At 72.2% G+C, this 50170-nt stretch carries 44 protein-coding genes and 2 pseudogenes; 22 read left to right on the top strand and 24 right to left on the bottom strand.

The window, feature by feature from the left end; all coding sequences use genetic code 11:
• Positions 1-853: tRNA (adenine-N1)-methyltransferase (locus DEP02_RS27795; RefSeq protein ID WP_112470434.1), on the bottom strand; the 853-nt coding region annotated here is incomplete at its 3' end.
• 62 nt (positions 854-915) lie between these two features.
• Positions 916-2445 carry a site-2 protease family protein gene (locus DEP02_RS27790; RefSeq protein WP_112470433.1) on the bottom strand — a complete coding sequence of 510 codons (1530 nt, stop codon included), beginning with the start codon at positions 2443-2445 and terminating at the stop codon, positions 916-918.
• Between the two features lie 172 nt (positions 2446-2617).
• On the opposite strand from DEP02_RS27790, the gene DEP02_RS27785 reads away from it, so the two are divergent.
• On the top strand, positions 2618-3595 hold the full coding sequence (locus tag DEP02_RS27785; protein ID WP_112470432.1) for a RecB family exonuclease: 978 nt from the start codon (positions 2618-2620) through the stop codon (positions 3593-3595).
• A 14-nt stretch (positions 3596-3609) separates the two neighbouring features.
• Entirely contained in the window at positions 3610-4281 is a 672-nt protein-coding gene (locus DEP02_RS27780; protein WP_112470431.1) for a response regulator, read from the top strand.
• Positions 4282-4387: 106 nt separating this feature from the next.
• Here DEP02_RS27780 and DEP02_RS27775 read toward each other — a convergent pair whose 3' ends face one another.
• The 3 genes from DEP02_RS27775 to metH all read right to left on the bottom strand — a co-directional run bounded on the left by DEP02_RS27775 (position 4388) and on the right by metH (position 10892).
• On the bottom strand, positions 4388-5992 hold the full coding sequence (locus DEP02_RS27775; RefSeq protein WP_112470430.1) for an ABC transporter substrate-binding protein: 1605 nt from the start codon (positions 5990-5992) through the stop codon (positions 4388-4390).
• A 419-nt stretch (positions 5993-6411) separates the two neighbouring features.
• Positions 6412-7152 (bottom strand): HAD family hydrolase, encoded by a 741-nt coding sequence (locus DEP02_RS27770; RefSeq protein ID WP_112470429.1) that lies wholly within the window; start codon positions 7150-7152, stop codon positions 6412-6414.
• Between the two features lie 227 nt (positions 7153-7379).
• Positions 7380-10892 (bottom strand): methionine synthase, encoded by a 3513-nt coding sequence (metH, locus tag DEP02_RS27765; RefSeq protein ID WP_112470428.1) that lies wholly within the window; start codon positions 10890-10892, stop codon positions 7380-7382.
• 318 nt (positions 10893-11210) lie between these two features.
• Between metH and DEP02_RS27760 the strand changes: the two genes are divergently transcribed.
• The 6 genes and pseudogenes from DEP02_RS27760 (at position 11211) to DEP02_RS27735 (ending at position 17876) form a co-directional block, all read left to right on the top strand.
• A complete protein-coding gene (locus DEP02_RS27760; protein WP_112470427.1) occupies positions 11211-11975 on the top strand; it encodes an IclR family transcriptional regulator in 765 nt (254 codons plus the stop codon).
• Between the two features lie 315 nt (positions 11976-12290).
• Complete coding sequence (locus DEP02_RS27755) at positions 12291-13085, top strand: MIP/aquaporin family protein (protein ID WP_112470426.1); 795 nt, start codon at positions 12291-12293, stop codon at positions 13083-13085.
• A gap of 97 nt (positions 13086-13182) precedes the next feature.
• The gene (gene glpK, locus DEP02_RS27750) at positions 13183-14721 is read left to right on the top strand and encodes a glycerol kinase GlpK (RefSeq protein ID WP_112470425.1); all 1539 of its coding nucleotides are present in this window, start codon (positions 13183-13185) and stop codon (positions 14719-14721) included.
• A gap of 9 nt (positions 14722-14730) precedes the next feature.
• Entirely contained in the window at positions 14731-16347 is a 1617-nt protein-coding gene (locus DEP02_RS27745; RefSeq protein ID WP_112470424.1) for a glycerol-3-phosphate dehydrogenase/oxidase, read from the top strand.
• A 138-nt stretch (positions 16348-16485) separates the two neighbouring features.
• A pseudogene (locus tag DEP02_RS35035) lies at positions 16486-16623 on the top strand (GntR family transcriptional regulator); the annotation flags it as partial.
• 254 nt (positions 16624-16877) lie between these two features.
• Complete coding sequence (locus DEP02_RS27735) at positions 16878-17876, top strand: PAC2 family protein (protein WP_112470423.1); 999 nt, start codon at positions 16878-16880, stop codon at positions 17874-17876.
• Between the two features lie 60 nt (positions 17877-17936).
• Here the strand turns inward: DEP02_RS27735 and mshC are convergent, their stop codons facing one another.
• The 4 genes from mshC to DEP02_RS27715 all read right to left on the bottom strand — a co-directional run bounded on the left by mshC (position 17937) and on the right by DEP02_RS27715 (position 21890).
• Positions 17937-19166 carry a cysteine--1-D-myo-inosityl 2-amino-2-deoxy-alpha-D-glucopyranoside ligase gene (gene mshC, locus DEP02_RS27730; protein WP_112470422.1) on the bottom strand — a complete coding sequence of 410 codons (1230 nt, stop codon included), beginning with the start codon at positions 19164-19166 and terminating at the stop codon, positions 17937-17939.
• Between the two features lie 526 nt (positions 19167-19692).
• Positions 19693-20535, bottom strand: a complete 843-nt coding sequence (locus DEP02_RS27725) for an SCO1664 family protein (protein WP_112470421.1) — start codon at positions 20533-20535, stop codon at positions 19693-19695.
• Positions 20499-21089, bottom strand: coding sequence for a DUF3090 domain-containing protein (locus tag DEP02_RS27720; protein ID WP_112470420.1), 591 nt, complete (start codon positions 21087-21089; stop codon positions 20499-20501). The genes DEP02_RS27725 and DEP02_RS27720 overlap by 37 nt, the downstream gene beginning before the upstream one ends.
• Before the next feature lie 114 nt (positions 21090-21203).
• Positions 21204-21890 (bottom strand): histidine phosphatase family protein, encoded by a 687-nt coding sequence (locus tag DEP02_RS27715; protein WP_112470419.1) that lies wholly within the window; start codon positions 21888-21890, stop codon positions 21204-21206.
• Between the two features lie 61 nt (positions 21891-21951).
• Between DEP02_RS27715 and corA the strand changes: the two genes are divergently transcribed.
• A complete protein-coding gene (corA, locus tag DEP02_RS27710; protein WP_112470418.1) occupies positions 21952-22953 on the top strand; it encodes a magnesium/cobalt transporter CorA in 1002 nt (333 codons plus the stop codon).
• A gap of 15 nt (positions 22954-22968) precedes the next feature.
• On the opposite strand, the gene DEP02_RS27705 is transcribed toward corA, so the two are convergent.
• Together DEP02_RS27705 and DEP02_RS27700 are read right to left on the bottom strand one after the other, a co-directional pair.
• The gene (locus DEP02_RS27705; RefSeq protein WP_112470417.1) at positions 22969-23775 is read right to left on the bottom strand and encodes a ferritin-like domain-containing protein; all 807 of its coding nucleotides are present in this window, start codon (positions 23773-23775) and stop codon (positions 22969-22971) included.
• A gap of 488 nt (positions 23776-24263) precedes the next feature.
• Complete coding sequence (locus tag DEP02_RS27700) at positions 24264-25319, bottom strand: LLM class F420-dependent oxidoreductase (RefSeq protein ID WP_112470416.1); 1056 nt, start codon at positions 25317-25319, stop codon at positions 24264-24266.
• Between the two features lie 120 nt (positions 25320-25439).
• On the opposite strand from DEP02_RS27700, the gene DEP02_RS27695 reads away from it, so the two are divergent.
• Complete coding sequence (locus tag DEP02_RS27695) at positions 25440-26423, top strand: aldo/keto reductase (RefSeq protein WP_112470437.1); 984 nt, start codon at positions 25440-25442, stop codon at positions 26421-26423.
• A 350-nt stretch (positions 26424-26773) separates the two neighbouring features.
• A complete protein-coding gene (locus DEP02_RS27690) occupies positions 26774-29002 on the top strand; it encodes a helix-hairpin-helix domain-containing protein (protein ID WP_112470436.1) in 2229 nt (742 codons plus the stop codon).
• Between the two features lie 48 nt (positions 29003-29050).
• On the opposite strand, the gene DEP02_RS27685 is transcribed toward DEP02_RS27690, so the two are convergent.
• Positions 29051-29788 carry a hypothetical protein gene (locus DEP02_RS27685; RefSeq protein WP_112470415.1) on the bottom strand — a complete coding sequence of 246 codons (738 nt, stop codon included), beginning with the start codon at positions 29786-29788 and terminating at the stop codon, positions 29051-29053.
• A gap of 47 nt (positions 29789-29835) precedes the next feature.
• On the opposite strand from DEP02_RS27685, the gene DEP02_RS27680 reads away from it, so the two are divergent.
• Positions 29836-30024 (top strand): DUF5703 family protein, encoded by a 189-nt coding sequence (locus DEP02_RS27680; RefSeq protein ID WP_030244084.1) that lies wholly within the window; start codon positions 29836-29838, stop codon positions 30022-30024.
• Between the two features lie 72 nt (positions 30025-30096).
• Here DEP02_RS27680 and DEP02_RS27675 read toward each other — a convergent pair whose 3' ends face one another.
• The 5 genes from DEP02_RS27675 to DEP02_RS27650 form a co-directional block, all read right to left on the bottom strand.
• On the bottom strand, positions 30097-30981 hold the full coding sequence (locus tag DEP02_RS27675) for a chaplin (protein ID WP_112470414.1): 885 nt from the start codon (positions 30979-30981) through the stop codon (positions 30097-30099).
• A gap of 242 nt (positions 30982-31223) precedes the next feature.
• Positions 31224-31457, bottom strand: coding sequence for a chaplin ChpH (chpH, locus tag DEP02_RS27670; RefSeq protein ID WP_112470413.1), 234 nt, complete (start codon positions 31455-31457; stop codon positions 31224-31226).
• A 168-nt stretch (positions 31458-31625) separates the two neighbouring features.
• Positions 31626-32951 (bottom strand): M20/M25/M40 family metallo-hydrolase, encoded by a 1326-nt coding sequence (locus DEP02_RS27665; RefSeq protein ID WP_112470412.1) that lies wholly within the window; start codon positions 32949-32951, stop codon positions 31626-31628.
• A gap of 379 nt (positions 32952-33330) precedes the next feature.
• The gene (locus DEP02_RS27655) at positions 33331-34614 is read right to left on the bottom strand and encodes a phosphoribosyltransferase family protein (protein ID WP_112470411.1); all 1284 of its coding nucleotides are present in this window, start codon (positions 34612-34614) and stop codon (positions 33331-33333) included.
• A gap of 12 nt (positions 34615-34626) precedes the next feature.
• Positions 34627-34938, bottom strand: coding sequence for a dsRBD fold-containing protein (locus DEP02_RS27650; protein ID WP_112470410.1), 312 nt, complete (start codon positions 34936-34938; stop codon positions 34627-34629).
• A 142-nt stretch (positions 34939-35080) separates the two neighbouring features.
• Here DEP02_RS27650 and DEP02_RS27645 point away from each other — a divergent pair, with 142 nt between their 5' ends.
• Positions 35081-35494: a YchJ family protein gene (locus tag DEP02_RS27645; RefSeq protein WP_112470409.1), complete on the top strand. Its 414-nt coding sequence runs from the start codon at positions 35081-35083 to the stop codon at positions 35492-35494.
• A 29-nt stretch (positions 35495-35523) separates the two neighbouring features.
• Here DEP02_RS27645 and DEP02_RS27640 read toward each other — a convergent pair whose 3' ends face one another.
• Positions 35524-36225, bottom strand: coding sequence for a FadR/GntR family transcriptional regulator (locus DEP02_RS27640; RefSeq protein WP_112470408.1), 702 nt, complete (start codon positions 36223-36225; stop codon positions 35524-35526).
• A gap of 142 nt (positions 36226-36367) precedes the next feature.
• Here DEP02_RS27640 and DEP02_RS27635 point away from each other — a divergent pair, with 142 nt between their 5' ends.
• Entirely contained in the window at positions 36368-36913 is a 546-nt protein-coding gene (locus DEP02_RS27635) for a gluconokinase (RefSeq protein WP_112470407.1), read from the top strand.
• A gap of 72 nt (positions 36914-36985) precedes the next feature.
• Positions 36986-38383 (top strand): GntP family permease, encoded by a 1398-nt coding sequence (locus DEP02_RS27630; RefSeq protein WP_112470406.1) that lies wholly within the window; start codon positions 36986-36988, stop codon positions 38381-38383.
• Between the two features lie 283 nt (positions 38384-38666).
• On the opposite strand, the gene DEP02_RS27625 is transcribed toward DEP02_RS27630, so the two are convergent.
• The 4 genes and pseudogenes from DEP02_RS27625 to DEP02_RS27610 all read right to left on the bottom strand — a co-directional run bounded on the left by DEP02_RS27625 (position 38667) and on the right by DEP02_RS27610 (position 40883).
• Complete coding sequence (locus DEP02_RS27625) at positions 38667-38999, bottom strand: DUF202 domain-containing protein (protein WP_112470435.1); 333 nt, start codon at positions 38997-38999, stop codon at positions 38667-38669.
• Positions 38996-39388, bottom strand: coding sequence for a YidH family protein (locus DEP02_RS27620; protein ID WP_112470405.1), 393 nt, complete (start codon positions 39386-39388; stop codon positions 38996-38998). The genes DEP02_RS27625 and DEP02_RS27620 overlap by 4 nt, the downstream gene beginning before the upstream one ends.
• A 26-nt stretch (positions 39389-39414) precedes the next feature.
• Complete coding sequence (locus DEP02_RS27615; protein WP_112470404.1) at positions 39415-39930, bottom strand: NUDIX hydrolase; 516 nt, start codon at positions 39928-39930, stop codon at positions 39415-39417.
• A 58-nt stretch (positions 39931-39988) separates the two neighbouring features.
• A pseudogene (locus DEP02_RS27610) lies at positions 39989-40883 on the bottom strand (DMT family transporter).
• A gap of 389 nt (positions 40884-41272) precedes the next feature.
• On the opposite strand from DEP02_RS27610, the gene DEP02_RS27605 reads away from it, so the two are divergent.
• The 7 genes from DEP02_RS27605 (at position 41273) to DEP02_RS27570 (ending at position 48266) form a co-directional block, all read left to right on the top strand.
• On the top strand, positions 41273-42223 hold the full coding sequence (locus DEP02_RS27605) for a hypothetical protein (RefSeq protein WP_112470403.1): 951 nt from the start codon (positions 41273-41275) through the stop codon (positions 42221-42223).
• A gap of 178 nt (positions 42224-42401) precedes the next feature.
• The gene (locus tag DEP02_RS27595; RefSeq protein WP_112470402.1) at positions 42402-43973 is read left to right on the top strand and encodes an APC family permease; all 1572 of its coding nucleotides are present in this window, start codon (positions 42402-42404) and stop codon (positions 43971-43973) included.
• A gap of 145 nt (positions 43974-44118) precedes the next feature.
• The gene (locus tag DEP02_RS27590) at positions 44119-44808 is read left to right on the top strand and encodes a molybdopterin-dependent oxidoreductase (protein ID WP_112470401.1); all 690 of its coding nucleotides are present in this window, start codon (positions 44119-44121) and stop codon (positions 44806-44808) included.
• Positions 44792-45418: a cytochrome b/b6 domain-containing protein gene (locus DEP02_RS27585; protein WP_112470400.1), complete on the top strand. Its 627-nt coding sequence runs from the start codon at positions 44792-44794 to the stop codon at positions 45416-45418. The genes DEP02_RS27590 and DEP02_RS27585 overlap by 17 nt, the downstream gene beginning before the upstream one ends.
• Positions 45419-45564: 146 nt before the next feature.
• Entirely contained in the window at positions 45565-45861 is a 297-nt protein-coding gene (locus DEP02_RS27580; protein WP_112470399.1) for a hypothetical protein, read from the top strand.
• A 153-nt stretch (positions 45862-46014) separates the two neighbouring features.
• The gene (locus tag DEP02_RS27575; protein WP_112470398.1) at positions 46015-47037 is read left to right on the top strand and encodes a phosphotransferase family protein; all 1023 of its coding nucleotides are present in this window, start codon (positions 46015-46017) and stop codon (positions 47035-47037) included.
• 5 nt (positions 47038-47042) lie between these two features.
• A complete protein-coding gene (locus tag DEP02_RS27570) occupies positions 47043-48266 on the top strand; it encodes an acyl-CoA dehydrogenase family protein (protein WP_112470397.1) in 1224 nt (407 codons plus the stop codon).
• A gap of 129 nt (positions 48267-48395) precedes the next feature.
• On the opposite strand, the gene DEP02_RS27565 is transcribed toward DEP02_RS27570, so the two are convergent.
• Positions 48396-48989, bottom strand: coding sequence for a TetR/AcrR family transcriptional regulator (locus DEP02_RS27565; RefSeq protein WP_112470396.1), 594 nt, complete (start codon positions 48987-48989; stop codon positions 48396-48398).
• 156 nt (positions 48990-49145) lie between these two features.
• Positions 49146-49910, bottom strand: coding sequence for an SDR family oxidoreductase (locus DEP02_RS27560; RefSeq protein WP_112470395.1), 765 nt, complete (start codon positions 49908-49910; stop codon positions 49146-49148).
• Between the last annotated feature and the right edge of the window lie 260 nt (positions 49911-50170).

Genomic DNA, 50170 nt, shown 5'->3' with positions numbered 1-50170 from the left:
AGGCGCCCTTGGCGGGCCGGCGGCGGCGCATGGGCGGCTCGACGCCGTCCGCGAGGCGGCGGGCGGTGAGCAGGAAGCCGGTGTGGCCGATCATGCGGTGGTCGGGGCGGACGGCCAGGCCCTCGATGTGCCAGTTGCGGATCATCGTCTCCCAGGCGGTCGGCTCGTTGAAGCAGCCGATCTCGCGGATGGACTCCACGGTCCTCGCGAGCTGGGTGGTGGTGGCGACGTAGCAGCACAGGATGCCGCCGGGGACGAGTGCCTTGGAGACGGCCTCCAGGCACTCCCAGGGGGCGAGCATGTCGAGGATGACGCGGTCGACGTCGGTGTCGGACAGGTTGTCCTGGAGGTCGCCGACGGTGAGCTGCCAGGCGGGGTGCGGGCCGCCGAAGTAGCGCTCGACGTTGGCCTGGGCGATCTCGGCGAAGTCGGCGCGGCGCTCGTAGCTGTGCAGCATGCCCTGGTCGCCGATGGCGCGCAGCAGGAAGCTGCTGAGCGAGCCGGAGCCGACGCCGGCCTCCACGACGCGGGCGCCGGGGAAGATGTCGGCGAAGGCGAGGATCTGCCCCGCGTCCTTGGGGTAGACGACGGCTGCCCCGCGGGGCATGGACAGGACGTAGTCGGGGAGCAGGGGGCGCAGCGCGAGGTAGGCGACGTTGCCGGTGGTGCGGACAACGCTGCCCTCGGGTGCGCCGATCAGCTCGTCGTGCGGGAAGGATCCCTTGTGGGTGTGGAAGTTCTTCCCGGCCTCGAGCGTGAACGTGTAGTGGCGGCCCTTGGGGTCGGTCAGCTGTACCTGGTCCCCGACCTTGAAGGGCCCGCGACGGCGGGCGGCACCGGTCGGTTCGGACATGTGACCAGCCTACCGGTCCCGGACGGGCCCGCCGACCACGCGGAGGCGGGCCGGGGCAGGGCCTAGGAGGCGGACGGACGGGCCATGGCCTTGACGAAGGCGCGTTCCACGTCGGCTGCGGAGAGCACACCGTAGATCTCGCCGGTCTCCTCCACGACGAGGTATTCGGTGGCCGGGGTGGCGCGCAGGGCGTCCAGGAGGTCCTCGCCGGCGAGTTCGGCGGAGACGCGCATGCCGTCGGTGAGTTCCTGGGCGAGTTCGCTGGCGCTGACCCAGGGGCGGCGGTGTTCGGGTACGCCGGCGATGGCGGACTCGCGGACCAGGGAGAGGGGCTCGCCCTGGCCGTCGACGACGACCAAGGCGCGGGCGCCGGCGGCGTTGGCGCGGCGCAGGGCCTCGGCGAGGGAGGTGTGGGTCTCGACCGGGACGGCGCGGCGGGTGAGGGTGCGGGCGCGCAGCTCGGGGAGGTGTTCGCGCAGCCGGGCCATGCGCAGGCTGTTGCCGGCGCCGGTCCAGATGATCGCGGCGAGGATGGCGGCGAGCAGGGCGTTGGTGACGGTGCCGACGCCGATGGTGTCCTCGGCGGTGGGGTCGACGCCGGACTGGGTGAACAGGGGCAGGCCGATCAGGACGGAGACGGCGAGCGCGCGGCCGACCCAGGCGGCGGCGACGGTGCCGCTCATGGGTCTGCCGGTGATCTTCCAGACGACGGCGCGGAGCATGCGGCCGCCGTCGAGGGGCAGGCCGGGCAGCAGGTTGAAGGCGGCGACGATGAGGTTGGAGATCATCAGGCCGGCCAGCAGGACGCCGGGGACCGTGCCGGGTTCGAAGGGGCGCAGAGCGAGGTAGAAGACGCCCGCGAGGACCAGGGAGAGCAGCGGGCCGACGAAGGCGAGGACGAACTCGCGGCCGGGGGTCTCGGCTTCCTTCTCGATCTCGGAGACGCCGCCGAAGAACTGCAGCTGGATGCGGCGGACGGGGAGCTTGAAGCGGAGGGCGGCGATGGTGTGGGCGAGCTCGTGGACGAGGACGGAGGCGTAGAAGGCGACCGCGAAGAACAGGGACACCAGGTAGCGGGCGGCGCCGAGCTCGGGCAGTACGCGCTCGAGCTGTCCGCCGAACACCCAGGTGATCAGCGCGGCCACGAGGAACCAGCTGGGCGCCACGTACACGGGCACCCCGAAGGGCCGCCCCATGAGCAGCCCGCCCCCGGGTCCCTTCGGCCGCGCGGGCGGGGACGACTTCCCGGAGCGCGCGAGAGCGCGGTCGGGGTGGGTGTCGCCGAAGGGCCGTCCGCGGTCGTCGGGGGTCTGCACGGGTCCCTCGGTACCGTGGGCGTGTCCGTGCTCGGGGTGGGTGTCGGCGCGTGAGGCCTCGCCGTCCCCCGGCTCCCGGCCCCCCGCGCCGCGTGCGGCCGGGGCCGCGCCGGTGTCGCCGGAGCGGTTCTGTTCCGCCGCGGTGCCGGCAGGCGTCCGGGGCGTTGCCTCGTGCGCCGAGGACTCGGCGGGGCTCTGCTCCTGGGCGGCCTCGGCCTGCTGGGCCGACTCGTCGTTGCCGGAACGCGGCTGCCCGCTCCCGCCGCTCACGTCCACGGTGTCCCCTCGTTCGAAGCGCGTCTTCCGTACCTGTCGGCCGGAAGGTCTCGGGTCGATGGTATGCGGCCGTGGCAAACGGTTCCGCCCGGCACCCCTGTGTTTTCCCCGCCTCGCGCACATCATGACCGTGGCCGGGTCACTGTCGGTGGTGGGCCGTAGGGTTTGTGGCATGGAGACGAGCACGGAGGGCGAGGCGGTCGCCCACGACAGCGGCCCGGTGGCGGGGGCGCCGGCGCAGGAGTCCGCGGAGGCGGTGACCGCGGCGGCGGTGGAAGCGGACTCGCAGACCGCTCCCCGCCTCGCCGTACCGCCCTCCTCCCTGTCCCCCTCCCGTGCCGGGGACTTCATGCGGTGCCCGTTGCTGTACCGGTTCCGGGTGATCGACCGGTTGCCCGAGAAGCCGAGCGAAGCGGCGACGAGGGGCACGCTGGTGCATGCCGTGCTCGAGCGACTGTTTGACGCTCCGGCCGCCGAGCGGACCGCGCCGCGGGCGAAGGCGCTGGTCCCGGGGCAGTGGGAGCGGTTGCGCGAGGTCAGGCCGGAGTTGATGGAGCTGTTCGCCGACGACCCGGACGGGGAGCGGTCGGCGCGCTGGCTGGCGGAGGCCGAGCGGCTGGTGGAGCGCTGGTTCACGCTGGAGGACCCGACGCGGCTGGAGCCGGCCGAGCGGGAGCTGTTCGTGGAGGCGGAGCTGGACTCGGGGCTCAGGCTGCGCGGGATCATCGACCGGGTGGACGTGGCGCCCACGGGCGAGGTGCGGATCGTCGACTACAAGACGGGCAAGGCGCCCCGCCCCGAGTACGCCGAGGACGCGCTGTTCCAGATGAAGTTCTACGCCCTGGTGGTGTGGCGGCTGAAGAAGATCGTGCCCCGGCGGCTGCAGCTCGTCTATCTCGGCAGCGGTGACGTGCTGACGTACGACCCGGTCCCCGCCGATCTGGAGCGGGTGGAACGCAAGCTGCTGGCCCTGTGGGAGGCGATCCGGCTGGCCACCGAGACCGGTGACTGGCGGCCGCGCCCCACGAAGCTGTGCGGCTGGTGCGACCACCGGGCCCACTGCCCGGAGTTCGGTGGTACTCCCCCGCCCTACCCTTTGCCCCTGGGACAAACCGTGGCGTCGGCGCAGGGCAGAATGGGCGCGGACTAGCGAAGGAGACTCACGTGGCCATCCGCGTCCTACTGGTCGACGACCAGCCGCTGCTGCGCACCGGGTTCCGGATGATCCTGGAGGCCGAGCAGGACATCGCGGTCGTGGGCGAGGCCGGAGACGGTCTGCAGGCCCTGGACCAGGTGCGGGCCCTGCAGCCCGATGTGGTGCTGATGGACATCCGCATGCCGCGGATGGACGGCGTGGAGGCGACCCGGAAGATCACCGGTCCGGAGCGGAACGGCCCGGCGAAGGTACTGGTGCTGACCACCTTCGACCTCGACGAGTACGTGGTGGAGGCGCTGCGCGCCGGCGCGAGCGGCTTCCTGCTCAAGGACGCGCCCGCGGGCGAGCTGGTGCAGGCGATCCGGGTGGTCGCGGCCGGCGAGGCGATGCTGGCGCCGAGCATCACGCGCCGGCTGCTGGACAAGTACGCCACGCACCTGCCCTCCGGTGAGGAGACGGTGCCGGACACCCTGCACACCCTCACCGACCGCGAGGTCGAGGTGCTGAAGCTGGTGGCGCGCGGGCTGTCGAACGCGGAGATCGCCGCCGATCTGTTCGTCAGCGAGACGACCGTGAAGACCCATGTCGGGCACGTGCTGACCAAGTTGGGCCTGCGCGACCGCGTGCAGGCCGCGGTGTACGCGTACGAGAGCGGCCTGGTGCGCCCCGGCGCCCAGTAGGGGCCCCGTGCACCAAGAGGGCGCCCCCTCCCGGAAGGCCGGTGAGGGGGCGCCCTCTTGGTGCACGGGGGTGGTTCAGCCCCTTCTGTGCTCCCGGAGAGAGACCTCAGCCGCTGACACCTCGGCCGAGCTCCCACAGCTGGAGGGTCGCGGAGGAGTTGATGGCGTACGCGGTGCCCGTGATGGTGTCGCGGGCGGCCACGTACTGCTTGCCCTGCCACAGGGGCAGCAGCGGAACGTCGTCGGCGACGATGTCCTGAATGCTGGTCAGGCTGGTGGATGCGGAGAGCCGGTCGGCCTGTCGGCGGGACTGCGGGATCAGGGTGTTGCGGATCTCGCTGTTGGCGTACGGGGAGTTGAGGGTGTTGCCCTTGTCGAGGAACGGCGCCAGGTAGTTGTCGGCGTCCGGGAAGTCCGGGAACCAGCCCATGCCGTAGACGTCGTACTGGCCCTTCAGCTCGGCCGGCCGGAAGGCGGACCAGGGGGTGCCCTTGATGCTGACGTCGAACAGGCCGCTGGCGTTGAGCTGCTGCTGGAGGACCTCGAACTCCTTCTTGGTGGCCGCGCCGTAGTGGTCGGTCGTGTAGTGCAGCGTCAGCTTCACCGGAGTGGTGATGTCGGCCTTGGCCAGCAGGGAGCGGGCCTTGTCCGGGTTCGGGTCGCCGTACTTGTTGAAGAAGGCGTTGGAGTGGCCGGTGATGGTGGCCGGGACGATCGAGTACAGCGGCTCGGCCTGGGTGCCGTAGACCTCGGCGACGAGTTCGCTGCGGTTGACGATCTGGGCCATGGCCTCGCGCACGGCCTTGTCCTTCACCGACGGCGCGTCGGTGTTGAAGCCCAGGTAGCGGATCTCCAGGCCGGGCGTCTCGACGATGTCGATGTTGTCCTTGGAGTCGGCGGAGAGATTGCGGATCTGCTCGGGCGTCATGCTGCGGGTCATGACGTCGATGTCACCCTTGCCCAGCGCGTCGCCCATGGCCTCCGCGTCCGGGAAGGAGCGCATCTGCACGTTGTCGTTGTTGAGCTTCAACGTCCCCTTGTAGTGGGGGTTCTTGGTGAAGAGGGCGTCGACCATCTCGTCGCCCTTGACATTGGCCTTCATGGTGTACGGGCCGGAGCCGTCCACGTCGAAGCCGTCGCGCAGCTTGTCCTTCTCGTACTTCTTGGGGCTGACGATGCCCGCGACGGGCGTCGACAGCTTGTACGGGAAGGTGGCGTCGGCGGTGTTGAGGTGGAAGATGACCTCGCGGTCGCCCTGGGTCTCCACGGTGTCGATGGTGGACAGCAGGCCGGCCACGCCGCTGTCGGAGTTGATGGCGCGGGCGCGGTCGATGGAGAACTTCACGTCGGCCGCGCTGATGGAGTCGCCGTCGGCGAACTTGAGGTCTTGGCGCAGGGTGCAGACGTAGCGCTCGTTGCCGCTGTCGGTGAAGCCGCACTTCTCGGCGGCCTCGGGGACGGGGTCGCCGTCGCCCTTGGGCTGGATCATCAGGGTCTGCACGGTCTGGCGCAGGATGTTCCAGGAGCCGACGTCGTAGGCGTACGCCGGGTCGACGGGCGCGGGGGCGTCTTCCGAGGCGGTGAACCGGTCCGTGGTGCCGACGACGATGGCGTCACCGCTCTTGCTGCTGCTGCCGGAGCCGCCGCACGCGGCGAGTACCGGCGCGAGCAGACCGGCTACGGCCGGCAGCACCAAAGTCTTGCGGTTCATGCTCGAGTTTCTCCAGGACTGTTCAGTCCGTGTATCCGGCATGCAGGGGTGTCGCGGCGGATCACGGGGGCGGGGGGATGTTCTCTCGATGAGATTAGTCGGCCCTCGCAGGAAGGTTCGCTACCACGGGAGTTGAGTTCCCATCACGCAGCGGAACCGGGTGCGGACGTTCCGGAAACCCGTGACCGGAAGGATTCGTGCAGGGTTCCACCAATCGGGACACAAGGGTGCGCGCACGACCTCCGAAAAGGGGTGAACAGCACACCTCTAGCCCCTTGTCGACCCCCGAAGGGGTGGGAAACCTCACACGATCAACCAGTGCGACGGCCATCGGAATTCAGCCGTCCGACGGGGTGCGAATTCCCGTGGATGCCCGCCGCGGGGCTTTTCCCGCGGGGATTGGCACACTGGGTGAACAGTTAGCGCATTTCTGTCATCAGGCCGTGCAGAAATGACAGGTTCACGTCTTCCAGGGAAGGAACGACGGTGCGCCGGGGGGCCGGGGCGATGGGGGCGACGGAGGGTACGGCGATCACCTGGCAGCCGGCGGCCTCCGCCGCGGCGACTCCGGTCGCGGTGTCCTCGACCACCGCGCACCGGGCCGGGTCGGCGCCCAGACCGGCGGCGGCCAGCAGGTAGGGGTCGGGGTGGGGCTTGGTGCGGGAGACCTCGTCGCCGGCCACGGACAGGGCGAAGTGGTGGTGGCCGAGGGAGGTCAGGACACGGTCGATGATGCGGCGGTGGGAGGCCGAGACCAGGGCGGTGGGGATCCGGTGCGCGGACAGCTCGGCCAGCAGCCGTGCGGCGCCCGGCATCAGCGGCAGCGCGCCGTCGATACGGGCCTCGAACGCCTCGTTCAGCTGTGTGGTGATCTCGGCGAGGGTGATGGCGGCGCCGGTGGCCTCGATCAGGAAGCCGGCGCTGCGGGTCATGGGGCCGCCGACCACGACGTGTCTCCAGGAGTCGTCGAGCGTGTGTCCGAGTGCGGCGAAGACCTCCACCTCGACGTCCCACCAGAAGCCCTCGGTGTCCACCAGGGTCCCGTCCATGTCGAGGAGCACGGCCTGCAGGGCCGGCCCTTCTGCCCTGGGGGTCTGCCCTGCTCGAACGGAACCGGGAGCCTGGGGAAAGGTGCCGAGCGCGGGGACGGTACTGGTCATCCGGCGTACCTCCTTGAGGGACGACCAGGCCGGTTCCCCGCGGGGAACCGGCCTGCAATGGACCGACCATTTTACGTCGCCCACGACCAGAACGCGTTGTGGGCGACGCGGCGTCCCCTGCCCGGGCGCCGGTCCCTGGGCGCCGGTCCCTGGGGGCAGGGCCCGCACAGGGCACCCGGAGCACGGGGCAGGCGCGTACCCGGCCGGACGGAACGGAGCGGACGGGGTCAGCGGGCGTTGAAGTACTTGGCTTCCGGGTGGTGGATGACGATGGCGTCGGTGGACTGTTCGGGGTGGAGCTGGAACTCCTCCGACAGGTGGACGCCGATGCGCTCCGGCTGGAGGAGGTCGGCGATCTTGGCGCGGTCCTCCAAGTCGGGGCAGGCGCCGTAGCCGAGGGAGAAGCGGGCGCCGCGGTACTTCAGCTCGAACATGCCCTGGATCTCGTCCGGGTCCTCGCCGCCGAAGCCCAGTTCGGCGCGCACGCGCGCGTGCCAGTACTCGGCCAGGGCCTCGGCCAGCTGCACGGACAGGCCGTGCAGCTCCAGGTAGTCGCGGTAGGCGTCGGCCGCGAAGAGGCGGGCGGTCTCCTCACCGATCCTCGAGCCGACGGTGACCACCTGGAAGCCCACCACGTCCGTCTGGCCCGACTCCTCCGGGCGGAAGAAGTCGGCCAGGCACAGCCGGCGGCCGCGGCGCTGGCGCGGGAAGGTGAAGCGGGTGCGCTCGTTGCCCTGCTCGTCCAGGACGATCAGGTCGTCGTCCTTGGAGACGCAGGGGAAGTAGCCGTGGACCACCGCGGCCTGGAGGAGGTTCTCCGTCTGCAGGCGGTCCAGCAGGCCGCGCAGCCGGGGGCGGCCCTCGGTCTCGGCCAGCTCCTCGTAGGTCGGCCCGTCGCCGGTGCGGGCCTGCCTCAGCCCCCACTGGCCCTTGAACAGGGCGCCCTCGTCCAGCCAGGACGCGTACTCCTTGAGCTGGATGCCCTTGATCACCCGGGTGCCCCAGAACGGCGGGGTGGGGACCGGGTTGTCCGTGGCGACGTCCGAGCGGACGTGTCCCTCCTCCGGGCGCTGATCGATCTCCACCGTGGCCGCCCGCACCCGGCGCTGCCGCAGCTCGGGCAGTTTCGCCCCGGGCACGCCCCGCTTGACCCCGATCAGCGCGTCCATCAGGCGCAGGCCCTCGAAGGCGTCGCGGGCGTAGCGGACCTCGCCCCCGTACAGCTCGTGCAGGTCCTGCTCGACGTAGGCGCGGGTCAGGGCCGCGCCGCCGAGGATCACCGGATAGGTCGTCGCCAGGCCGCGGGTGTTGAGCTCCTCCAGGTTCTCCTTCATGACCACCGTGGACTTCACCAGCAGCCCGGACATGCCGATCACGTCGGCCCGGTGCTCCTCGGCGGCGTCCAGGATCGCGGAGACCGGCTGCTTGATGCCGAGGTTGACCACGTTGTAGCCGTTGTTGGACAGGATGATGTCGACGAGGTTCTTGCCGATGTCGTGCACGTCCCCGCGCACGGTGGCCAGCACGATCGTGCCCTTGCCGGCCTCGTCGGTCTTCTCCATGTACGGCTCGAGATGGGCGACGGCCGCCTTCATCACCTCGGCGGACTGCAGCACGAACGGCAGCTGCATCTGCCCGGAGCCGAACAGCTCACCGACCACCTTCATGCCGTCCAGCAGGGTGTCGTTGACGATGTCCAGCGCGGGACGGGTCCGCAGCGCCTCGTCCAGGTCGGCCTCCAGGCCGTTGCGCTCGCCGTCGATGATCCGCCGCTTCAGCCGCTCCTCCAGGGGCAGCGCGGCCAGCTCCTCGGCCTTGCCCGCCTTCAGCGACTTCGCCGTGGCGCCCTCGAACAGCTGCATGAGCTTCTGCAGTGGGTCGTAGCCCTCGCGCCGCCGGTCGTGGATCAGGTCCAGGGCCGTTTGCACCTGTTCCTCGTCGAAGCGGGCGATCGGCAGGATCTTGGAGGCGTGCACGATCGCCGAGTCCAGGCCCGCCTTGACGCACTCGTCCAGGAAGACGGAGTTCAAAAGGATCCGGGCGGCCGGGTTCAGACCGAAGGAGATGTTGGACAGGCCCAGGGTGGTCTGCACCTTCGGGTGGCGCCGCTTCAGCTCGCGGATGCCCTCGATGGTGGCCACACCGTCCCCGCGGGACTCCTCCTGGCCGGTGCAGATGGTGAAGGTCAGGCAGTCGACGAGGATGTCCTCCTCGCGGATGCCCCAGTTGCCGGTCAGGTCGGCGATCAGCCGTTCGGCGATCTCCACCTTCCGCTCGGCGGTGCGGGCCTGGCCCTCCTCGTCGATGGTCAGCGCGACCAGCGCCGCCCCGTGCTCCCGCGCCAGCGCGGTGACCCGCGCGAACCGCGACTCGGGCCCGTCGCCGTCCTCGTAGTTCACCGAGTTGATCACCGCACGGCCGCCCAGCTTCTCCAGGCCGGCCCGGATGACGTCGACCTCGGTGGAGTCCAGCACGATCGGCAGCGTCGAGGCCGTGGCGAACCGCCCGGCCAGCTCCTCCATGTCCGCCACGCCGTCCCGGCCGACGTAGTCCACGCACAGGTCCAGCATGTGCGCGCCCTCGCGGATCTGTTCCCGCGCCAGCTCCACGCAGTCGTCCCAGCGGCCCTCCAGCATGGCCGCACGGAACTTCTTCGACCCGTTGGCGTTCGTCCGCTCGCCGATCGCCAGGTAGGAGGTGTCCTGGCGGAACGGGACGGTCTGGTACAGGGAAGCCGCACCCGGCTCGGGGCGCGGGCTGCGCTCCACCGGCGTCAGGTCCCGCACCCGCTCCACCACCTGGCGCAGGTGCTCCGGCGTCGTACCGCAGCAGCCGCCCACCAGGGACAGCCCGTAGTCGCGGACGAAGTGCTCCTGCGCGTCCGCCAGCTCGGGCGCGGTCAGCGGGTAGTGCGCGCCGTCCTTGGTCAGCACCGGCAGGCCGGCGTTGGGCATGCAGGACAGCGGCACGCGCGCGTGCCGGGACAGGTAGCGCAGGTGCTCGCTCATCTCGGCCGGCCCGGTCGCGCAGTTCAGGCCGATCATGTCCACGCCCAGCGGCTCCAGCGCGGTCAGCGCCGCACCGATCTCCGAGCCCAGCAGCATGGTGCCGGTCGTCTCCACCGTCACCGACACGATCAGCGGGACCTCCAGGCCGACCCGCTCCATCGCACGGCGGGCGGCGATGACGGAGGCCTTGGTCTGCAGCAGGTCCTGCGTGGTCTCCACCAGCAGCGCGTCCGCGCCGCCCGCGAGCAGGCCCTCGGCGTTCTGCTGGTAGGCGTCGCGGATGGCGGTGAACGTGGTGTGCCCGAGGGTGGGCAGCTTGGTGCCGGGCCCCATCGAGCCCAGCACCCAGCGGGGCCGGCCGTCCCGGCCGGTGAACTCGTCCGCCGTCTCGCGGGCGAGGCGGGCGCCCGCCTCGGACAGCTCGGTGACGCGCTCGGCGATGTCGTACTCGGCCAGAGCGGTGAGGTTGACGCCGAAGGTGTTGGTCTCCACGCAGTCCACGCCCACGGCGAAGTAGGCCTCGTGGACCGACCGGACGATGTCCGGCCGGGTGAGGTTCAGGATCTCGTTGCAGCCCTCGAGGTTCTGGAAGTCCTCGAGGGTCGGGTCGTGGGCCTGGAGCATGGTGCCCATCGCTCCGTCGGCGACCACCACACGGGTGGCGAGCGCCTCACGGAGAGCGGACACACGGGTCCGGCTGTCGGCGGAAGGGGTCAGCGGCAACGAGGCCATGAAAGGGCTCCCTCAGGTGCGACGGCTGTCGGCTTTGCGTCTCTCCCCCCGGGCGGCGCGCACGGTTCCGGGAACCGGGCGCACAGCTTCCCGAGGGGAGCGCACGCCGCCAGGGTAGCCGGGACCGGACCCCGACGAGCGTGGCGTCCACCAAGCGGACGAGGATGACCGGCGGATCATCCCGGGGTCGGGCCGTGCAACAGGTGTCGACCGAACCATTGGCGGTGAGTCGGCATGGACCGGTAGTGTTCGGCATTGCCGAACGGGCGGCACGAAGGCCGTCCGCCGACGGTCGAAGGGGACGGAGGCAGGACGGCGATGGCACGGAACATCCAGTCGCTCGAAAGGGCGGCCGCGATGCTGCGGTTGCTGGCAGGCGGCGAGCGGCGACTGGGCCTGTCGGACATCGCCTCCTCACTGGGTCTGGCCAAGGGCACCGCCCACGGCATACTGCGCACCCTCCAGCACGAGGGCTTCGTCGAACAGGACGAGGCCTCCGGGCGCTATCAGCTGGGCGCGGAGCTGCTGCGCCTGGGCACCACCTATCTCGACGTGCACGAGCTGAGGGCGCGCGCCCTGGTCTGGACGGACGACCTGGCCCGCTCCAGCGGGGAGAGCGTCTACCTGGGCGTACTGCACCACCACGGCGTGCTGATCGTGCACCACGTCTTCCGCCCGGACGACAGCCGGCAGGTGCTGGAGATCGGCGCGATGCAGCCGCTGCACTCCACGGCCCTGGGCAAAGTGCTCTCGGCCTACGACCCCGTCGCGCACAGCGAGGCGGTCGAGGCCGACCGCAAGGCGTTCACCGGCCGCACCGTGTGCGACCTGGACGGCTTCGAGCGCATCCTCGACGTCACGCGCGCGCGTGGCTACGCCGCCGACGTGGAGGAGACCTGGGAGGGCGTCGCCTCCATCGCCGCGCCCATCCACGACCGGCGGCGGATGCCGGTCGGCGCGGTCGGCATCACCGGCGCCGTGGAGCGGGTGTGCCCGGAGGGCGAGCTGCGCCACGAGCTCATCGCGTCGGTGCGGGACTGCGCCCGAGCGGTCTCGCGGGACCTGGGCGCCAGGCGGTTCTGAGCGCCGTACAACCCATGCCGAACCGCACACCACAGGCCGGTACGTCACCGACGTACCGGCCTTTCGCATACCCGCGACAGGCCCGGCCGCCCGGCGATCAGTAACGATCGCACTTTCGACAGCAGCACTCTTGACGCCCACCTGACCGTGCGGTGAGACTCCCGTCCATCGGTCGGCATTGTCGAACACCTTCCGGAAATACACGTTAGGGTGTGGCAACGCCAGGGCCGGCATCGCTCTCACCCCCCGAGGGCGCCAGACCCCCGGTGGGACCCGGGGTTCGGCTACCCCGGACGAAGGACAAAGGAGTCGCGGGTGTCCAGCTCCGACATCTTCATCGGCGAGACCATCGGTACCGCCGTACTCATCCTGCTCGGCGGCGGAGTCTGCGCCGCCGTGACCCTGAAGGCCTCCAAGGCCCGTAACGCCGGCTGGCTCGCCATCGCCTTCGGGTGGGGTTTCGCCGTGATGACGGCGGTGTACGTCTCGGGCCCGGTCTCCGGCGCCCACCTCAACCCGGCCGTGACGGTCGCCCTCGCCATCAAGGACGGCGACTGGGCGAACGTTCCGGCCTATGTCGCCGGCCAGCTGCTCGGCGCCATGATCGGCGCGGCTCTGGTCTGGGTCGCCTACTACGGCCAGTTCCAGGCGCACCTCACCGACCGGGAGATCGTCGGCGGTCCGGGCGCCCAGGCCACCGCCGCCAAGGCGGTCGAGGCGCAGGAAAAGGGCGCCGGTCCGGTCCTCGGCGTCTTCTCCACCGGTCCCGAGATCCGCAACGCGGTGCAGAACCTCGCCACGGAGATCATCGGCACGATCGTGCTGATCCTCGCGGTCCTCACCCAGGGCCTGAACGACCAGGGCAACGGCCTCGGTGTCCTCGGCGGCCTGATCGTCGCACTCGTCGTCGTCTCCATCGGCCTGTCCCTCGGCGGCCCCACGGGCTACGCGATCAACCCCGCCCGTGACCTCGGCCCCCGTATCGTCCACGCCCTGCTGCCCCTGCCCAACAAGGGCGGCTCCGACTGGAGCTACGCCTGGGTCCCGGTGGTCGGCCCGCTCGTCGGCGGCGCCATCGCCGCGGGCATCTACAACGTGGCCTTCGCCTGATGAGCCCGGCGCCCCACTCCTTCGCGCCCCGCGCACCGCGCCGCACCGCACGCGCCGCAACCACCGCCCCATCGATCACGGACCTCAGGAGCACACAGTGACCGACGCCCACACCGCCGGCCCGTTCATCGCGGCCATCGACCAGGGCACCACCTCTTCCCGCTGCATCGTCTTCGACCGGGACGGCCGGATCGTCTCCGTCGACCAGAAGGAGCACGAGCAGATCTTCCCCAAGCCGGGCTGGGTCGAGCACGACGCCACCGAGATCTGGACCAACGTCCAGGAGGTCGTCGCCGGAGCCATCGAGAAGGCCGGCATCACCCGCGACGACATCAAGGCCATCGGCATCACCAACCAGCGCGAGACCACCGTGCTGTGGGACAGGAACACCGGTGAGCCCGTCCACAACGCCATCGTCTGGCAGGACACCCGCACCGACGCCCTGTGCAGGGAGCTCGGCCGCAACGTCGGCCAGGACCGCTTCCGCCGCGAGACCGGCCTTCCCCTCGCCTCCTACTTCGCCGGTCCCAAGGCCCGCTGGCTGCTCGACAACGTCGAGGGCCTGCGCGAGCGCGCCGAGGCGGGCGACCTGCTCTTCGGCACCATGGACACCTGGGTCATCTGGAACCTGACGGGCGGCACGGACGGCGGCAGGCACGTCACCGACGTCACCAACGCCTCCCGCACCCTCCTGATGAACCTGCACACCATGGAGTGGGACGAGAAGATCTGCGAGTCGATCGGCGTGCCCCAGCGGATCCTGCCCGAGATCCGCTCCTCCGCCGAGGTCTACGGCGAGATCAGGGGCGGCAAGCTGGGCGAGCTGCTCGGCGGCATCCCGGTCGCCTCCGCGCTCGGCGACCAGCAGGCGGCCCTGTTCGGCCAGACCTGCTTCTCCGAGGGCGAGACCAAGTCGACGTACGGCACCGGCACCTTCATGGTGATGAACACCGGCGACAAGATCATCAACTCCTACAGCGGTCTGCTGACCACCGTCGGCTACCGGATCGGCGACGACAAGCCGGTCTACGCCCTGGAGGGCTCGATCGCCGTCACCGGCTCCCTGGTGCAGTGGATGCGCGACCAGATGGGCCTGATCTCCACCGCCCCCGAGATCGAGACGCTGGCGCTCTCGGTCGAGGACAACGGCGGCGCCTACTTCGTGCCGGCCTTCTCCGGCCTGTTCGCACCGTACTGGCGCTCCGACGCCCGCGGTGTGATCGCCGGCCTGACCCGGTACGTCACCAAGGCGCACCTCGCGCGCGCCGTCCTGGAGGCCACCGCCTGGCAGACGCGGGAGATCGCGGACGCCATGACCAAGGACTCCGGGGTGGAACTCGCCGCCCTCAAGGTCGACGGCGGCATGACCTCCAACAACCTGCTGATGCAGATGCTCTCGGACTTCCTGGACGCCCCCGTGGTGCGTCCGATGGTCGCCGAGACCACCTGCCTCGGCGCCGCCTACGCCGCCGGTCTCGCCGTCGGCTTCTGGAACAGCACCGACGACCTGCGCGCCAACTGGCGCCGGGCCGCCGAGTGGACCCCCCGCATGGACGCGGACCTCCGCGACCGTGAGTACAAGAACTGGCTCAAGGCCGTCGAGCGGACCATGGGCTGGCTCGAGGACGAGGAGTAAGAAACCGCAATGACCCGTCAGTCCACCCTGCAGACCGTGCCTGCCCTGGGGACGCACCCGGCCTCCGGCTCGAACCCGGGCCGCGCCGAGACCCGGGAGCAGCTCTCCAAGGCGACGTACGACCTCCTCGTGATCGGCGGCGGCATCCTGGGCATCTCCACCGCCTGGCACGCCGCGCAGTCCGGCCTCAGGGTGGCTCTGGTCGACGCCGGCGACTTCGCCGGCGCCACCTCCTCCGCCTCCTCCAAGCTGCTCCACGGCGGTCTGCGCTATCTGCAGACCGGCGCGGTGAAGCTCGTGGCGGAGAACCACTTCGAGCGCCGTGCGGTTTCCCGCCAGGTGGCCCCCCACCTGGCGAATCCGCTGACCTTCTACCTTCCCGTGTACAAGGGCGGCCCGCACGGCGCGGCGAAGCTCGGGGCGGGCGTGTTCGCCTACTCCGCGCTGTCCGCCTTCGGTGACGGCGTGGGCCACCTGCTCAGCCCGGCGAAGGCCGCGCAGGACGTGCCCGAGCTGCGCACCGAGAACCTCAGGGCCGTGGCCGTCTACGGCGACGACCAGATGAACGACGCGCGCATGGCGCTGATGACGGTCCGCGCGGCCGTCGAGTCGGGCGCGGTCGTCCTCAACCACGCCGAGGTGACCGGGCTGCGCTTCACCCGGGGCCGGGTCACCGGCGCCGAGCTGAGGGACCGGCTGTCCGGCGACGAGTTCGGCGTGGACGCCCGGCTGGTGCTGAACGCGACCGGGCCGTGGGTGGACCACCTGCGCAGGATGGAGGACCCGAACGCGGCGCCCTCCATCCGCCTGTCCAAGGGCGCGCACCTGGTCCTCAGGCGCACCTCACCGTGGAAGGCGGCGCTGGCCACCCCGATCGACAAGTACCGCATCACCTTCGCCCTCCCCTGGGAGGACATGCTGCTGCTCGGCACCACCGACGAGGAGTACGAGGGCGACCCGGCCGATGTCGCGGTCGACGACAAGGACATCACGCAGATACTCGACGAGGCCGCGTTCTCCATCCGCGGCCGGCAGCTCGACCGCGACCTGATCACGTACGCCTTCGCCGGGCTGCGGGTGCTGCCGGGCGGGCCCGGCAACACATCCAAGGCCAGGCGCGAGACGGTGGTGACCGAGGGCAGGGGCGGCATGCTGTCGGTGGCGGGCGGCAAGTGGACCACCTTCCGGCACATCGGCCGTACGGTGATGAAGAAGCTCCAGACACTGCCGGGCGCCCCGCTGGGCGAGGACTTCGAGCCGGTCTCAGCGCTGCCGAGGAAGCTGCCGCTGCCGGGCATCGCCAACCCGCGCGCGGTCGCCCACCGGCTGCTGGTGGACCGTCCGGCGCCCGGCCCGCGCATGGCCGCCGACACCGCCCGGCACCTGGCCACCCACTACGGCTCGCTGGCCTTCGACATCGCCCGGCTGGCGAACGAGCACCCGGAGCTGGGCGAGCGGATCCACCCGGACGCCCCGGAGATCTGGGCGCAGGTCGTCTGGGCCCGCGACCACGAGTGGGCCCAGACGCCGGAGGACGTGCTGCGCCGGCGTACGACGCTGACCGTCCGCGGTCTGGCCACGGACGAGGTCCGGGCGAAGGTGCGGGACCTGCTCGACGGGAAGTGACCGTCGGGCGGTGCCGAGCGGCCGGCTCCCACCGCGCTGGGGGCCGGCCGTTCTTCGCACGGGGGACCAGCCGCTTTTCCGCCTCCATGTTGTGCTCGGACATCCGATGTCCGAGCGACGGGGAGGCCGGGCAGGGCGGTGACCGACGAGGCGATCGAGAAGATCAAGAGCATGATCGCCTCCGGTGCGCTGCGCCCCGGCGACCGGCTGCCCAAGGAGAGCGGACCCACCGCCGGACTGGACCTGTCGCGCAACCCCCTGCGGGAGGCGGTGCGCCACATCCTGGAGCCGGCCGCGACCGGGACGCGGAGGCGGCGCGGAGGCGGCGCGGAAGCGGCGACGTTGCACATCGCGAGCGTCGAGCGGTGGCCGCGCTCCACTCTCCGGTCCGGTGGTGATCTCCGGGTGTTCGGTCACGGGGAACGGGGCAGTCATCCGTTCACTCCCTCGTGCAAGGGGGCTGCGAGCGCCCCCGCCGCACGCCGTAAGGTTGGTGGGTCAGGCGAGGGCACGTCGGAAGGAGGCGCTGGGTGATCGAGCTCGAGGGGGTTCCCGAGCTGATCGACCCGGTCATGGTGGCCGCGTTCGAGGGCTGGAACGATGCCGGCGACGCCGCCTCCACCGCGGTCGCGCATCTGGACAGGGAGTGGAAGGGCGAGGTGTTCGCGGCGCTGGACGCCGAGGACTACTACGACTTCCAGGTGAACCGCCCCACGGTGTTCATGGACGGCGGCGTACGCAAGATCACCTGGCCGACGACGAGACTGTCGGTGGTCCGGGTCGGCGGGGAGAAGCCGCGCGACCTGGTGCTGGTCCGCGGCATCGAACCGTCCATGCGCTGGCGCTCGTTCTGCAACGAGCTGCTCGGCTTCGCGCACGAGCTGGGCGTGGAGCTGGTGGTCATCCTGGGCGCGTTGCTCGGCGACACCCCGCACACACGTCCGGTTCCGATCAGCGGGACCACGTCGGACGCCGACCTGGCCCGCCGGATGGACGTGGAGGAGAGCAAGTACGAGGGGCCGACGGGCATCGTGGGTGTACTGCAGGAGGCCTGCACGCACGCCGGTGTCCCGGCGGTCTCCCTGTGGGCGGCGGTGCCGCACTACGTCTCGCAGCCGCCGAACCCGAAGGCCACGCTGGCCCTGCTCAACCGGCTGGAGGACCTGCTCGACCTGCGCATTCCGCTGGGCGAGCTGCCGGAGGACGCGCGGGCCTGGCAGGTGGGGGTGGACCAGCTGGCCGCCGAGGACAGCGAGGTCTCGGAGTACGTGCAGACGCTGGAGGAGGCCCGGGACACCGCGGAGCTGCCGGAGGCGTCGGGCGAGGCGATCGCCCGCGAGTTCGAGCGGTATCTGCGACGCCGGGACGGCGGTGGCCCGTCGTCGGGCGGGCACGCCACGGCGGACGGCGGAGAGGGCGGCTCGTACCGGCGGGAGGGGCCCGGGGGCCGTACACGGCCTTCGAAGCCTCCGAAGCCGGAGGCCGGCGAGACGGACGAGGCGGACGGCGAGGACTCCTCGGAGGCGTGAACGGACGTCAGGGGCGGTGCGTGTGACGCGCACCGCCCCTGACGCTGTGTCGCGCCCGGGTCAGAGAGCCACGCCCAGCAGGGCGTCCACGGCGCGCGAGACGAGGCCGGGGGCGCCGATGTCCTCGCCGCCCCGCTCCTGCTGGAGGGCCGCCCAGCGGTCGACCGCGGCGAGGGCGGCGGGGGCGTTCAGGTCGTCGGCGAGGGCGTCGCGGATCTCCTCGACCAGCGCGTCGGCGGACGGGCCGTCGGGCCGGGAGACGGCCGAGCGCCAGCGGCCGAGGCGTGCCACGGCGTCCTGGAGGACCTGGTCGGTCCACTCCCAGTCGGAGCGGTAGTGGTGGGCGAGGAGCGCGAGCCGGACGGCGGCCGGGTCCACGCCGTCGCGCCGCAGCCGCGACACGAAGACCAGGTTGCCCTTGGACTTGGACATCTTCTCGCCGTCGAGGGCCACCATGCCGGCGTGCACGTAGGTCTTGGCCATCGGGAACTCGCCGGTGAGCACCTGGGCGTGCGAGGCGCCCATCTCGTGGTGCGGGAAGGCGAGGTCGGAGCCACCGCCCTGGACGTCGAAGCCCATGCCGAGGTGGTCCAGGGCGATCGCCACGCACTCGATGTGCCAGCCGGGTCGGCCGCGGCCGAGGGAGCCGCCGTCCCAGCTGGGCTCTCCGTCCCGGGCCGCCAGCCACAGGACCGGGTCGAGCGGGTTCTTCTTGCCGGAGCGGTCGGGGTCGCCGCCGCGCTCGGCGGACAGCAGCCGCATCGCCGCGGCGTCCAGGTGGGAGACCTCGCCGAAGTGGGGGTCGGACTCGACGGAGAAGTACACGTCCCCGTCGAGCTCGTACGCCGCGCCCAGGTCCCGCAGCCGCTCGACCAGCGGGACGATGCCGGGTATCGCCTCCACGGCGCCGATGTAGTGCCGGGGCGGCAGCATCCGCAGGGCGGTCATGTCCTCGCGGAACAGGGCCGTCTCCCGCTCGGCCAGCTTCACCCAGTCGACGTCGTCGCGCTGGGCCCGCTCCAGCAGCGGATCGTCGATGTCGGTCACGTTCTGGACGTAGTGGACCTGCCGCTTGGTGTCGAGCCACACGCGTTGCACGAGGTCGAACGCGTTGTAGGTCGCCGCGTGACCCATGTGGGTCGCGTCGTACGGCGTGATGCCGCAGACGTAGATACGGGCGACGGGACCGGGCTGGAGGGTGACCAGACCTCCGGTCGCGGTGTCGTGGATCCTCAGATCGCGGCCCTGACCTGGCAGGGCGGGGACCTCGGAAGCGGGCCAGGCATGCATGTCATGAGCGTAACCGGACCGCGGTCCCGTATACGAACCGGACCGGACCGGATGACCGGGAAGACGCTCTTGCGTGATCCCGCCGGGTGTGCTGACACCCACTCCCGGCGGGGCGGCGCCCCCACCCCTGCCGACAGCTCCGCCGACACAACGCGGCCGGGGCCGGCTGCCCGCCCACACCGCGGCGACCCGCACCCAACGCGCGGGCCGACGCCGGACGAAACCACGGCTCCTCGACCAGAACCGCCACCCGTCTGCGACGTCGCCGCGGCACACCTCGGGCCGCAAGGCCGACGAGGCCGGGCCGGACGGGGGTGAGCGACCGCACCACACCGGCGGCCGGCCTACACCGGTGGCCAGGGGATCGCCGGGTCGGCTGCCCGCCCACACCGCGGCGACCCGTGCCCAAGCACCCACCGCGCGGGACGAAGCCGCTGCTTCTCGACCAGAACCACCACCGGACTCGACGCCGCCACGGCACCCGCCGAGGCCGCAAGGCCGACGACGCCGGGCCGGCGTTGCCGGCCTACACCGGTGGCCAGGGGATCGCCGGCCAGTCCTCGGTGGGTTCCGGGTGGGTGCCGGTGGTGAGGAGGGCGTTCACGCGTGCGCGTGTGGCGCTGAGTTCGGCCGGGGTGATCAGGGAGGTCAGGCGGGTGGCGAGGGGAGCGTTGTCGGCGAGGGTGTCCTCGAGGGACTTGAGGACGTCCAGGACGTCCGGCGGGAGAGGTTCGCCCGCCCAGCCCCACAGGAGGGTACGCAGCTTGTTCTCGACGTTGAAGGTCACGCCGTGATCGATGCCGTACAGGCGCCCGTCGGAGGTCGGCAACAGGTGGCCGCCCTTGCGGTCGGCGTTGTTGATCACGACGTCCAGGACGGCAAGGCGGCGCAGCCGCTCGTCGTCGGCGTGTACCAGCAGCGCGGTGCGGCCCCGGCCGACCTCGGCGAACCCGATCGCCTTCCAGCCCGGCCCGGGCTCCTCGGCGTCCAGCAGCGCGAGCAGCTCCGCGTCCGGGGTCGCCTCGACCCACAGCTGCACCATGCCCTCGCCGTACGGGCCGTCACGCAGCACGGTGGGCGGTACCAGGTCCCATCCGGTCGCCTCGGAGACCTCGTACGCGGCCACCTCGCGCGCGGCGAGCGTGCCGTCGGGGAAGTCCCACAGCGGACGCTCCCCCGCGACCGGCTTGTAGACGCAGGCCGCCTCCTGGCCGTCGCAGGCGACCGTGCAGAACAGCGCCGTGTTGGAGGCCTCGCGGATCCGGCCGCGCACGGTCAGCTCGCCCTGGGCGAGCAGCTCGGCGGGCGCCGCGCCGGGCGCCTCGTCGGGCGTCACACCCCGCGGCGGTATCCGTTCTGGCGCGGACATACGTGTCCTTCCGGGTCGAGCGGGAGGCTGCACAGCGGGCACGGCGGCCGTCCGGCGTTGACGACGTCCAGGGCGCGCTTGGCGAAGGCCCTCGCCTGCGCGCCGGTGAGCCGGACCCGCAGCATCGGGGGGCCGTTCTCCTCGTCCTGCAGCAGCCGCTCCTCGGCCTCGGCGAGGTCCTCCTCGGACTCCACGTCGATCTCGACGAGCGCCTGCGCCTCGACGATCATGCGCTGTTCCTCGCCGTCCCAGGCGAGCGCCATGGTGCCGACCCGGAACTCCTCCTCGATGGGGGTGTCCAGCGGACCGGTGTCGGCGATCTCGGCGGGCGCCACGGCGGGCACGGCGGCGCTGCCGCCGCTACGGCGCACCACCTCGTCGAGCAGTTCGTCCATGCGCTCGGCGAGCGCGGCGACCTGGGTCTTCTCCAGGGCCACGCTGGTCACCCGGGAGCCGGCGGTGGCCTGGAGGAAGAACGTACGGCGCCCGGGCAGTCCGACCGTACCGGCCACGAAGCGGTCCGGGGGGTCGTAGAGGAACACCTGACGGGACACGTCCTGTCTCCATGGGAATCGTGTGAACGGCGGAATCGGGAGGGTCGACGGAATCGGCGAGTCGACCCGGTCGGCAAGTCGGCGGCGACCGCTTCACCCTACTGCGGCCGACGATCACGGTGCGCCCGCGCCGCCCCCGACGGGTGCGTCGTCGTCCGCGGGCTCCTCGCGCGGCACCAGGGACGCGAAGTCCCCGGTGTCCCCGAGCCGTACCAGGAACGGCCGCAGCCGGGTGTAGCGGATCGCGGTGACCGAACACGGCTCGACCGAGATCCGCTGGAAGAGGTCCAGGTGCAGACCGAGCGCGTCCGCGATGAGAGACTTGATGATGTCACCGTGCGAGCACATCAGATAGACCGCGTCGGCCCCATGGTCGCGCTCCACGCGCGCGTTCCACTCGCGCACCGCCTCGGCGGCGCGCGTCTGCATCACGCGCATGGACTCGCCGCCGGGGAACGCCACCGCCGAGGGGTGCGCCTGCACCACCTCCATCAGCGGCTCGTCCTTGAGTTCGGCGAGCTTGCGGCCGGACCAGTCGCCGTAGCGGCACTCCCCGATGCGCTCGTCGGTGTGCGCCCTCAGCTCTGGCCGGGCCTCCAGGAGCGGCCGTACCGTTTCCTGGCAGCGCTGCAGCGGGCTGGTGACGACCTCGGCGATCGGCAGCCCGTCGAGCCGTCCGGGCAGCGCGGCGGCCTGTGCGGCGCCGCGCTCGTCCAGGGCGACCCCTGGGGTCCAGCCGGCCAGCAGTCCGGCGGTGTTCGCGGTGGAGCGTCCGTGCCTGACAAGGATCAGCGTGGGCATGCCGCCAGGGTAGGCGTACGGACGGCTCCGGCGGTGACCGGGCGAAGGGAGCACACACTCTGTGATCGTCGACTGCGCCATCTACCGTGACGGCCACCGCGCCCAGGGGCCCGAGGACTTCTCGGACGCGCTGGCCGCGGCACGGGCCGCGGGGGGCTTTGTGTGGGTGGGGCTGCACGAGCCGAGCGAGCAGGAGTTCGGCCTGGTCTCCGAGGAGTTCGCCTTGCATCCGCTGGCGGTCGAGGACGCTTTGAAGGCCCACCAGCGGCCCAAGCTGGAAATCTACGACGACTCGCTGTTCGTGGTGCTCAAGCCCGTGATGTACGAGCCGCACAGCGACGTCGTCTCCACCGGTGAGATCATGATCTTCCTGGGTGACTCGTTCGTGGTGACGGTCCGCCACGGCGAGAGCGACGGGCTGGCCGTCGTGCGGCACCGGCTGGAGCAGGAGCCGGAGATGCTCGGCCAGGGGCCCACCTCCGTGCTGTACGCGATCGCCGACTCCACCGTCGACCACTATCTGGTGGTGGCCACCGAGCTGCAGACGGACCTGGAGGAGCTGGAGGCGGAGGTCTTCTCGCCGGACCGGGGCGGCTCGCGGCACACGGCCTCGCGGATCTACAACTTCAAACGCCAGATCACGGAGTTCCGGCGGGCGACGGGCCCGCTGGCCCTGCCGATGGCCCGCCTGGCCGGCACCGGGGCGGGCGTCTTCTCCCCGCCCGTGCCCTTCGTGGACGACAAGGCCCGGCCGTTCTTCCGGGACGTCAGCGACCATCTGACCCGGGTCAACGAGTCGGTCGAAGGTCTCGACCGGCTGGTCTCGGACATCCTGTCGGCGCACCTGGCACAGACCAGCGTCCAGCAGAACGACGACATGCGGAAGATCTCCGCGTGGGCGGCCATGGCCGCGGTCCCCACGATGATCGCCGGGATCTACGGCATGAACTTCGACCACATGCCGGAGCTGCACTGGACGTGGTCGTACCCGGCGGTGATCGTGCTGATGGCGCTGCTGGAGTTGCTGCTGTACCGGCAGTTCAAGCGGCGGGGCTGGCTGTAGGGCGCGGCCCGCCGGTCAGGCGGGCTCCGGCTCGGTTTCGGAGGCGGGTGCCGGGGCGGCCGGTGCGCCGAGGGCGTCGCGGCGCTCGGGCATGGACAGGGTCACCATCCGACGCCGGCCCACCAGCAGCTCGTGGACGTACACGGCGTGGATGCCGGCCGCGACGAGCGCCGAGCGGGCCTTCGTCCAGCCGAGGAGGCGGCCCATACGGGCCATCACGGCGAGGCTGACGTCGCGGTGGACGCGGATCTCGGCCCACGCGCACGCGTGCAGGGTGCTCCGGATGGCCGGGCCGTGCCCGGCGGCGGCCAGGCGCAGCAGTTCCTCGTGGCAGTAGGCGAGGTGGTTGTGCTCGTCCCGCGCGATCATGCGCACCGCCCGGCCCACGTCGGGGTGGTCGCCGAAGTGCCGGCACAGCAGTTCCATCTGCTCGCAGGCGCGCTGTTCGGTGACCCTGCTGTGGGCCAGGTAGACGATGAGGTCCCGCACGGTGAGCGGCTCGTCGGACCTGAGCCTGTCGTGCGCCAGTCCGATGCCCCGCTTCTCCAGGAGCATCGTGTAGTCGGTCTCGGCGGGCACCGGGACGGGGTCCAGACCGCGTTTCCTCAGCAGGGCGTGGAAGATGCGCCCGTGCTTGTCCTCGTCCGCGCCGTGGCGTGCGATCTTCGGGGCGAGGTCGCGCTCGCTCTCCGGCACGAGGGCGGCGATCCGGCGGTTCTCCCAGCCGCCCTGCGCCTCACCGCCGGCCGCGATGGAGCAGAACAGCCGGAAGGACTCGTCGTGGTCGAGGATCTCCTGGAACAGGCTCCTGGGCGAGAGCATCGCGGGCCACCTCCCTGCCGGACTGCCGCGAAGAACGAGTCAAGTGCAGCCGCGGGAGCGCCGCAACAGGGGGTGGCGTCTGCTCGCCGGGAAGCCTGGCAAGGTCCGTTCGGCTCGTTCGTGTGATGGTCGGCTCGCGGGCTTGCGGGGCGTGGGCTGACCGGAGTGTCGTGATCAGTGCGATCCGGGACGCCGGGGACCCGGGGGTACCTCCCACGCCCTTGAGGCAGTGGGGGAACGCCCACGACCGTTCGAGGTGTGCGGCTGAGTACGCGCAACTCGTGTTCGGTCTTCGGGAACGGTGCGGGAGCGCTGCTCCGAACGGCGGAGCGCCGGAGGGCCGCGGGGTGTGCGTAACCGCACGGGGACGGGCGCGTTGTTCTCGGTGACGGCCGTGGCGGGGTGGACCCCCGAGCCCCCACCACGGCCGCGGAAAGCCCCTGGGCTTGCCGGGCGCACCTCCCCCCTCCCCGGGCGGTACTCCCGTGTCACGCCAGTCCCGCGCGCTCCAGGGCCTCGGTGCCGGCGCGGAGCGAGGCGAGTCGCTCCTCCAGGGTGAAGCCGGCGGGGGCGAGGGTCAGCGTGGTGACGCCGACCGCCGCGTACGCCTTCATGCGGTCCGCGATCCGGTCGACGGAACCGAGCAGCGTGGTCTGGTCGATGAGCTCCTGCGGTACGGCCGCCGCCGCGCCCTGCTTGTCGCCGGAGAGGTACTTGTCCTGGATCTCGGCGGCCGCCTTCTCGTAGCCCATGCGGCGGGCGAGCTGGTTGTAGAAGTTCTGCTCGCGGCTGCCCATGCCGCCGACGTACAGCGCGGTGTAGGGGCGGAAGGTGTCGGCGAGCCGGGCCACGTCCTTGTCGTCGCCGACGGCGAGCGGCAGGGTCGGGCAGACGTCGAAGCCGTCCATGGTCCTGCCGGCCTTCTCACGGCCCGCGCGCAGGTGCTTGACCGCCGTTTCCTCCAGGTGGTCGGCGGAGGGGAAGATGAGCAGGGCGCCGTCGGCGATCTCGCCGGTCTGCTCCAGGTTCTTCGGGCCGATGGCGGCGATGTAGAGCGGGATGTGCTCGCGCTGCGGGTGCACGGTCAGCTTGATCGGCTTGCCCGGGCCGCCGGGCAGCGGCAGCGTCCAGTGCTCGCCGTCGTACGTCAGCCGCTCGCGGGTCATCGCCTTGCGGATGATCTCGACGTACTCGCGGGTGCGGGCCAGCGGCTTGTCGAACTTCACGCCGTACCAACCCTCGGAGACCTGAGGGCCGGAGACGCCGAGGCCGAGCCGGAAGCGGCCGCCGGACAGCGAGTCCAGGGTGGCGGCCGTCATCGCCGTCATCGCGGGCTGCCGGGCGGGGATCTGGAAGATGGCCGAGCCGACGTCGATGCGCTCGGTCTGTGCGGCGACCCAGGTGAGCACGGTGGCCGCGTCGGAGCCGTAGGCCTCGGCCGCCCAGCACACGGCGTAGCCGAGCCGGTCCGCCTCCTGCGCGACGGCCAGATTGTCCGCGTCCATCCCGGCACCCCAGTAGCCGAGGTTGATCCCGAGCTGCATGCCGCTCCCCTTACCGATCAGTAACGTTCCTTGTCCGGGGAACACTAGCGCGGACCTGCGGGATTTTGGGTTGTCCACAGGTGACCCATGTCCCAGTTCTGGCCAGTAATGTCGGCGTTCATGGAGCAGAGGCATCTCGGCCGTACGGGCCTGCGCGTGTCCCGCATCGGCCTCGGCACCCTGACCTGGGGCCGGGGCACCGACGAGCACGACGCCGCGGACATGCTGAAGGTGTTCTGGGAGGCGGGCGGCACTCTCGTCGACACGGCCGACGTGTACGGCGACGGGGAGGCCGAGTACCTGCTCGGGCGGCTCATGGACGGCCTCGTGCCCCGCCGTGACCTGGTCGTCTCGACCAAGGCGGGCAGCGTCCCGGACCCGGACCGCCGCTTCGACGGCTCCCGCGGCCATCTGCTGGCGGCGCTGGACGCCTCGCTCGCCCGCCTCGGCACGGACCACGTCGACGTGTGGCACGTCCACGCCTACGACCCGTACACACCGCTGGAGGAGACCCTGCAGGTGCTCGACCTGGCCGTGAGCAGCGGCCGGGCGCTCTATGCCGGCGTCTCCAACTTCTGCGGCTGGCAACTGGCCAAGGCGGCGACCTGGCAGCTCGCGGCGCCGGGCACCCGGACGCGGCTGGCGAGCACGCAGATGGAGTACTCGCTGCTGCAGCGGGGCGTCGAGCGCGAGGTGCTGCCGGCCGCCCTCGACCTGGGCATCGGCCTGCTGCCCTCCTCACCGCTGGGCCGCGGTGTGCTGACCGGCAAGTACCGGGGCGGGACGCCCTCGGACTCGCGGGGCGGCTCGGAGCAGCTGGCGCCCTTCGTCGAGCCGTACCTCGACGACACCGCGAGCCGCATCGTGGACGCGGTGTCCACGGCGGCGGACGGGCTGGCGGTGACCCCGCTCCAGGTCGCCCTCGCCTGGGTCCGCGACCGACCCGGCGTGGCCGCGCCGGTCGTCGGCGCCCGCACCGCACAGCAGCTCACGGCGGCGTTGTCGGTGGAGGCGCTTAGTCTTCCTGACGAGATCTGCCGGGCGCTCGACGACGTGTCGGCGCCCGTGCACCGCTATCCCGATCACGACTGGAGCACGCTGTGAGCGAGCCGGAGACCACGGAACACTCCGGGCCTGGCATCCCGGACCCCGGCCCCGGGGCCGCCGACGCCCCCGCAGGCGAGCGGGGCGGCGGGGCGGCTGCCGAAGAGCGCGGCGGCGCGAAGGCCGGTGGGGGCGCACGCGCGAGCGGTGGCGCTGCCGAGGACGCGGAGTCGGACGGCGACACGGTCGCGAACGGCAGCGGCACTCGCGAGCGCGCCGATCTGGAGAACCGCACGGCCATGCGCGACAGCGGCCCCGGGGAAGGCGGCGAGCCGGACGGCGGCGCGGCCGCCGCGGAGAGCGGTGCCGGCACGGCGGTCGGCTCGGACGCGGCGGCGGGTCCCGACGCCATGGTGGACCCGGACGCCGCAGGCAGCTCCGGCGCGACGGCCGCTTCCGGCACAGCAACCGGCTTGGACCCGGCGGACGGCTCCGGCGCGGCAGCGGGCCCGGACCCCACGGTCCGTACCGGCGCGACAGCCGACTCGGACGCGACGGCCGGCTCCGGCGCGGCGGAGGGCTCCGGCGCGGCGGGGGATCCAGGTGGGGACCGAATGTCCGAGGCCGAGGCCGAGCTTGCGGCTCAGCAGGTCGAGCGGGAGCGGATCGAGCGGCGGAAGGCGGCGAAGAAGGGGCCGATCGAGAGCGGGGGGAAGCTGAGCGGCAAGGCGGCCGGTCTGCTGGCGGCGGTGCGGGCCGTGGAGAGCGGGGAGAAGCCCGCGGTCGGCGTCCTCGCAGAGCCGGAGACCGTGCCGCGGCGGGTCGCCCCCGAGCCGGTACGGCGGCCCGGGCACGCCTCCGTCGAGGCGGCCACCGCGCCCGCGGCGCCCGCGCCCGGGAGTGTCCGGGGCGTGCGCCTCGTGCTGAGCGAGGGCGGTGCCCCGGAGACGCTCGCGCCTCAGGTCGCCGCGGCCCTCGGGGAGGGCGCGGAGGAGCGGCTGCGCGCCGACCCCTGGCAGTTGCTGCGCGTGAGGGGCGTACGGCCGGAGCAGGCCGACGGGTTCGCGCGTGCCCTGCTCGGCGCGGAGTGCCGTCCGGACGACGAACGGCGCGGCCGGGCCCTCACCGTGTGGCTGCTGGAGCAGGCGGCCCTCGCCGGGCACACGGCCCTGGACGCCGCGGCGCTGACCGCCGCGCTGGTCCAGCGGGCGGTGCCCGACCCCGAATCGGCCCTGCACAGCACGCTCGCGGAGGGCGAGGCCCTGGCCTTCCAGGACACCCAGGAGGCGGACGGGGAGGGCGAGCGCCCGGTGCGCGTCCTCGTGGGCCTGGAGCGGTACGCGCTCGCCGAGGAGAGCCTCGCCGACGGACTGGCCCGGCTGATCGGCTCCGTACCGGAGGAGAGCGGTCCGTCCGAGGACTGGGAGCGGGCCGCCGCCTCCGCCCAGGGCTCCGCCGCCGAGCTGCTCCGCGCGGTCGCGGGCCACGGCCTGGTCCTGCACACGGGAGGCGAGGCCTCCCGCGTGGAGCCCGCCCGGCTGCTGGGTGAGGCGCGGCGGCTGGGGCTGCGCGCGTGGGCCGCCGCCCACAGCCCGCTCGGCCGGGACGGGTTCGCGGAGCTGCTGCGGCAGTTCCAGGAGGCCGTCGGACCGTCCGGGACCCCTGCGCCCGCCGTCGCCACGGTGGCCGGGCTGCTGTCCGGAGCCGAGGGCCCCGGACGGGACGAGGACGGCTCACTCGCCCTGGACCTGCTCGTCGTGCTCGACGCCCCCCAGCTGGACGTGGAGTCGGCGGCCCTGCTCGTGGAGTCGCTGCCGGACGGCGCCCGGCTGGTGTTGGCCGGGGATCCGGGGGTGCTGTGGTCCGTGGGGCCCGGGCGGGTCTTCGCGGATCTGCTGGCGGCGCGGGTCTGCCCCCAGTTCGCCTCGCGCGTGCCGGATCCGGGCCCGCTGGGCGAGCTGGTCTCCGGCATCGGCGTCGGCGAGCTGGGCGAGGTGGCGGCGCCCGGCAAGGAGGTCGTGATCGTTCCGGTGCGGGACGCGGGGGAGGCCGTGCACCGGACCGTGCAGCTCGTCGCGGACTCGGTGCCGCGGGCCATCGGCGTCCCGGTCGAGCAGACGACAGTGATCACCCCGGGTCACGGCGGCGCGGCCGGCACCCGCGCGCTGAACGCGGCGCTGAAGGCGCGGCTCAATCCGGGGCCCGGCCGCTTCGGCGGATTCGACCCGGGCGACCGGGTCGTCCACTCCCCCGCCCCGGGCCGTGCGCTGTCCGGTCACGTGGTGAAGGCCGACGCCGAGGGACTGCACCTGTCCTGCTCGGGCGCCCCCGTGGTCGTACCGAGGGAGCGGGTGGAGACGCAGGTGCGGCACGGGTGGGCGCTGACCGCGCACCAGGCGGTGGGCGGCCGGTGGCCCGCGGTGGTCGTGGTGCTGCCCGGCGACGCGGCGCGGGCGCTCAGCCGGCCGTGGGTCTACACGGCGTTCGGCCGGGCGAGCCGTCATCTGTCCGTGGTGCACGGGGTGGAGCAGGCGCTTTCGAAGGCTGTGGCCGAGGTGTCGGCGAAGCCCCGTACGACCCGCCTGCCCGACCTGCTCCGCACGCAGGCGCGGGCGGCGGAGGAACGGGCGGCGGGCTGAGACGGGGGGAGACTGCGGGCGCGTCCGCCGCCGCTCAGCCGCCGCCGCTCAGCGGTCGGCCGCGTCCAGCGGCTCCAGCTCGTCGTCGTCGTTGAGTCCGGTGCCGAGATCGTCGTCGTCCAGATCGTCGTCGTCATCGATGTCGTCGTCAGCGATGACGACGACATCGCCGTCCTCGTCGTCGTCGAAGACCGCGCTGACGTCGAAGCGGCAGACGACCCGCTCCGGGTCGACGTGCTCGAAGGGCGCCTCCAGCCAGTCGCCCGGGTCGGCGGGCTCGTCCGCGGCCGTGACCCACAGGGTGGAGTCGCCCTCCTCCAGGCCGAACTCGTTGTGCCGGGTGGCGATCTCGTCCGGTTCGAACTCACCGAACAGGATGCCGAGCGCCCCGGGCACCGTCGCGGAGGCGTTCTCGTCGATGCCCGGGCCGGCCTCGGTGTCCGCGGCCTCCACCCGCCGGGCCTGGGCCAGCAGCCGATGCGGCTCGGCCACGGCGTAGTCGCGGCGGATCAGCACGCTGATCGCGTGCGGTTCCTCCGGGCCCGTGTACGGCGGCAGCGAGTCGTCACCGGGGATCTCGAAGGGCGTGACCTCGTCGTAGCGGTCGTAGAGCAGTTCGTCGTACGCCTCCGCGGCCGCGGCCAGCTGATTGAACGCCTCGTAGACGGCCGGGTCTTCCTCCCCCGACCTGCGTTCGACCGCGGCCAGGTGGCGGTCGAGCGCGGTCTTGACCGCCTCGGCGGCGGCACGTACCTCGGCAGCGGTGGGCTGCGCAGCATCAGACATAGTGCAGACGCTATCCGTACCGGGCCCCGGACCGCACAATAGATGCGATGCCGGAATACGAATTTGTCGACGTGTACGTACCGCGCGGGGTCTCCCGCAAGGAGACGGCACGTCTGCTGACGGACCACGCCGAGTACGGACACTGGGAGTTGTACCGTCTGAGCCTGCTGCGCGACGGCAGCCGCAGGGTGCGGTTGCGCCGGCGGATCATCCGCCAGGTGCGTGCCACATGGTGAGCTGAGACGCCCGGGCCACAGTGGGCCCCGCAGACGCGGGGCCCACTGTGTCATGTGCACCGCAGATGCTGGTTACCGGGCGGCGGCCCGGGCCCTGCGGTACAGCACGGCGCCCGCGAGCAGCGCTCCCGCGCCCACCGGCAGGACGGCACTCATCGGCAGGTCGCTGCCGGTGTGGGCGAGCTGCGCCCGGCTGCCGGGCGCGGCGACGGAGTGCGTGCCCGGCTGGTTCACGCGCGCGGAGCCACCGGGGGTGCCGCCACCCGGGGCGGAGGGCGTGGCCGGCGTACCGGGCCGGCCAGGGGTGCCGGGGTTCCCGGGAGTGCCCGGGTGCTCCGGCGTACCGGGGTTGCCAGGCGTCCCGGGGTGCTCCGGAGTCCCGGGGTTGCCCGGGTTGCCGGGAGTGCCCGGGTGCTCGGGCGGGGTCTCGTGGTCGCCGCCCGGAGGCGTGCCGTGGTGTCCTCCACCGCCGTTGCCGCAGTGGTTGCCCGTGACCGGGTTGCCCACACCGATCACGTCGACGCTGTTGCCGCAGACATTGACGGGCACGTCGACCGGCACCTGGACGTGGTTGCCCGAGCCCACGCCCGGCGAGCCGCCGGTGTGCCCACCGGCGTGCGAGCCGCCGCGCCCGGAGCGGTGGTGACCGGAGCCGTGGTGACGCGAGTCGCCGTGCCCGGAGTCACCGTGCCCCCCTGACGTGTGGCTGCCGCCGCCCTGGTTGGCGCAGGTGTTGCCGACCGCCGGGTTGAGCAGCCCGACGACATTGACCGTGTTGCCGCAGACGTTCACCGGCACGTGGACCGGCACCTGCACCGTGTTGCCGGACAGCATGCCCGGCGAGTCGGACGCGGCTCCGGCCGCGCCCGCGTCGGCGTGGGCGTAGCCGCTCGCGGCGGCGATCACGCCGGTGGCTGCGGCCACGGTCATCAGGCCCTTGCGGGTGACCTGTCGCATATCGCTGAATCCCTACCTTCGGCCTCTTCGGCCTCTTCGAAACGTTTCGATTTTTCGGCTTTTCGATTTTTCGACTTTCGAAAAACCTTCCGGAACGCGTATTCGCCCCGGCCGGAAACCGCCGTTGCGACCGCGCGGAAACCAGGTCGGCCCCGGAGCACACGGCGTGCGCTCCGGGGCCGACCGGCTCAGTCCCCTACGGAGTCGGTGGAATCAGACCCTCACGAGGGCGGGGCACAACGTCACTTGTTCATGCAGACGTTGCCGACGGCAGGGTTCAGCAGCCCGATCACCGAGATCGTGTTGCCGCAGACGTTCACCGGCACGTGGACCGGCACCTGCACGACGTTTCCGGAAGCGACACCCGAGGAGCGCACGGCGGCACCCTGGGCACCGGAGTCGGCGGCGGCCACGCCGGCGCCCGCGAGAACCAGCCCACCGGTGGCAACCGCGGCAGCGACGACCTTCTTGATCATTATTCCTCCTCGTTGAAATAAGCGATCTCTTGGTGATCGCATCACTTGTAACGAGGAAGGAGTAATGGAGCTACGAGCTTATCGTCGCATTCACTCTTCCTTGGTCACTTTCGTACACGCGGCCGATTATCCATGCCCGCCCGGCTTAGAAAACACCCGAAAACGCCCTCAGGACGCGTCGATGAACCGGTCGAGCACGCGTACGCCGAACTTCAGGCCGTCCACCGGCACCCGCTCGTCCACCCCGTGGAACATGCCCGCGAAGTCCAGCTCCGGCGGCAGCCGCAGCGGCACGAAGCCGAAGCCCCGGATGCCCAGGTCGTCGAAGGACTTGGCGTCGGTGCCGCCGGAGAGCATGTACGGGACGGCCCTGGCGGCCGGGTCCTCCGCCAGCAGCGCGGACTGCATCGCCTCCACCAGGGCCCCGTCGAAGGTGGTCTCGACGGCCTTGTCGGAGTGCACGTCCTCGCGCCTGACCTTGGGCCCGAGGATCCGGTCCAGGTCGGCGAGGAACTCCTCCTCGTGACCGGGCAGGAACCGTCCGTCGACATGCGCGGTGGCCTCGCCCGGGATGACGTTGACCTTGTAACCGGCGCCCAGCTGCGTGGGGTTGGCGGTGTTGCTCAGGGTCGCGCCGATGAGCTTGGCGATGCCGCCGAGCCTGGCGATCGTGCCGTCCATGTCCTCCGGGTCGAGTTCGGTGCCGAGCGCGTCGCCGAGTTCGTCGAGGAAGGCCCGGGTGGTCTTGGTCACCCGCACCGGGAACTTGTGCCGCCCGAGCCGGGCCACGGCCTCCGACAGCTCGGTGATCGCGTTGTCCCGGTGGATCATGGAACCGTGCCCCGCGGTGCCGGCCACGGTCAGCTTCATCCAGTGCATGCCCTTCTCGGCCGTCTGGATCAGGTACAGCCGCCGCTGTTCGCTGACCGTGAAGGAGAAGCCGCCCACCTCGCTGATCGCCTCGGTGACGCCCTCGAACAGGTCAGGGTGGTTGTCGACGAGGTACCGCGCCCCGTACGTCCCGCCGGCCTCCTCGTCGGCGAGGAACGCCAGCACGATGTCCCGCGGGGGCCTGCGTCCGCTGCGCAGCCGGTCGCGTACGACCGCCAGCGTCATCGCGTCCATGTTCTTCATGTCGACCGCGCCGCGGCCCCACACGCACCCGTCCGCGATCTCGCCGGAGAACGGGTGGTGGGTCCAGTCGTCGGCGTTGGCCGGTACGACGTCGGTGTGGCCGTGGATCAGCAGCGCGGGCCGGGACGGGTCCTCGCCCTCGATGCGGGCCACGGTGGAGGCACGGCCCGGGTGCGACTCGAAGATCTTCGGTTCCAGGCCCACCTCGGCGAGCTTCTCGGCAACGTACTCGGCGGCCCTGCGCTCGCCCGGCCCCGAGTGGTCGCCGTAGTTGCTGGTGTCGATCTGGATCAGCTCACGGCAGAGGTCCACGACCTCGTCCTCGCCGGTGACGCGCCTGGCCGTGTCCGTCTCGCTCACGCTGCTTCCTCCCACTGTGCGCCGGTCGTCCACCACGTGTGCCGGTGGTCCCCCCTCATCCTCCCCCTCCCCGCGCCCCACCCCAAGAGCCCTGCCCGATCACCCGCCCCGCCACCCCCCACGCACACCGTCCGGCACGTGGGGCGGGTGATCGGGCCCGCCCGAAAGCCTGGTAATGTTTCCTTCGTCGCCGCGGGAAACCCCGCACGGCACACACCCCCGGGTGGCGGAATGGCAGACGCGCTAGCTTGAGGTGCTAGTGCCCTTTATCGGGCGTGGGGGTTCAAGTCCCCCCTCGGACACCACACGGAAACGGTGTCGACCGGAGTCGGTCGACACCGTTTTCTTCTGTCTTCGTCCCCCTTCCGCCTCCGCGGAGCTACACGTGCGCCGCCGCCATGTGGTCGGTGAACCAGTCGCGGGCCAGCTCCGTCACCGTTTCCAGGGCGCCGGGCTCCTCGAAGAGGTGGGTGGCGCCGGGGACGGTGGTCAGCCGGCTCTCGCAGCGGAGGCGGGCCTGCGCCTGCCGGTTGAGGTCGAGGACCGTGAGATCGGCACCGCCGACGATCAGCAGCGTGGGGGCGGTCACCGCCGGGAGCCTCGGCCCCGCGAGGTCCGGCCGGCCCCCGCGGGAGACCACGGCGGCGATACGGGCGTCGGGTTCCGCGGCGGCCCAGAGGGCCGCGGCCGCGCCGGTGCTGGCGCCGAACCAGCCGACGGCCAGGCCTTCCGCGGCGGGCTGGGTGCGCAGCCAGGCGGTGGCGTCGGTGAGGCGGCCGGCCAGCAGCACGGTGTCGAACACGTTGGCGCGGTCCCGCGCCTCCGCCTCGGTGAGCAGGTCGAACAGGAGGGTGCCGAGGCCGGCCCGGTTGAGACCCTCGGCGACGAAGCGGTTGCGTGGACTGTGACGTCCGCTGCCGCTGCCGTGGGCGAAGACCACGACGCCGGCGGCGTCGGGGGGCACGGTCAGATGGCCGCCGAGGCGTACGGCGCCGGCCGCCACCTCCACCTCGCGGTCGGCCGAGGAGCGGCCTGCCGCCTGGTGGAGGAAGGCGACCACGTCCTCGTCGTCGAGCTGGGCGAAGTCGGCGTAGAACTGGCCGACCGCGAAGAAGTCCGGTGGTGTGGCCAGGCAGATCAGTTCGTCGGCCTCGCCGGCGAGGCGGTCCGTCCAGTCCGGTGGTGCGACGGGGACCGCGAGGACGGTCCTCGCCGCCCCACGCGCGCGTACCGTGCGGCAGGCCGCCCGCGCGGTGGAGCCGGTGGCCACGCCGTCGTCGACGATCACGACGGTCCGGCCGGTGACGGCGGCCGGAGGCCGCTCGCCCCGGTAGCGGGTGGCGCGCCGCTCGAGCTCGCGGCGCTCACGCGCCTCGACGCGGGCCAGCGCCTCGGGCTGGACGTGGGCCGCGCGCAGTACCTCCTGGCCGAGGACGCGTACGCCGTCCTCGCCGATGGCTCCCATGCCGAGCTCCGGCCGTGAGGGCACGCCCAGTTTCCGTACCAGGCACACGTCCAGGGGTGCGCCGAGGGCCTCCGCGACGGCCGCGGCGACCGGCAGCCCTCCCCGGGGCAGGCCGAGCACCACGACGTCCTGGCCCCTGAGGTGTTCCAGGCGGGCGGCCAGCCGCCGGCCCGCTTCGGCACGGTTCGTGAAGAGCACCGTCGGGCTCCTTCACTCCCTGGGCGACCACAGGGGGGCGGGTGGCGTCGCCTCGGGCGCTCCCACCGCCTTGATGTCGCCGTTGGCGGCGCGCAGCAGCTCGCGGCCCAGTGCGATCAGGGCGCGGCCGGCCGCGAGTTCGTCGCCGATCTCGGGCACGTCCCTGTCGTAGGGGTTGCGGCGGGCCTCCGCGCAGGTCTCCAGGACGTTGTCGCCGGTGTCCAGGACGATCCGGGCGGTGGTGTCCGGGTCGTGCTCGGACAGGTACAGGTTCAGCCGCCACTCCTTGGCGGTCGGAGGCCGGTTGCCGACGGGTCGGGTCATCGTCGGTCCCTCCTCGGCTGTGGTGGGCTTGCGGTGCGGGACGTCCTCCTCCGACGTCCTCTTCCACTGTGCCCCCGCCGGGCGCGTGCCGCACCGGTGGCGGGGTGCCCGGGCCCTGGTCCGGCACGGGCAGAATGAGGACATGACCACGCGTTCCTGCCCGTGCGGGCTGCCCGGGCCGTACGAGAAGTGCTGCGGCCGCTACCTCCCCCGGTCTCGAACACGCTCGGCCGGGGGGACCCCCATCGGTGCCGCCGCCGCGCCGACCGCGGAGTCGCTGATGCGGTCGCGGTACTGCGCCTTCGTGCGTCAGGACGCGGGATACCTGCTGCGGACCTGGCATCCGCGCACCCGGCCCGCGCGGCTCGACCTGGATCCGGGGATGCGCTGGACGGGGCTGGAAGTGCTGGACACGACGGGCGGTTCCGCCTTCCACACCACCGGGACGGTGACGTTCCGGGCGTCCTACCGGGGTGGCTCGCTGTACGAGCGCAGCCGGTTCGAGCGGGTGGACGGGGCCTGGGTGTACGTGGACGGGGACGTCCTCGACGCGTAGGCGGAGCGGGCGGCAGCGGGCGGCCGGGGCTATGGCGCCAGGATGTCCAGTTCCTGCAGCGCGCCGACGGTGATCTCGCGGGTCAGGTGTTCGGCGCGGTCCGCGTCGCCCGCGCGGACCGCCTCGGCGACCTGCACATGGAGGGTGACGGCGGCCGGGTCGGGGTCCTCGAACATGACCTCGTGGTGGGTGCGGCCGGTCAGGACCTCGGCGACGACGTCGCCGAGGCGGGCGAACATCTCGTTGCCGGAGGCCGTGAGGATCACGCGGTGGAAGGCGATGTCGTGCACCAGGTACCCCTGCAGCCGCCGGCCACGTGAGTTGGCGACCATGCCGAGGGCGCACTCGGTGAGCTCGGCGCACTGCTCGGGCGTGGCGAGCTGGGCGGCCAGGCCCGCCGCGACCGGCTCGATCGCGGAGCGCAGCACGGTCAGGGAGCGCAGTTGCCGGGGACGGTCGGCGCCCGCCAGGCGCCAGCGGATGACCTGCGGGTCGTAGACGTTCCACTCCGTCTGGGGCAGGACGGTCACGCCGACGCGGCGGCGTGAGGCGACCAGGCGCATGGACTCCAGGACGCGGACCGCCTCGCGCATGACGGAGCGTGACACGTCGAAGCGCTGTGCCAGTTCGTCGGTTCTCAGCACGCTGCCCGGCGGATACTCGCCCGCGGTGATGGCGGGACCGAGGGTGTCCAGTACGCGGCCGTGCAGCCCTCGGCCCGGTGTGCTCATGCACTCAGAGTACGGCGTGGATCACGCGATCAAAAAGTCAGACTTATAAGTCACGCAGTCTTGAATTTGTCGTACCTATGGGTTTCAGTATGGCGGACGTCGGATGTCGGCGTCGGATGTCGAGGAAGACAGCGAGGCAGTGATGCGTACCCCCCACGTCGTCGTGGTGATGGGCGTCGCCGGCACGGGCAAGACCACGATCGGTCCTCTGCTCGCCGCCCGGCTGGGCGTCCCGTACGCCGAGGGTGACGACTTCCATCCGGAGGCCAACATCGCCAGGATGACGGCCGGGATCCCGCTCGACGACGACGACCGGTGGCCGTGGCTGGACGCCATCGGCGCCTGGGCGCACGGGCGGGCGGAGCTGGGCGGGGTGGTGAGCAGTTCGGCGCTGAAGCGGTCGTACCGCGACCGGCTCAGGGCCGCGGCCCCCGGGATCGTGTTCGTCCATCTGACGGGCGACCGGGAGCTCATCGAGGACCGCATGGCGAACCGCCGGGGTCACTTCATGCCGACGGCGCTGCTGGACTCCCAGTTCGCCACGCTGCAGCCGCTCCAGCCGGACGAACGGGGCGTCGCGGTCGACGTCTCCGGCACTCCCGAGGAGATCACCGCGCGCGCCCTGGCCGCGCTGGACGACCTCGACAGCTCCACGCAGCCGACCGAGGCTCGGCCGCCCAAGGGCTGACGCCTCTCCCCCCACGGTCGCCGACTGCGGCACACCTCTCCCCAACACCCACTTCACCTGCAAGGGAACACCGTGACCAGACTCAGCGTCGAGATGCTGGCAGCGGACGCGCCCCCGCCGATCACCTCGGCCGGACACGCTCAGCTGGGCATCGCCGTCCTGGCGGGCATCGCCGTCATCGTCTTCCTCATCACCAAGTACAAACTGCACGCCTTCCTGTCGCTGACCATCGGGTCGCTGGTGCTCGGCGCGATAGCCGGGGCGCCGCTCGACAAGGCGATCACCAGCTTCACCGCCGGTCTGGGCTCGACGGTCGCCGGTGTGGGCGTGCTGATCGCCCTCGGCGCGATCCTCGGCAAGATGCTCGCCGACTCCGGCGGCGCCGACGAGATCGTCGACACGATCCTGGCGAAGGCCGGGGGCCGGGCGATGCCGTGGGCGATGGTGCTGATCGCCTCCGTGATCGGTCTGCCGCTGTTCTTCGAGGTCGGCATCGTGCTGCTGATCCCGGTGGTGCTGATGGTGGCCAAGCGCGGCAACTACTCCCTGATGCGCATCGGTGTCCCGGCACTGGCCGGTCTGTCCGTGATGCACGGTCTGATCCCGCCGCACCCCGGCCCGCTGGTCGCGATCGACGCGGTCAACGCCAACCTGGGCGTGACGCTGGCGCTCGGCATCCTGGTCGCCGTCCCGACGGTGATCATCGCCGGTCCGCTGTTCGCCCGGTTCGCGGCCCGCTGGGTGGACGTCCCGGTCCCCGACCGGATGCTGCCCCAGCGCCCGTCGGAGGAGCTGGAGCGGCGTCCGAGCTTCGGCGCCACGCTGACCACGGTGCTGCTGCCTGTGGTTCTGATGCTGGCCAAGGCCCTGGTCGACATCGTCGTGGACGACCCCGCGAACATGACCCAGCGCGTCTTCGACATCGTCGGCTCCCCGATGGTCGCGCTGCTCGTCGCCGTGCTCGTCGGCATCTTCACGCTGGGCCTCCCGGCCGGGTTCAGCAAGGAGCGGATCTCGCGGACCGTCGACAAGAGCCTCATGCCCATCGCCGGCATCCTGCTGATCGTGGGCGCCGGCGGCGGCTTCAAGCAGACGCTGATCGACTGCGGTGTGGGCCAGATGGTCCTGGACATATCCAAGGACTGGTCGATCCCGGCGCTGCTGCTGGCCTGGCTGATCGCGGTGGCGATCCGGCTCGCGACCGGTTCGGCGACCGTGGCGACCATCTCGGCGGCCGGTCTGGTCGCCCCGCTCGCGGCCGACATGTCGACCACCCACGCCGCCCTGCTGGTCCTGATCATCGGCGCCGGCTCGCTCTTCTTCAGCCATGTCAACGACGCCGGGTTCTGGCTGGTGAAGGAGTACTTCGGCATGAGCGTCGGCCAGACGGTCAAGAGCTGGTCCGTCATGGAGACGGTCATCTCGGTGGTCGCCGGTGCTCTGGTCCTGCTGTTGTCCCTGGTGATCTAGGGGTGGTGCGGCGTTGACGGCCCACCCGCTCCTCGGCGTTCGGTGACCGACGGTCCTTCGGTGGCCACGGGAATCGCGGAGGCCGAGGAGCGGGTGGGCCCGCCCGGCACGCTGCCGCCCGGCCGGTCCCTGTTCGCGGGCAGCCTCGTGGTGGGGCCCCTGCTCGAAGAGTTCGGGAGAGTACGTGCCCGGGGCCACCTCCCCGCAGCCAGGCCGGCGGAGCGCCGCGGAGGCTGGGGGCACCTCCCGTCCGAAGGCCGGCGGAGGGACTTTCACACCGTGCCTAGACCACCAGCACCGCCGCGCAGACCGCCAGGGCGACCGTGCACAGGACTGCCGCCGTGGCGTGCCGGGCGGTGAGGGGCGGGGGAGTCTCCGGCCGGGTGAGGGTGCGGATGCGGAGTTGGGCGAGCAGGAGGAAGGCCGACCACAGGGCGCAGCACAGGGCGCCGACGGCGAGGCCGGACGCGGACGCGCCGCCGTGCAGGGCCGTCCTCACGGCGAGGACGGCGGCGACCGTGCCGGTCAGCGTCGTACGCCGCCAGGCCAGCCGGGTCCGCTCCGGCTGCAGACCGGGGTCCCGGTCGCGGCCCGGGGCCTGCGCGCCCGTGCTCATCCGGCCCATCCGGCGAACACGAGGACGATCATGGCGACGGCGACGACCGCGACGGCCAGGCTCAGCACGGCCGGGAAACGCGAGCCGGGCAGGTCCTCGCCGCGGCGCATGGCCCGCTCGCAGCGCACCCAGTGGTTGACCGCGCGCAGGGAGCACAGCACCCCCGCGGCCAGCAGCGCGAACGCGAGCCCGACGCGCCAGCCCCAGCGCAGGTCGGGCAGGAACTGGTCCACCGCGAAGCCGCCGCCGATCAGGGCGAGGGCGGTGCGCAGCCAGGCGAGGAAGGTGCGCTCGTTCGCCAGCGAGAAGCGGTAGTCGGGGGTGCTGCCCTCCTCACGGATCTCCTCGGGGGCGAACCACAGGCGGATGTTCCGCACGAAACCGATCACGCGAGGGACCTTACCCACGGCCCTGCTCACCCCATGGACCGGTGCGCCTTCAGCCGTTCGCAGGCGGCCAGCCCGTCCGGCACCCACTCCCACTCCCGCAGGCGGCGCTCCACCTCGTCCTCGGACAGGAAGCCGTACCAGGCGACCTCCTCGGCCTGCGGCCGCACGGGCAGGTCGCAGCGGACCTGGTAGACCGCCGACCACCAGGTGTGGCCGGCGCCGTCGTCGTACAGGAACTTGAACAGGTACTCGGGACGGGGCAGCCCCGTCACCCCCAGCTCCTCCTCGGCCTCGCGCAGAGCCGCGTCGTCGTAGGCCTCGCCGGCCCCGACGACCCCGCCGACGAACATGTCGTACAGCGAGGGGAAGACCAGCTTGGTGGGCGTACGCCGGTGCACGAAGAGCCGCCCCTCGGCGTCCCGCGCCTGTACGAAGACACAGCGGTGACGCAGACCCCTGGCGTACGCCTCCCCGCGCGGGGACTGCCCGACGACCCGGTCGTGCTCGTCGACGATGTCGAGGATCTCTTCCGCAGCACTCATGTCCATCCATCCAAGCAGACGCCGCGACGCGCGCGGGCAGCGCGTCGCGGGGCTCGTGTCAGCGGGGCCGCAGGTCCCGCCGGGGTTCCGGGGCCGCCCTGCCGCGTGGCATCGCCGGGTGCGGGCCCAGCAGGACGATGCCCGTCACGATGGCCGCGAGGCCGGACGCCTCCCAGGCCAGGGCGCCGGTGTCGGTGCGCAGGCGGTCACCGAGGAAGCCCACCCCGCAGGCGGATCCCGGCCAGCGGCTCGGCCGCGGTCAGCGCGGGCAGCGACATGCGCAGCGGCGCCGTCTCGAAGGCGCTCTGCACCAGGACCAGCCCGGCGGCGCCGATCACCAGCAGCCCGTACGGCTGCCGGCCGGTGAACAGCCCCGTCCAGCCGCCCGCCGAGAACCGCTGCCCGCTCACCCGGGTCAGCGCGTCCTGCACGCCGTACAGCAGCCCCGCGGCCACCGCCGGCAGCACCGGCCCCCAGCTCAGCCGTGAGCGCTTGGCACAGGTGGTCAGCGCCAGGGCCAGGCCCACCATCACCCCGATGATCAGCCAGTGCCGCAGCGGGTCGGTCACCACGCTGCCACCGCGCGGCCGGCCCGCCACGATGAACGCGGTCACCCCGCCCGCCAGCAGGGCGAGGCCCGTCCAGCCCTGTCCGCCCAGCGGCTGCTTGGTCTGTCTGCGGGACAGGGCGAGGGCGAACAGCAGGTTCGTCGCCAGCGGCGGCTCCACGAGCGAGATCTCGCCCCGGCCCAGGGCGAAGGCGCCCAGGATCATGCCGGCGACCATCAGCCCCGGCCCGCCGAGCCAGCGGGGCACCTTCACCAGGTCCAGCAGCAGCCGGGGGGAGAGGAAGTCGCCGAGTGGTGCCTGCTGGGCCGCGTTCCGCTGCAGTACGAATCCGAAGCCCGGGCAGCAGGCGGCGCTCACGGCGAGACTCAGAACCAGAACCGACACGCTGCGTACCTCGATCATCCGGCCGGGCCACGGGCTGCGTAGTGGCCGACTTCAACGCCCCAGGGCGCTGCCCGCCGGTGGGAGGACCCGGGTCCGGGCGGTCGGCCCGGTCATGACCTGACGCCACACGAGTGACCCGCGGTCCGCTCGTCGGCGCCGGGAGCCGGCCGGTCGAGGATGTCACAAGTCGCATGCCGACAGGGGCAGTTGACGCGTGTAATGCCCGGTTGGCCCTTGACGCGGCGCCTTGGCTGGGGGTTTGCTGTCCGTGATCGCTTGATGGCAGTCCGATGACCGACGAGCAGGCCGCCGCCAGTGCGCCGAACGGGGCAGCGTCGCCCCCGAGGCGGACGGGGCCGCAGACAAAGAGCGCGTGAGGAAATTCCGCGGTGCCCCCACCCCTGCCTCCCCTCGGCCGCGGCCGCAAACGAGCGGCCCAGAGCTTCGACACCGCTCTCGACGACACGGAACTCGCCGCCGCCCGCGCCGCGTTGACCCAGGGGCGGTGGCAGACGGTGCGCTCGCTGCTCGCCCGCACCGGGGACGACTGGGACCGCCGCGGGCACCGCGTCACCGTCCTCGCCGAGGAGTCCCACACCGCCGCCTGGGCCCGCGAGTGGCTGCTCGCCGAACCCGAGTCCGCCGACGCCTCCGTGCTGCTCGGCATGGCCCTGGTGCAGGGCGCCCTGCGCGGCAGGGACAAGCCCGGACCGGCCCGCGAGGCCTGCCGGGCGGCGGCCGCCCTCGCGCCCGCCGACCCCACGCCGTGGCTCGGCCTGCTCCTGCTCGAACGGGGCCTCGGCGGCGAGGAGGACATGGCCCGCCTCTTCGACAAGATCCGCCACCGTCACCCCGACCACCACCACGCCCACCACGTGATGGTGTCCTGGCTCGCCGAGCGCCACGGCGACACCGGCTCGGACCCCCTCCACGAGGTGTACGACTTCGCCAACTGGGCCGCCGAGCAGGCCCCCGCCGACTCGCCCCTGGCCGTCCTCCCGGTGGTCGCGCACGCCGAGCGCTACCGCGTCCTGGCCGCCGGCGGCCACCTGCCCGCCGAACCGGTCACCTCCGGGCACTGGGCGGGCCGCCGGGCCCGTCAGGTGCTGAAGGCCGCGTTCGACTGGTGGCTGGAGTGGGAGCAGGAGGACCACCCCCGCCGCCTGGTCGACCTGAACTTCCTCGCCCACGCCAAGCACTGCCAGGGCCGGGGCGCCGAGGCCGCCGCCCTGTTCCACCGCATCGGCGACCGCCCCACCCCGGCGCCGTGGTCCTACCCCGACCGGAACCCGTACACCGCCTTCCGCACCGCCCGCGCCGGCGCCCTCGGCGCGGTGTAGGGCCCCTACTACGAGCGCCGGCGCACGACTCCGCACGGCCCCAAGCCCGCACGACCCGCACCCGCACCCGCACCCGCACCCGCACCCGCACCCGCACCCGCACGAACGCAAGCCCGCAAGCCCGCACCCCCGTACGGCCAACGCCCCTGACCCCGAGCCCGAGAGGACGAGCCCCCCGATGACGACGGGCAGTTCGAGCACGAGCAGAACCACCACCGACACCACCGCCGACGGAAGTGGCATCAGCACCTTCAAGGGCCAGGAGCGCGCCCTGCGCGCCGACCGCCTCGGCACGGGGGGCCTGCTGCTCTCCGTCCTCGCCGCGACCGCCCCGCTCATGGTGGTCGCAGGTGTCATGCCCACCGCATTCGCGGTGATGGGGATCGTCGGCCAGCCGCTGCTCTTCGTGATCCTCGGCACGGTGCTGATCCTCTTCAGCGTCGGGTACGCGGAGATGAGCCGCCACGTCCACAACGCGGGCGCCTTCTACGCGTATATCTCCCGCGGCCTCGGCGGCACGGCGGGCGCGGGCGCGGCCCTGGTCGCCCTCGTCGCCTACAACGCCCTCCAGGCCGGCATCTACGGGATCTTCGGCTTCGAGGTCTCCAACCTGTTCGCCACCTACGCCGGTCTCACCGTCGCCTGGTGGATACCGGCCCTCGCCGCCGCGGCCGTCGTCGGCGTGCTCGGCTGGCTGAAGATCGACGTCAACGCGCGCGTGCTCGGCGTGTTGCTGGTCATCGAGGTCGTCCTCGTCGTGATCTTCGACGTGGCCGCGGTCGCCGACCCCGCCAGGGAGGGCCTGTCCCTGCACGCCTTCAGCCCCGAGACGCTCTCCGGCGCCGGCATCGGCACCGCGCTGTGCTTCTGCATCGCCGCCTTCCTCGGCTTCGAGCAGGCCCCGGTGTACGCCGAGGAAACCAGCCGCCCGCACATCCTGGTCCCGCGCGTGATGTTCCTCGCCGTCGGCGGCGTCGCCGTGTTCTTCGCGATCAGCAGCTGGGCGCTCACCGTCGCCACCGGCCCCTCGGCGATCGTCGGCGCGGCGCAGCAGGAGAGCGCCGGGCTGCTGTTCACCCTGACCGAGTCCCGGCTCGGCGCCACCTTCACCGACGTCCTGCACATGCTGTTCGTGACCGGCATGTTCGCGGCCATGCTCAGCTTCCACAACGTCGTCGCCCGCTACGCCTTCGCCATGGGCCGCGAGGGCCTGCTGCCGGCGGCCTTCGGCCGCACCTCCAGCAGCAGCGGCGCCCCCGCGACCGGATCGCTCTCCCAGACGATCGTCTCGCTGGTCGTCGTGATCGTCTTCGCGGCCACCGACGACAAGCCGGCCGGCGACCCGACCGCGCCCGTGCTGCACCTGTTCACCTGGTTCGGCAACCTCGGCGCGCTCGGCGTGATCGTCCTGATGGCCACGGCCTCCCTGTCGGTGATCGTCTTCTTCGTACGGCGCGGAGCGGCGGCCGCGCAGGCCTGGCGGCTGGTGACCTCCGCCCTGGCGGGCCTGGCCCTGCTGGTGATCGCCACCTACACCGTCAAGGACTTCGACGTCCTGGTCGACGCCGGCCCCGGCTCGGCCCTGAGCTGGGTGCTGCCCGGCATCATCGGCCTCGCCCTCGTCGTCGGCCTGGTCCAGGGCGCCGTCCTGCGCTCCCGCCGGCCGGAGGCGCACGCCCGCATCGGCCTGGGCAACGAGGCGTTCCAGCTGGAGAAGGCGGCGGAGGAGGCGATGGAGGAGAGGCGGTAGGGCGAGGCGTCGCCCGGCCTGAGAAAGACGTGAGAAAGCATGACGGAAGTCCGACGAGCACCCGTGACCCCTGGTCCGCCGGGGTCACGGGTGTTCGAATGAAGGGGTGAGCCCTGAACCGCCCCCCGAGGAGGAGGGCCGCCCGATGGGCCGCCGCGTCTTCCTCGGCACCCTCGGCCTCGGCGCGCTGGGCGTGGTCGCCGCGCCCACGCTGCAACGCGGCCTGGAGGGCGTCCTCGGTGCCGTCTCCGGCAGGGACCCCACAGGTCTGAGCGGCCTGCTTCCCAACGGCGGCGGCTTCCGCTACTACTCGGTCGCCGCGTCCGTCCCGCACAAGGACGCCACGGCCTACCGCCTCACCGTCGACGGCCTCGTCGACCACCCGGCGACGTACACACTGGCCGACCTCCGGGCCATGCCCCGGACCCGCATGGTCCGTGACGTCCAGTGCGTCACCGGCTGGCGGGTGCCCGGCACGCCCTTCGAGGGCGTACGGCTGTCCCACCTGCTCGACCTGGCCGGGGTGCGGGCCCGCGCCGGAGCCGTGCGCTTCACCTGCTTCGACGGCACCTACAGCGAGAGCCTCACCCTCGCCCAGGCCCGCCGCTCCGACGTCCTGGTCGCGCTGCGCATGCAGAACAGGGACCTGGTCCACGAACACGGCGGCCCGGTCCGCCTGTACGTCGCCCCCATGTACTTCTACAAGTCGGCCAAGTGGCTCTCCGGCATCACCGTCACCGACCGCGTCGAGCCCGGCTACTGGGAACACCTCGGCTACGACGTCGACGCCTGGGTCGGCCGCTCGAACGGACGGACCGATGTCCCTACGGGCTGACACCCCGGCCCCGGCCGGCACCCGCGTCCGCCGCTTCACCCGGGCCGAGCGGTGGGTGCACCGGACCACGGCCGCGCTGATGGGCGTGTGCGTGGTGACGGCGGCCTGCCTGTACGTCCCCCCGCTCGCCGAACTCGTCGGCCGCCGCGAGCTGGTGGTCCGCGTCCACGAGTGCGCCGGGCTCGCCCTGCCCGCACCGGTCCTGCTGGGTCTGGCCTCCCGCGCCTTCCGCGCCGACCTGCGCCTCCTCGACCGCTTCGGCCCGCACGACCGCCTCTGGCTGCGCGCCGCCCTGTACCGCGACAAACGCCGCTCCTCGCGCCCGGCCGGCAAGTTCAACGCCGGCCAGAAGATCTACGCCGCCTGGATCGCCGGAGCCGGCCTGGTCATGCTCGGCACCGGTCTGATGATGTGGTTCACCCACCTCACGCCTCTGGCCTGGCGCACCGGCGCGACCTTCGTCCACGACTGGCTCGCCCTGACCATCGGCATCGTCCTGGCCGGCCACATCGGCATGGCCCTCGGCGACCCGGAAGCCCGCCGAGGCCTGCGCACGGGCCTGGTGACCCACGCCTGGGCGGCCGACGAACACCCGCTGTGGCGACCCTAGCCGCATTGGGCGCATTGCCCTGTTCCGAGGCACTCGCCCACCACATGAGCCGGATGCTCGGACACACCCCCTTTGCGTGGCAGCCTGTCCACCGTCATCGCCGTCTCCCCGGCACCTCCTCCCCGACACCTCCGAAGGTGACCACCATGACCGTCCTTCACCAGGAACACCCGTCCCACCCCCACACCCACGGCCCGGACTGCGGGCACACGCAGGTGCCGCACGGCGATCACGTCGACTACGCGCACGACGGGCACCTGCATCGCGAGCACGCCGGCCACTGGGACGAGTGCGAGCCCAGCGGCCACACCGCGCACGAGGGCCACGAACACCAGCACGGCGAGAACTGCGGACACGCGCACGTGCTCCACGGCGACCACGTCGACTACCTGCACGACGGGCACCGGCACGCCGCGCACGACGGCCACTGGGACGACCACTGAGTCACCCCGGACCACTCTCGGCAGCTCCCGGCGCACCGCGCGGGGAGCTGCCGTACCGTCGTGGCGACGGTCACGTCCGGTTCGCGCACTGGACGGCATACCGACCGGTCGGCATCATGGTCGGGTCCCCTTCACCCGCCCGTAGGAGCGATCATGAGCCCCGACCACCCGCCCGGACTCGATCTCGACCGGCTGCGCGGGCTGCTCGACCGAGAGCGGCCCGGCCTGGCACAGGGCCCCCTGACCGGCCGGCTGATCGAGGGCGGACGGTCGAACCTGACGTACGCGGTCTCGGACGGCGCCTCGACATGGGTCGTACGGCGTCCCCCGCTCGGCCACGTCCTGGCCACCGCGCACGACATGAAGCGCGAGCATCGGGTGATCAGCGCCCTGCACCCGACCGACGTGCCGGTGCCGGGCCCGGTGCTGCTGTGCGAGGACGAGGAGGTGCTGGGCGCGCCGTTCTACGTCATGGAGTTCGTCGAGGGCACCCCGTACCGCACCGCCGGCCAGCTCGCCCCGCTGGGTGAGGAGCGCACCCGGAACGCCGTGCTGTCGCTGGTGGACACCCTCGTCGCGCTGCACGCGGTGGACCCCGCCGAGGTGGGGCTCGCCGACTTCGGCCGGCCCGAGGGCTTCCTGGACCGGCAGCTGCGGCGCTGGGGCAAGCAGCTGGACGCCTCCCGCAACCGCGAGCTCGCCGGCATCGACGAACTGCACGCGGCGCTCGGGCGCGCGCTGCCCCACTCCCCCGCGCCGGCCGTGGTACACGGCGACTACCGGCTCGACAACGTCCTGATCGGGGCGGACGACCGGATCGAGGCGGTCCTCGACTGGGAGATGTCCACGCTCGGCGACCCGCTCACCGACCTGGGTCTGCTGGCGATGTACAGCGCGCCGCTGGACCTGCCCGACTCGCCCGTGTCCACGACGGCCGCGGCGGCCGGGCACCCCTCCCCCGCCGAGCTGATCGAGCGGTACGCCACGCGGTCGGGGCGCGACGTCTCGGCCGTCTCCTGGTACACGGCGTTCGCCTGGTTCAAGCTGGCCGTGATCCTGGAGGGCATCCACTACCGGTACACGCTCGGCCAGACGGTCGGGCGGGGCTTCGACCGCATCGGCGACCTCGTGCCCGTCTTCATCGACCACGGACTGACCACTCTTCAGGAAGGCTGAGAGACATGGACTTCGCGTTCGACGCGCGCACCGAGGAGCTGCGCGCCAGGCTCCTGGCCTTCATGGACGAGTACGTCTACCCGGCCGAGGCGGTGGCGGAGGAGCAGCGGGCCGCGCTGGCCTCCCCCTGGGACACCCCGGCCGTGGTGGAGGAGCTGAAGGCCGAGGCTCGCCGGCAGGGCCTGTGGAACCTCTTCCTGCCGGACGCCGAGCACGGCGCCGGGCTGACCAACCTGCAGTACGCCCCGCTCGCCGAGATCACCGGCCGTTCCCCGCAGTTGGCGCCCACCGCCACCAACTGCGCGGCCCCCGACACGGGCAACATGGAGGTGCTCGCCCAATTCGGCGACGAGCGGCAGAAGAAGCAGTGGCTCGAGCCGCTGCTCGCCGGTGAGATCCGCTCGGCGTTCGCGATGACCGAGCCGGAGGTGGCCTCCTCGGACGCCACCAACATCACCACGCGCATCGAGCGAGCCTCCGATGGCACGGACGAGTACGTCATCACCGGTCGCAAGTGGTACATCTCGGGCGCGATGAACCCGGACTGCAAGATCTTCATCGTGATGGGGAAGACGGACCCGGACGGGCCGGACATCCGCCGTCAGCAGTCCATGGTGCTCGTGCCGCGCGACACGCCCGGCGTCACGATCGAGCGGGCGATGCGGGTGTTCGGATACGAGGACCACTCTCACGGCGGTCACGCCGAGGTGGTGTTCGACCACGCGCGCGTGCCGGTGTCCCACATCATCGGCGAGGAGGGCGGCGGGTTCGCCATCGCGCAAGCACGCCTCGGCCCGGGCCGTATCCACCACTGCATGCGGCTGATCGGCATGGCCGAGCGGGCGATCGAGCTGATGTGCCGGCGGGCGGTGTCCCGTACGGCGTTCGGGAAGGCCCTGGCCCAGCAGGGTGTGGTGCAGAACTGGATCGCGGATGCGCGGGTGACCGTCGAGCAGCTGCGGCTGCTGGTACTGAAGACGGCGTGGCTGATGGACACCGTGGGCAACCGGGGGGCGCACACCGAGATCCAGGCCATCAAGATCGCCACGCCGCGGGCGGTGGTGGACATCCTCGACCGGGCGATCCAGCTGTACGGCGCGGGGGGTGTCAGCCAGGACTTTCCGCTGGCGGAGCTGTACGCGGGGGCGCGCACGCTGATGATCGCGGACGGTCCGGACGAGGTCCATCAGCGGTCGCTGGCACGGCGGGAGCTGAAGCGGTACCTGTGACGCGTGGGGGGGGCGGCCGGGGAGGGTTTTCCACCCCGCCGCCCCTACCCGTCCCGTCCAGCCCCGTCCCGTTCCGTCCCCGGGGGCTGCACCCCCGGACCCCGCTTCGGTCCCGGACGGGCTGAACACTCACGGGCGCAGTGCGCGCAGCAGCAGGTCCGCCAGGTGGTCGGCGACCTGCTGGGGGCTCAGCGGGCCGTCCGGGCGGTACCAGGTCGACAGGTGGTGGACGGAGCCGAAGTGGTAGTCGACCACCAGGTCGGCCGGGTTCGCCGTGGAGAAGACGCCCGCCTGCTGGCCCTCCTCGATGAGCGCGCGGAAGCGTTCGTGGTAGCGCCGGCGCTCGGCGCGCACCTGCTTGTTCTTCTCCGGGCTCAGGTGGTGCATCGAGCGGAAGAAGATCGACGCGTCGTCGAGGTTCTCGATGGTGGTCACCACCACGTCCGCCGCCGCGTCCCGCAGCCGCTTCTCGACCGGCTCGTCGGCGTCCGCGAAGGCGTCCAGGCGCTCCTGCTGGAGGCGCAGCACGCGCGCGTACACCTCGTGCAGGAGGTCGTCCTTGGAGCCGAAGTAGTGGTAGAGCGCCCCCTTGGTGACGCCGGCCGCCTCGACGATCTCCTGCACGGAGGTGCGGTCGTAGCCCTGCTCGGCGAAGAGCCGGGTGGCGGCGGCCAGGAGCCGCTGCGGCACCGGAGTGCCGCCTGAGTCCGTCGTCCTGGGCACCTGCCGCCACCTGCCTTCCGTGGTCCTACTCGCTGTCGTGCGTACGAGAACGAAGTTCCCGACGGAGGATCTTCCCACTTGCCGTTCTCGGCGAGTCCGGCAGGACCCCGGTCCCGAGGTGGGCGGGCCAGGGCCCGGCCGCGTGGCGGGAGGCGGTCACCGGGTCTCCTCCCACGTGCGCTGGATGTGGTTCATGTTCGTCAGCCAGCGGTCGGGGTGGGCGGCCCTGGCCTGGTAGTAGCCGGCGACCTCGGGGTGCGGCAGGATCAGGAAGCGGTCCTCCGCCATGCCCTTGAACAGGGCGTCGGCCACGCTCTCCGGCTCGATCGCGGTCGGCTGGAGCACCAGGTCGCCCGCGCTGCCGGCACCGGCCAGCATGTCGGTGCGCACGCCCTGCGGGCAGATCGCGTGCACCTTGATCCCGCGGTGACGGTACGTCAGCGACAGCCACTCGGCGAAGGCGTAGGCGCCGTGCTTGGTGACGCTGTACGGGGCGGCGCCGATCATGGTGAGCAGTCCGGCCGCGGAGACGGTGGAGACGAACCGGCCGCTGCCGCGCTCCAGCCAGGCGGGGAGCAGTTCCTCGGCGGCGCGGACGTGGGCCATGACGTTGACGTCCCAGGCGCGCGCCCAGACCTCCTCGCCGGCCGCCTCCGAACCGCCGGAGGCCAGGCCCGCGTTGGCACAGTAGACGTCGATCGTGCCGCCGAGCGCGTCGCGGGCCTCGGCCACGGTCGCGGAGGCGTCGCCCGGCACCGCGATGCCGCCGATCTCCCCGGCGACGGCCTCCGCCTTCCCGGCGTCGAGGTCGTTGACGACGACCCGCGCCCCCTCGGCGGCGAACCGGCGGGCCAGCGCGGCGCCGATACCCCCGCCGGCCCCGGTGACGACCACTCCCGCATTCTGCACGGCTTCCACCATCGGTCTCCTTCGACATGGCTGCGACACGAGGCGCATCGGCTCCGCCGCGTCAGACTAACCGGTCGGTATGTGTAAGGGGAAGGGTGACCGCAGCAACGTAAAGGGTGAGCACGGCAACGCACGACACACGGCACGCACCTTCCACACTCACGGAGGTCACCCATGCGCATGTCCAGACGAGGTGTGCTCGCAGCGGCCACGGCGGCAGCCGTGTCGTCCGCGCCGGCCGCGGCCGCGGCCGGGCGCCGCGGGCAGGCACG

This window comes from Streptomyces triticisoli, from assembly GCF_003270085.1.
GTDB classification, from domain to species: domain Bacteria; phylum Actinomycetota; class Actinomycetes; order Streptomycetales; family Streptomycetaceae; genus Streptomyces; species Streptomyces triticisoli.
This window is presented reverse-complemented; position numbering and strand designations above follow the sequence as displayed.

Excerpts from the sequence above, each read along its gene's own strand:
- DEP02_RS27705 (WP_112470417.1), bottom strand. The coding sequence starts at position 23,775 with ATGCTCTCGCCCAGGAGCCTGTTCCAGGAGATCCTCGACCACGACGAG.
- DEP02_RS27595 (WP_112470402.1), top strand. The coding sequence starts at position 42,402 with ATGACGACGGGCAGTTCGAGCACGAGCAGAACCACCACCGACACCACC.
- DEP02_RS27675 (WP_112470414.1), bottom strand. The coding sequence starts at position 30,981 with ATGCGACAGGTCACCCGCAAGGGCCTGATGACCGTGGCCGCAGCCACC.
- DEP02_RS27695 (WP_112470437.1), top strand. The coding sequence starts at position 25,440 with ATGGAGCAGAGGCATCTCGGCCGTACGGGCCTGCGCGTGTCCCGCATC.
- DEP02_RS27715 (WP_112470419.1), bottom strand. The coding sequence starts at position 21,890 with ATGCCCACGCTGATCCTTGTCAGGCACGGACGCTCCACCGCGAACACC.
- DEP02_RS27615 (WP_112470404.1), bottom strand. The coding sequence starts at position 39,930 with ATGAGTGCTGCGGAAGAGATCCTCGACATCGTCGACGAGCACGACCGG.
- DEP02_RS27625 (WP_112470435.1), bottom strand. The coding sequence starts at position 38,999 with ATGAGCACGGGCGCGCAGGCCCCGGGCCGCGACCGGGACCCCGGTCTG.
- DEP02_RS27760 (WP_112470427.1), top strand. The coding sequence starts at position 11,211 with ATGGCACGGAACATCCAGTCGCTCGAAAGGGCGGCCGCGATGCTGCGG.
- DEP02_RS27560 (WP_112470395.1), bottom strand. The coding sequence starts at position 49,910 with ATGGTGGAAGCCGTGCAGAATGCGGGAGTGGTCGTCACCGGGGCCGGC.
- DEP02_RS27680 (WP_030244084.1), top strand. The coding sequence starts at position 29,836 with ATGCCGGAATACGAATTTGTCGACGTGTACGTACCGCGCGGGGTCTCC.
- DEP02_RS27775 (WP_112470430.1), bottom strand. The coding sequence starts at position 5,992 with ATGAACCGCAAGACTTTGGTGCTGCCGGCCGTAGCCGGTCTGCTCGCG.
- DEP02_RS27745 (WP_112470424.1), top strand. The coding sequence starts at position 14,731 with ATGACCCGTCAGTCCACCCTGCAGACCGTGCCTGCCCTGGGGACGCAC.
- DEP02_RS27690 (WP_112470436.1), top strand. The coding sequence starts at position 26,774 with ATGGTGGACCCGGACGCCGCAGGCAGCTCCGGCGCGACGGCCGCTTCC.
- DEP02_RS27685 (WP_112470415.1), bottom strand. The coding sequence starts at position 29,788 with ATGTCTGATGCTGCGCAGCCCACCGCTGCCGAGGTACGTGCCGCCGCC.
- DEP02_RS27570 (WP_112470397.1), top strand. The coding sequence starts at position 47,043 with ATGGACTTCGCGTTCGACGCGCGCACCGAGGAGCTGCGCGCCAGGCTC.
- DEP02_RS27770 (WP_112470429.1), bottom strand. The coding sequence starts at position 7,152 with ATGACCAGTACCGTCCCCGCGCTCGGCACCTTTCCCCAGGCTCCCGGT.
- DEP02_RS27580 (WP_112470399.1), top strand. The coding sequence starts at position 45,565 with ATGACCGTCCTTCACCAGGAACACCCGTCCCACCCCCACACCCACGGC.
- DEP02_RS27590 (WP_112470401.1), top strand. The coding sequence starts at position 44,119 with ATGGGCCGCCGCGTCTTCCTCGGCACCCTCGGCCTCGGCGCGCTGGGC.
- chpH (WP_112470413.1), bottom strand. The coding sequence starts at position 31,457 with ATGATCAAGAAGGTCGTCGCTGCCGCGGTTGCCACCGGTGGGCTGGTT.
- DEP02_RS27645 (WP_112470409.1), top strand. The coding sequence starts at position 35,081 with ATGACCACGCGTTCCTGCCCGTGCGGGCTGCCCGGGCCGTACGAGAAG.
- DEP02_RS27725 (WP_112470421.1), bottom strand. The coding sequence starts at position 20,535 with ATGTCCGCGCCAGAACGGATACCGCCGCGGGGTGTGACGCCCGACGAG.
- DEP02_RS27585 (WP_112470400.1), top strand. The coding sequence starts at position 44,792 with ATGTCCCTACGGGCTGACACCCCGGCCCCGGCCGGCACCCGCGTCCGC.
- DEP02_RS27700 (WP_112470416.1), bottom strand. The coding sequence starts at position 25,319 with ATGCAGCTCGGGATCAACCTCGGCTACTGGGGTGCCGGGATGGACGCG.
- mshC (WP_112470422.1), bottom strand. The coding sequence starts at position 19,166 with ATGCATGCCTGGCCCGCTTCCGAGGTCCCCGCCCTGCCAGGTCAGGGC.
- DEP02_RS27640 (WP_112470408.1), bottom strand. The coding sequence starts at position 36,225 with ATGAGCACACCGGGCCGAGGGCTGCACGGCCGCGTACTGGACACCCTC.
- DEP02_RS27575 (WP_112470398.1), top strand. The coding sequence starts at position 46,015 with ATGAGCCCCGACCACCCGCCCGGACTCGATCTCGACCGGCTGCGCGGG.
- metH (WP_112470428.1), bottom strand. The coding sequence starts at position 10,892 with ATGGCCTCGTTGCCGCTGACCCCTTCCGCCGACAGCCGGACCCGTGTG.
- DEP02_RS27635 (WP_112470407.1), top strand. The coding sequence starts at position 36,368 with ATGCGTACCCCCCACGTCGTCGTGGTGATGGGCGTCGCCGGCACGGGC.
- DEP02_RS27785 (WP_112470432.1), top strand. The coding sequence starts at position 2,618 with ATGGAGACGAGCACGGAGGGCGAGGCGGTCGCCCACGACAGCGGCCCG.
- DEP02_RS27650 (WP_112470410.1), bottom strand. The coding sequence starts at position 34,938 with ATGACCCGACCCGTCGGCAACCGGCCTCCGACCGCCAAGGAGTGGCGG.